The 55261-nt window shown below is 68.6% G+C and carries 53 protein-coding genes (1 of these 53 running past the window's edge); 31 read left to right on the top strand and 22 right to left on the bottom strand.

What is annotated here, in order from left to right; all coding sequences use genetic code 11:
• Window positions 1-606, top strand: the final stretch of a protein-coding gene (locus tag BM172_RS10790) for a sensor histidine kinase (protein WP_051548367.1). 729 nt of this gene lie to the left of the window's left edge; the window shows 606 of its 1335 coding nt (coding positions 730-1335); its start codon lies beyond the left edge, outside the window; it ends in the stop codon at window positions 604-606.
• Between the two features lie 249 nt (window positions 607-855).
• Window positions 856-2223: a glutamate--cysteine ligase gene (locus BM172_RS10785; RefSeq protein WP_026633958.1), complete on the top strand. Its 1368-nt coding sequence runs from the start codon at window positions 856-858 to the stop codon at window positions 2221-2223.
• Window positions 2224-2267: 44 nt separating this feature from the next.
• On the opposite strand, the gene BM172_RS10780 is transcribed toward BM172_RS10785, so the two are convergent.
• Window positions 2268-2729, bottom strand: coding sequence for a DoxX family protein (locus tag BM172_RS10780; RefSeq protein WP_051548403.1), 462 nt, complete (start codon window positions 2727-2729; stop codon window positions 2268-2270).
• A 271-nt stretch (window positions 2730-3000) separates the two neighbouring features.
• On the opposite strand from BM172_RS10780, the gene BM172_RS10775 reads away from it, so the two are divergent.
• The 4 genes from BM172_RS10775 (at window position 3001) to BM172_RS10760 (ending at window position 6012) form a co-directional block, all read left to right on the top strand.
• Complete coding sequence (locus BM172_RS10775) at window positions 3001-3285, top strand: BufA2 family periplasmic bufferin-type metallophore (RefSeq protein WP_026633959.1); 285 nt, start codon at window positions 3001-3003, stop codon at window positions 3283-3285.
• A 141-nt stretch (window positions 3286-3426) separates the two neighbouring features.
• Entirely contained in the window at window positions 3427-4275 is an 849-nt protein-coding gene (locus BM172_RS10770; RefSeq protein ID WP_026633960.1) for an MNIO family bufferin maturase, read from the top strand.
• On the top strand, window positions 4272-5057 hold the full coding sequence (locus tag BM172_RS10765) for an HvfC/BufC N-terminal domain-containing protein (protein ID WP_026633961.1): 786 nt from the start codon (window positions 4272-4274) through the stop codon (window positions 5055-5057). The genes BM172_RS10770 and BM172_RS10765 overlap by 4 nt, the downstream gene beginning before the upstream one ends.
• A gap of 55 nt (window positions 5058-5112) precedes the next feature.
• Window positions 5113-6012 carry an AraC family transcriptional regulator gene (locus tag BM172_RS10760; protein ID WP_051548368.1) on the top strand — a complete coding sequence of 300 codons (900 nt, stop codon included), beginning with the start codon at window positions 5113-5115 and terminating at the stop codon, window positions 6010-6012.
• A 593-nt stretch (window positions 6013-6605) separates the two neighbouring features.
• On the opposite strand, the gene dcp is transcribed toward BM172_RS10760, so the two are convergent.
• The 3 genes from dcp to bioD form a co-directional block, all read right to left on the bottom strand.
• The gene (gene dcp / locus BM172_RS10755; protein ID WP_026633962.1) at window positions 6606-8798 is read right to left on the bottom strand and encodes a peptidyl-dipeptidase Dcp; all 2193 of its coding nucleotides are present in this window, start codon (window positions 8796-8798) and stop codon (window positions 6606-6608) included.
• A 104-nt stretch (window positions 8799-8902) separates the two neighbouring features.
• Window positions 8903-9253 carry a hypothetical protein gene (locus BM172_RS10750; protein WP_026633963.1) on the bottom strand — a complete coding sequence of 117 codons (351 nt, stop codon included), beginning with the start codon at window positions 9251-9253 and terminating at the stop codon, window positions 8903-8905.
• A gap of 49 nt (window positions 9254-9302) precedes the next feature.
• On the bottom strand, window positions 9303-9983 hold the full coding sequence (bioD, locus tag BM172_RS10745) for a dethiobiotin synthase (protein WP_026633964.1): 681 nt from the start codon (window positions 9981-9983) through the stop codon (window positions 9303-9305).
• Window positions 9984-10082: 99 nt separating this feature from the next.
• On the opposite strand from bioD, the gene BM172_RS10740 reads away from it, so the two are divergent.
• Window positions 10083-10583: a GAF domain-containing protein gene (locus BM172_RS10740; protein WP_026633965.1), complete on the top strand. Its 501-nt coding sequence runs from the start codon at window positions 10083-10085 to the stop codon at window positions 10581-10583.
• On the opposite strand, the gene yihA is transcribed toward BM172_RS10740, so the two are convergent.
• Complete coding sequence (gene yihA, locus BM172_RS10735; protein WP_026633966.1) at window positions 10580-11221, bottom strand: ribosome biogenesis GTP-binding protein YihA/YsxC; 642 nt, start codon at window positions 11219-11221, stop codon at window positions 10580-10582. The genes BM172_RS10740 and yihA overlap by 4 nt on opposite strands.
• Window positions 11222-11348: 127 nt before the next feature.
• On the opposite strand from yihA, the gene BM172_RS10730 reads away from it, so the two are divergent.
• From BM172_RS10730 to BM172_RS10710, 5 genes are all read left to right on the top strand, one after another.
• Window positions 11349-12152 (top strand): c-type cytochrome, encoded by an 804-nt coding sequence (locus BM172_RS10730; protein WP_026633967.1) that lies wholly within the window; start codon window positions 11349-11351, stop codon window positions 12150-12152.
• Window positions 12153-12217: 65 nt separating this feature from the next.
• Window positions 12218-13108, top strand: coding sequence for a thiol:disulfide interchange protein DsbA/DsbL (locus BM172_RS10725; RefSeq protein ID WP_026633968.1), 891 nt, complete (start codon window positions 12218-12220; stop codon window positions 13106-13108).
• Window positions 13109-13201: 93 nt separating this feature from the next.
• Window positions 13202-13858: a thiol:disulfide interchange protein DsbA/DsbL gene (locus BM172_RS10720; RefSeq protein ID WP_026633969.1), complete on the top strand. Its 657-nt coding sequence runs from the start codon at window positions 13202-13204 to the stop codon at window positions 13856-13858.
• 130 nt (window positions 13859-13988) lie between these two features.
• Window positions 13989-14795: an endonuclease/exonuclease/phosphatase family protein gene (locus BM172_RS10715; RefSeq protein ID WP_026633970.1), complete on the top strand. Its 807-nt coding sequence runs from the start codon at window positions 13989-13991 to the stop codon at window positions 14793-14795.
• Window positions 14792-15208, top strand: coding sequence for a hypothetical protein (locus BM172_RS10710; RefSeq protein ID WP_026633971.1), 417 nt, complete (start codon window positions 14792-14794; stop codon window positions 15206-15208). The genes BM172_RS10715 and BM172_RS10710 overlap by 4 nt, the downstream gene beginning before the upstream one ends.
• Here the strand turns inward: BM172_RS10710 and BM172_RS10705 are convergent.
• A complete protein-coding gene (locus BM172_RS10705; RefSeq protein ID WP_026633972.1) occupies window positions 15119-16726 on the bottom strand; it encodes a glycoside hydrolase family 17 protein in 1608 nt (535 codons plus the stop codon). The genes BM172_RS10710 and BM172_RS10705 overlap by 90 nt on opposite strands.
• Before the next feature lie 219 nt (window positions 16727-16945).
• Between BM172_RS10705 and BM172_RS10700 the strand changes: the two genes are divergently transcribed.
• From BM172_RS10700 to BM172_RS10685, 4 genes are all read left to right on the top strand, one after another.
• A complete protein-coding gene (locus BM172_RS10700; protein ID WP_026633973.1) occupies window positions 16946-19054 on the top strand; it encodes a transglycosylase SLT domain-containing protein in 2109 nt (702 codons plus the stop codon).
• Between the two features lie 11 nt (window positions 19055-19065).
• Window positions 19066-20001: a complex I NDUFA9 subunit family protein gene (locus tag BM172_RS10695; protein ID WP_026633974.1), complete on the top strand. Its 936-nt coding sequence runs from the start codon at window positions 19066-19068 to the stop codon at window positions 19999-20001.
• A gap of 162 nt (window positions 20002-20163) precedes the next feature.
• Complete coding sequence (locus BM172_RS10690) at window positions 20164-21393, top strand: multifunctional CCA addition/repair protein (RefSeq protein WP_026633975.1); 1230 nt, start codon at window positions 20164-20166, stop codon at window positions 21391-21393.
• A gap of 83 nt (window positions 21394-21476) precedes the next feature.
• Window positions 21477-23477, top strand: a complete 2001-nt coding sequence (locus BM172_RS10685; protein WP_026633976.1) for an LTA synthase family protein — start codon at window positions 21477-21479, stop codon at window positions 23475-23477.
• A gap of 40 nt (window positions 23478-23517) precedes the next feature.
• Here the strand turns inward: BM172_RS10685 and BM172_RS10680 are convergent, their stop codons facing one another.
• Entirely contained in the window at window positions 23518-24720 is a 1203-nt protein-coding gene (locus BM172_RS10680) for a class I SAM-dependent methyltransferase (RefSeq protein WP_026633977.1), read from the bottom strand.
• Between the two features lie 81 nt (window positions 24721-24801).
• The gene (locus BM172_RS10675) at window positions 24802-26961 is read right to left on the bottom strand and encodes a TonB-dependent receptor (protein ID WP_026633978.1); all 2160 of its coding nucleotides are present in this window, start codon (window positions 26959-26961) and stop codon (window positions 24802-24804) included.
• A 221-nt stretch (window positions 26962-27182) separates the two neighbouring features.
• On the opposite strand from BM172_RS10675, the gene BM172_RS10670 reads away from it, so the two are divergent.
• Together BM172_RS10670 and BM172_RS10665 are read left to right on the top strand one after the other, a co-directional pair.
• Entirely contained in the window at window positions 27183-27938 is a 756-nt protein-coding gene (locus BM172_RS10670; RefSeq protein ID WP_035322442.1) for a hypothetical protein, read from the top strand.
• Between the two features lie 76 nt (window positions 27939-28014).
• A complete protein-coding gene (locus BM172_RS10665; protein ID WP_026633979.1) occupies window positions 28015-28761 on the top strand; it encodes a pteridine reductase in 747 nt (248 codons plus the stop codon).
• A 53-nt stretch (window positions 28762-28814) separates the two neighbouring features.
• Here BM172_RS10665 and BM172_RS10660 read toward each other — a convergent pair whose 3' ends face one another.
• The 4 genes from BM172_RS10660 to tsaD all read right to left on the bottom strand — a co-directional run bounded on the left by BM172_RS10660 (window position 28815) and on the right by tsaD (window position 31768).
• Window positions 28815-29663, bottom strand: coding sequence for a DUF6159 family protein (locus BM172_RS10660; protein ID WP_026633980.1), 849 nt, complete (start codon window positions 29661-29663; stop codon window positions 28815-28817).
• A 74-nt stretch (window positions 29664-29737) separates the two neighbouring features.
• The gene (folK, locus tag BM172_RS10655; RefSeq protein WP_026633981.1) at window positions 29738-30220 is read right to left on the bottom strand and encodes a 2-amino-4-hydroxy-6-hydroxymethyldihydropteridine diphosphokinase; all 483 of its coding nucleotides are present in this window, start codon (window positions 30218-30220) and stop codon (window positions 29738-29740) included.
• Between the two features lie 10 nt (window positions 30221-30230).
• A complete protein-coding gene (gene folB / locus BM172_RS10650) occupies window positions 30231-30590 on the bottom strand; it encodes a dihydroneopterin aldolase (protein WP_026633982.1) in 360 nt (119 codons plus the stop codon).
• Between the two features lie 128 nt (window positions 30591-30718).
• The gene (gene tsaD / locus BM172_RS10645) at window positions 30719-31768 is read right to left on the bottom strand and encodes a tRNA (adenosine(37)-N6)-threonylcarbamoyltransferase complex transferase subunit TsaD (protein ID WP_026633983.1); all 1050 of its coding nucleotides are present in this window, start codon (window positions 31766-31768) and stop codon (window positions 30719-30721) included.
• Between the two features lie 55 nt (window positions 31769-31823).
• On the opposite strand from tsaD, the gene rpsU reads away from it, so the two are divergent.
• Together rpsU and BM172_RS10635 are read left to right on the top strand one after the other, a co-directional pair.
• Entirely contained in the window at window positions 31824-32039 is a 216-nt protein-coding gene (gene rpsU / locus BM172_RS10640; RefSeq protein ID WP_014404075.1) for a 30S ribosomal protein S21, read from the top strand.
• A gap of 196 nt (window positions 32040-32235) precedes the next feature.
• Window positions 32236-32682: a GatB/YqeY domain-containing protein gene (locus BM172_RS10635; protein ID WP_026633984.1), complete on the top strand. Its 447-nt coding sequence runs from the start codon at window positions 32236-32238 to the stop codon at window positions 32680-32682.
• 13 nt (window positions 32683-32695) lie between these two features.
• Here BM172_RS10635 and BM172_RS10630 read toward each other — a convergent pair whose 3' ends face one another.
• Window positions 32696-33016, bottom strand: coding sequence for a hypothetical protein (locus BM172_RS10630; protein ID WP_051548369.1), 321 nt, complete (start codon window positions 33014-33016; stop codon window positions 32696-32698).
• 138 nt (window positions 33017-33154) lie between these two features.
• Here BM172_RS10630 and BM172_RS10625 point away from each other — a divergent pair, with 138 nt between their 5' ends.
• Window positions 33155-33325, top strand: a complete 171-nt coding sequence (locus BM172_RS10625; protein WP_026633985.1) for a DUF1328 domain-containing protein — start codon at window positions 33155-33157, stop codon at window positions 33323-33325.
• On the opposite strand, the gene BM172_RS10620 is transcribed toward BM172_RS10625, so the two are convergent.
• Window positions 33322-33900, bottom strand: coding sequence for a GNAT family N-acetyltransferase (locus tag BM172_RS10620; protein WP_231504125.1), 579 nt, complete (start codon window positions 33898-33900; stop codon window positions 33322-33324). The genes BM172_RS10625 and BM172_RS10620 overlap by 4 nt on opposite strands.
• Window positions 33901-34024: 124 nt before the next feature.
• On the opposite strand from BM172_RS10620, the gene dnaG reads away from it, so the two are divergent.
• The 9 genes from dnaG (at window position 34025) to uilS (ending at window position 43079) form a co-directional block, all read left to right on the top strand.
• A complete protein-coding gene (gene dnaG, locus BM172_RS10615) occupies window positions 34025-35761 on the top strand; it encodes a DNA primase (RefSeq protein ID WP_026633987.1) in 1737 nt (578 codons plus the stop codon).
• A 405-nt stretch (window positions 35762-36166) separates the two neighbouring features.
• On the top strand, window positions 36167-36796 hold the full coding sequence (locus tag BM172_RS10610; RefSeq protein ID WP_026635510.1) for a DedA family protein: 630 nt from the start codon (window positions 36167-36169) through the stop codon (window positions 36794-36796).
• Between the two features lie 4 nt (window positions 36797-36800).
• A complete protein-coding gene (locus BM172_RS10605) occupies window positions 36801-37400 on the top strand; it encodes a pentapeptide repeat-containing protein (protein WP_051548724.1) in 600 nt (199 codons plus the stop codon).
• A gap of 9 nt (window positions 37401-37409) precedes the next feature.
• Window positions 37410-37871 (top strand): GNAT family N-acetyltransferase, encoded by a 462-nt coding sequence (locus BM172_RS10600; protein ID WP_026635509.1) that lies wholly within the window; start codon window positions 37410-37412, stop codon window positions 37869-37871.
• Between the two features lie 169 nt (window positions 37872-38040).
• Entirely contained in the window at window positions 38041-39270 is a 1230-nt protein-coding gene (locus BM172_RS10595) for a serine hydrolase domain-containing protein (RefSeq protein WP_026635508.1), read from the top strand.
• A 79-nt stretch (window positions 39271-39349) separates the two neighbouring features.
• Window positions 39350-40126: an SGNH/GDSL hydrolase family protein gene (locus BM172_RS10590; protein ID WP_428844763.1), complete on the top strand. Its 777-nt coding sequence runs from the start codon at window positions 39350-39352 to the stop codon at window positions 40124-40126.
• Window positions 40127-40235: 109 nt separating this feature from the next.
• The gene (locus BM172_RS10585; protein ID WP_035323423.1) at window positions 40236-41066 is read left to right on the top strand and encodes an oxidoreductase; all 831 of its coding nucleotides are present in this window, start codon (window positions 40236-40238) and stop codon (window positions 41064-41066) included.
• Window positions 41067-41196: 130 nt separating this feature from the next.
• Window positions 41197-41871, top strand: a complete 675-nt coding sequence (locus BM172_RS10580; protein ID WP_026635505.1) for a class I SAM-dependent methyltransferase — start codon at window positions 41197-41199, stop codon at window positions 41869-41871.
• A gap of 347 nt (window positions 41872-42218) precedes the next feature.
• Complete coding sequence (gene uilS, locus BM172_RS10575; RefSeq protein ID WP_051548722.1) at window positions 42219-43079, top strand: UilS family quorum-quenching N-acyl-homoserine lactonase; 861 nt, start codon at window positions 42219-42221, stop codon at window positions 43077-43079.
• Window positions 43080-43230: 151 nt separating this feature from the next.
• On the opposite strand, the gene BM172_RS10570 is transcribed toward uilS, so the two are convergent.
• The 8 genes from BM172_RS10570 to BM172_RS10535 form a co-directional block, all read right to left on the bottom strand.
• On the bottom strand, window positions 43231-45978 hold the full coding sequence (locus tag BM172_RS10570) for an Ig-like domain-containing protein (protein WP_026635503.1): 2748 nt from the start codon (window positions 45976-45978) through the stop codon (window positions 43231-43233).
• 353 nt (window positions 45979-46331) lie between these two features.
• A complete protein-coding gene (locus BM172_RS10565) occupies window positions 46332-47990 on the bottom strand; it encodes a Na/Pi cotransporter family protein (protein ID WP_026635502.1) in 1659 nt (552 codons plus the stop codon).
• An 83-nt stretch (window positions 47991-48073) separates the two neighbouring features.
• The gene (gene mgtA / locus BM172_RS10560) at window positions 48074-50734 is read right to left on the bottom strand and encodes a magnesium-translocating P-type ATPase (protein ID WP_026635501.1); all 2661 of its coding nucleotides are present in this window, start codon (window positions 50732-50734) and stop codon (window positions 48074-48076) included.
• A gap of 165 nt (window positions 50735-50899) precedes the next feature.
• Window positions 50900-51142: a hypothetical protein gene (locus tag BM172_RS10555; RefSeq protein ID WP_026635500.1), complete on the bottom strand. Its 243-nt coding sequence runs from the start codon at window positions 51140-51142 to the stop codon at window positions 50900-50902.
• A 389-nt stretch (window positions 51143-51531) separates the two neighbouring features.
• Window positions 51532-52440, bottom strand: coding sequence for a heme o synthase (cyoE, locus tag BM172_RS10550; RefSeq protein WP_035323420.1), 909 nt, complete (start codon window positions 52438-52440; stop codon window positions 51532-51534).
• A gap of 2 nt (window positions 52441-52442) precedes the next feature.
• The gene (locus tag BM172_RS10545; RefSeq protein WP_026635498.1) at window positions 52443-53618 is read right to left on the bottom strand and encodes a COX15/CtaA family protein; all 1176 of its coding nucleotides are present in this window, start codon (window positions 53616-53618) and stop codon (window positions 52443-52445) included.
• Complete coding sequence (locus BM172_RS10540) at window positions 53618-54217, bottom strand: hypothetical protein (protein WP_026635497.1); 600 nt, start codon at window positions 54215-54217, stop codon at window positions 53618-53620. Before BM172_RS10540 ends, BM172_RS10545 begins: the two co-directional genes overlap by 1 nt.
• On the bottom strand, window positions 54214-54957 hold the full coding sequence (locus BM172_RS10535; RefSeq protein WP_026635496.1) for an SURF1 family protein: 744 nt from the start codon (window positions 54955-54957) through the stop codon (window positions 54214-54216). The genes BM172_RS10540 and BM172_RS10535 overlap by 4 nt, the downstream gene beginning before the upstream one ends.
• Before the next feature lie 59 nt (window positions 54958-55016).
• Here BM172_RS10535 and BM172_RS10530 point away from each other — a divergent pair, with 59 nt between their 5' ends.
• A complete protein-coding gene (locus BM172_RS10530; RefSeq protein ID WP_026635495.1) occupies window positions 55017-55232 on the top strand; it encodes a twin transmembrane helix small protein in 216 nt (71 codons plus the stop codon).
• Window positions 55233-55261 lie beyond the last annotated feature (29 nt).

Genomic DNA, 55261 nt, shown 5'->3' with positions numbered 1-55261 from the left:
ACCGCCGGCACGCCGCTACACGAGCGCATCGCGCTGCTGCACGGCGGCATCGACCGCCTGGCGCACACCGCCAACCAGCTGCTGGCGCTGGCCCGCGCCGAGCCGTCGGCGCACGGCTCCAGCCGCTTCCTGCCGGTGGACCTGCCCAAGCTGATCACCCAGGTGGTCAGCGCCTCGCTGGACCGGGCGCTGGCGCACGACATCGACCTGGGTGCCGACTGCCAGCCGGCGCGGGTCGCCGGCGTGTTCTGGGTGCTGCACGAGCTGCTGCTGAACCTGGTCGACAACGCCATCCGCCATACGCCCGCCGGCGGCCACATCACGCTGCGCTGCGGCGTGGAGGGCGGCCGGCCCTTCCTCGAAGTGGACGACACCGGCAGCGGCATCGCGCCGGCCGAGCGCGAGAAGGTGAAGGAACGCTTCTACCGCGGCGCCAACAGCGACGGCGACAGCTGCGGCCTGGGCCTGGCCATCGTGGAAGAATCCGCCCGCGCGCACGGCGCCAGCTTCAGCATCCTGGACGGCCGCTGCGGGCGCGGCGCGAGGATGCGCATCGACTTTCCGGCTCGCGCCGCGGATGCCGGCCGGCCGACCCCGGGCAGTTAAGCTCAGTCTTCAACGTGCAATCCTTCTCCCTTCGGGAGCACGCGGGGAGGGCACAGGGATGTGCCCGGCCTTGAGGAGCGAGGAAGGTGCCGGCAGGCGGATGAGGGTACGGACGAAGTGGGGCGCCTCGCTCCGCCCGTACCCTCACCCCAACCCCTCTCCCGGAGGGAGAGGGGCTTTCGTCACACGGCACTTTGAAAATACCCCTAGCGCCCCCACAGTCCTGCGATTCCCGCGAAGGAGCCGACCGTGTCCATACCCAGTGCCGTCAAGAGCACGCCCATAGGCGACCGCCAGCAGTTGGTCGACTACCTCGCCGCCGGCGAGAAGCCGCGCGAAGCCTGGCGCATCGGCACCGAGCACGAGAAATTCGGCTTCCTCACGGATGACCTGCGCCCGCCCACCTTCGAAGGCGAGCGCGGCATCCGCGTCCTGCTCGAGCGCCTGGCCGAACGCTACGGCTGGGACATCGCCCGCGAAGGCGACATCCCCGTGGCGCTGTCGCGCGACAAGGCCTCGGTCACCCTGGAACCGGCCGGCCAGCTGGAACTGTCCGGCGCGCCGCTGGAAAACATCCACGAGACCTGCCGCGAGGTGAACTCGCACCTGAAGGAAGTGCGCTCGATCGCCGACGACCTCGGCATCGGCTTCCTCGGCATGGGCTTCCAGCCGAAGTGGCGCCGCGACGAGATGCCATGGATGCCCAAGGGCCGCTACAAGATCATGCGCGAGTACATGCCCAAGGTCGGCTCGCTCGGCCTGGACATGATGACGCGCACCTGCACCGTGCAGGTCAACCTCGACTTCGAAACCGAGGCGGACATGGTGCGCAAGTTCCGCACCAGCCTCGCGCTGCAGCCGATCGCCACCGCGCTGTTCGCCGATTCGCCGTTCACCGACGGCCGTCCGAACGGCTACCAGTCGTTCCGCTCGCAGGTGTGGACGGATACCGACCCGCATCGCACCGGCATGCTGGACTTCGTGTTCCAGGACGGCTTCGGCTACGAGCGCTATGTCGATTACATCCTCGACGTGCCGATGTACTTCAGCTACCAGGACGGCCGCTACATCGACCTGGCCGGCCGGGACTTCAAGCGCTTCCTGCGCGGCGAGCTGCCCGACCTGCCCGGCGTGCGCGCCACCATGAAGGACTGGGCCGACCACCTCACCACCGCCTTCCCGGAAGTGCGCCTGAAGCAGTACCTGGAAATGCGCGGCGCCGACGGCGGCCCGTGGAACCGGTTGTGCGCGCTGCCGGCGCTGTGGGTCGGCCTGCTGTACGACGACGATGCGCTGGGCGCGGCCTGGGACCTGGTCAAGGATTTCAGCCGCGAGGAACGCCACGCGCTGCGCGACGGCGTGCCCAAGCATGCCCTGAAGCTGCCGTTCCGCGGCCATGCGGTGCGCGAGCTGGCGGCCGAGACGCTGAAGATCGCCGCGCATGGCCTCAAGCGCCGCGCCCGGCTCAACGGCAACGGCGCGGACGAGAGCATCTTCCTGGAACCGCTGCTGGAAATCGTCGAAGCCAACCAGACGCCCGCCGAGCGCAAGCTCGAACTGTTCAACGGCGCATGGAACGGCAGCGTGGATCCGGTGTTCCGCGAGTTCGCCTACTGATGGTTCAAATGACGAGGCGCGGCATCTGCCGCGCCTCGCTCGTTTCAGTCGTGCGTGCGGATGCCCAGCCAGCGCGCCAGCAGTGTGTCCAGGCTGAGCTTGCCGGGTCCGGCCAGCAGCAGCCAGAACAGGATCAGGATGTAAGTGAGCTCGGAGCTCTCGACGTATTCGTCCAGGCCCGAGATGTCGCGCGACACCACCAGCGCCAGCGCGACCACCATGTTGATCAGCATCGGCACGCTGATCAGCCGCGTGAACAGCCCGAGCATCAGCAGGGCGCCGCCGACCAGGTCGGTCCAGGCCGACACCGTCGCGCTCAACAGCGGGAACGGAATATTCCATGCGGCGAAGCGTTCGGCGAAACCCTCGACGTGCTGCACTTTGGCGATGCCCGTCTCCAGCCAGAAGTAACCGAAGCCCAGGCGCATGACCAGGGGACCGAGCCAGCGGCCGGCATGCAGCAGGTCGAGCAGGCGCGTGGCCTGGGTAGCGATGAAGGCGCGCATCGTGATGATCCCGTCGAGGAAAGTGGGCGGCATCTTCGATCGCGCCTGCGCTCCCCGCCATGCTCCGGCGTCCGCGCTTTCTTGCCCGCGGTCCGGCATCGGTCAGGGGCCGCGCGAGCGGACGATCGGGCATGAACCACGGACACCAAGTCACAGTCGCCCTCTCCCGCCCCGCGCAGAATGCCCGGCGTCGAGACCGAGCCGCGCCACCGGCGCACGGACTGGACGCCTCCGCCGCGGGTGCGGCATCCAAACTTTCGAGGGCATAGCCATGAAGAAGACTTTCCAGAGCGGCGCGATGGCGGCAATGGTCGCGGGCCTGTTCGCCATGACCGCGGCGTCGGCCGCGATGGCCGGCGACAACGCCAAGGGCGACAAGGCCCAGGGCGCGACCGCTTCGGTCAAGTGCGTGAACTCGTCGGCCTGCAAGGGCCATGGCGCCTGCAAGCAGGCGAGCAATGCCTGCAAGGGCCAGAACGCGTGCAAGGGCCAGGGCTTCACCATGCAGAAGAGCCAGGCGGATTGCGAGAAGGCGCAGGCTGAGAACAAGGCCTGATCTTTGACCCCATACCGGCGTAGGTTGGGGTGAGCCGCAGGCGAACCCCAACGTTGCGATACCTATGAAGGTGGCGAATGTTGGGGTTCGCCTGCGGCTCACCCCAACCTACGCCGGGCATGGGTTCTGAGGAAATGCGCGATGAGCCATATCGATAACGACCGCCCGCCCTACCTCGGCTACGGCCTCGGCCTGCGCGTGGAGCACTACCAGGAACTGCTCGACCACCCGCACGGCGTGGACTGGCTGGAAATCGTCTCTGAGAACTACATGGTCCCCGGCGGCCTGCCGCTGGTATGGCTGGAGCGCTTCCGCGCGCGCTTTCCGCTGGTCATGCACGGCGTGTCGCTGTCGATCGGCGGTACCGATCCGCTGGATGACGGCTATCTGGCGCGGCTGGATGCATTGGCCAGGCGCATCGAGCCGGCCTGGGTCTCCGACCACCTGTGCTGGACCGGCGTGCAGGGCGTGAACCTGCACGACCTGATGCCGCTGCCGTATACCGAAGAGGCGCTCGACCATGTGGTCGCGCGCGTGCGCCAGGTGCAGGACCGGCTGCGGCGGCGCATCCTGCTGGAGAACGTCTCCAGCTATCTGCGCTTCGCCGATGCGCAGCTGGAGGAGTGGGAATTCCTCGCCGCCGTCGCCGAGCGCGCGGATTGCCTGCTCCTGCTGGACATCAACAACGTCTACGTCAGCGCGCGCAATCACGGCTTCGATCCGCTGCGCTATCTCGATGGCGTGCCGGTGCAGCGTGTGCAGCAGTTCCACCTCGCCGGGCACGAGCAGGGCGAGGCGTTGCTGGTGGATACGCACGACGCGCCGGTGCCCTCGCCGGTGTGGGCGCTGTACGAAGCCGCAGTCCGGCGCTTCGGCGCCGTCTCCACCATGATCGAACGCGACGACCACATGCCGCCCTTGCGCGAACTGGTGGCCGAACTGGACGATGCGCGCCGGCTCGCCGAACCGCTGCTGAGGGCCGCGGCGTGAGCAGCCTGCAGTCGATGCAACTGCGCCTGCAGCAAGCGGTGATGGCTGCCGCCGCGAGCTCGCCGCCGGAACTGGTGGGCGACGGAATCGCGGATGCGAAGACCCGCCTCGCGATCTATCGCCACGGCTACCGCGCCCGCCTGCGCGAAGCGCTGGCCGGCGAATTCCCCGCTCTCGCCAGCCTGGCCGGACGACGCTTTCCGTCGCTGCTGGACCGTTACGCCGAGGCCTGTCCCTCGGAGCACTACAACCTGCGCTGGCACGGCGCGGGCATGGCCGCCTTCCTGCGCTACGCCTTGCCATGGCGCGAGCGGCCTGCCTTCGCCGAGGCGGCCGAATTGGACTGGGCGATCTCCACCTGCTTCGACGCCGCCGACGAGCCGGCCATCGACGCGGAAGCGCTGGCCGCGATCGCGCCGGACGCCTGGGCCGGTCTGCGCCTAGCGCCGCCGCAGCACCTGCAATGGCTGGCCTTGCACAGCAATGTGGACGCTTTCCGCAGCGCCGCCGACAGCGCTGCGTCGCGCCCGCACCTGCGCCGGCGCGCGCAGCCGCGGCAGCTGATCGTGTGGCGCCAGGGGCTGACCGTGCGCTACCGCGCGCTGGAACCCATGGAATCCGCCCTGCTGGCCGCGGCCGCACGGGGCGAACCGTTCGCCACCCTGTGCGAGATCGCCGCCGGCCACGCGCCGCCGGGCCAGGCGGTCGCCCGCCTGGCCGTCCTGCTGCGCGGCTGGGTCGATGCCGGCCTGATCGGCGCCCTGCAACCCGGCGAGACGTAACCGCCAGCCGGGCTGCGCCGAAGCTTTGGGCGAACCTTCGTGAAAGGAACGCCCCATGTCCGCCCTGCCCAGCTCCGTCCCGAGCCGTCCCTGCGCGGTCGCGCCCGCGCTGGAAGCCTTGCTGCTGCAGTCGAATCTGCGCGTCGATATCGTCGCCGAACTGCAGTACTGCGGCTCCTGGTTCCTCGAAGAGCCGCGCTATCACTGCGGCCTGTTCCACCTGGTCGGCAGCGGCGCCTGCCGGATGGAGAGCAAGGCCCTCGGCCTGTCGATGGAGCTGGCCGCGGGCGACCTGGTGGTGCTGCCGCACGGCGACCCGCACCGGCTGCGCGCGCTCGCGCCCGCCTGCGGCGAGGACCAGGCGACCAGCCTGATCTGCGGCGAACTGCACTTCCCCGCGCATGCGCGGCATCCCTTGAGCCACGCCCTGCCGCCCTGCTTCGCCGTGCGTTCCGGCGAAGCCGGCGAGATGTTCCGCCAGCTGGCTGCGATGATGGTGCAGGTGTCGCAGTCGCGGCAGGCCGGCCGTCAGGTGCTGCTCAACAAGCTGGCCGACACGCTGTTCGCGCTCGCCGTATGCGACTACGCCAGCCGCAACGCGGAACGCCAGGGCCTGTTCGCGGCCTTGACCGATGCGCGCATCTGCAAGGTGCTGCACGCCGTGCACGAAAAGCCCGGCGAGGCCTGGACCATGCCGGCGATGGCCGCGCTGGCGTGCATGTCGCGCTCCGCCTTCGCCGAGCGCTTCACCCAGCTGATGCACATGCCGCCGATGCAGTACGTCACGCAGTGGCGCGTCAGCGTGGCCGAACGCCTGCTGCGCGAGCGCCAACTGTCGGTGGCCGCGATCGGCGAACGCATGGGCTACAACAGCGAGGCCGCGTTCCGCCGGCTGTTCAAGCGGGTCAGCGGCATGAGTCCCGGCGCGGTGCGCGCGGACGCGCTGGCGGCGTGAGTTGATACCCCAACCTTCAAGGTGAAGTCCTTCTCCCTCCGGGAGAAGGTGACGGCAGCCGGATGAAGGGGCGGACGGAGCGGTGCGCATCACTCTTGCGCTCCGCCCGGGCCCTCACCCCAACCCCTCTCTCCCACGGGGACTACCTGCGGGTCGCCGGAGGGAAAGGGGTTCTACGTTGTGGCACGCACAAACGCTGAGACTCTTTCCTCAATCTTCAAAGTGGAACCCTTCTCCCTCCGGGAGAAGGTGGCGGCAGCCGGATGAGGGTGCGGGCGGAGCGGTGCGCATCACTTCCACGCTCCGCCCGTACCCTCACCCCAACCCCTCTCCCGAAGGGAGAGGGGCTCAGCGTCGCGGTACGCGCAAACGTTGCGGCCCCTCGACCTTCAAGATGGAAACCCTTCTCCCTCCGGGAGCACGCGGGGAGGGCACAGGGATGTGCCCGGCTTTGAGGAGCGAGGAAGGTGGCGGCAGCCGGATGAGGGTGCGGGCGAGCGGTGCGCATCACTCTTGCGCTCCGCCCCATCCTCACCCCAACCCCTCTCCCGAGGGGAGAGGGGCTCAAGGCATGGACTCAGTCTCGCGGCGGTTTACTTCTTCACCGCCGAATCCGCCTTCAACCCACGATCGATCAGCATCGGCTCCACGCTCGGATCCTTGCCGCGCCAGTCGCGATACAGCTTGCCCAGCTCCACCGTGTTGCCGCGCGACAGGATCATGGCGCGGAAGCGGTCGCCGTTCTCGCGGGTCAGGCCGCCGTGTTCCTTGAACCATTCGAAGCCGTCGTCGGCCAGCATCTGCGTCCACAGGTAGGCGTAGTAGCCGGCGGCGTAGCCACCGCCCCAGATGTGCGAGAAATAGCTGGAGCGATAGCGCGGCGGCACGTAGCTCAGGTCGAGCTTGTCCTTCTTCAGAGCATCGGCCTCGAACTTGTCGGCGTCCTGCTTCGGCGCATCGGCGCCCAGGCTGTGCCAGTTCATGTCGAGCAGCGCCGCGGCGACCAGCTCGGTCATGTCATAGCCCTTGTTGAAGGTGCCGGCCTTCTTGATCTTCTCGACCAGGGCCTGCGGCATCGCCTCGCCGGTCTGATAGTGCCTGGCGTAGTGGGCGAAGATCTTCGGATCGGTGGCCCAGTGCTCGTTGAACTGCGAAGGGAACTCCACGAAGTCGCGCGCGGTGTTGGCGCCGGACAATGTGGGGTACTGCGAGTCGGCGAACATGCCATGCAGCGCATGGCCGAACTCGTGGAACATGGTGGTGACGTCGTCGAACGACAGCAGGGCCGGCTGGCCCGGCGCCGGCTTGGTGAAGTTGGCGACGTTGTAGACCACCGGCTTGGTGCCCAGCAGCCTGGACTGGTCGACGAAGTTGCTCATCCAGGCGCCGCCGCCCTTGCTGTCGCGCTTGAAGTAGTCGCAATAGAACAGCGCCATCGACGTGCCGTCCTTGTCGAACACTTCGAACACGCGCACGTCCGGCTGGTATACCGGGATGTCCTTGCGCTCCTTGAAGCTCAGGCCATACAGCTGGTTGGCGGCGTAGAACACGCCATTCTGCAACACGTTGTCCAGCTCGAAGTACGGCTTGATCTGGCTCTCGTCGAGATCGTACTTCTGCTTGCGCACCTGTTCGGCGTAGCGGCTCCAGTCCCAGGCCTCGAGCTTGAAGCCGCCCTTCTGCTGGTCGATCACCGCCTGGATGTCCCTGGCCTCGGCCTGCGCGCGGGCGGTCGACGGCTGCACCAGGTTGTGCATGAAGCCGAGCGCCGCATCCGGCGTCTTGGCCATCTGGTCTTCCAGCTGCCACGCGGCATAGTTCGGGAAGCCCAGCAGCCTGGCCTGCTCGGCGCGCAGCTGCGCGAGGCGCTCGATCAGGCCGCGGGTGTCGTTGTCGTCGCCATGCTCGGCGCGGTCCCACGAGGCCTTGAACAGCGCCTCGCGCGTGGCGCGGTCGCTCAGGTTCTGCAGCTGCGGCTGCTGCGTGGTGTTCTGCAGCGGCAGCACCCACTTGCCGGCGAGCTTGCGCTCCTTCGCCGACTGCTCGGCCGCGGCGATGTCGCCATCGGCCAAGCCGGCCAGCCTGGCCTTGTCGTCCACCACCAGCGCGCCGGCCTTGGTGGCGGCGAGCAGCTTGTTGGCGAACTGCGTGCTGAGGGTGGAGTCCTCTTTGTTGAGCTCCTTGAGCTTCGCCTTGTCCGCCTCGGACAGCCTGGCGCCGTGGTGCACGAAGTTCTTGTAGACCACCTCGACCAGGCGCAGCGATTCGGGATCGAGCTTGAGCGATTCGCGCTGCTGGTACACCGCCTCGACCCGCTTGAACAGCTTGTCGTTGAGGTAGATCGCGTCCTGGTGCGCGGCGAGCTTGGGCGCTTCTTCTTCCTGCACCTTCTGCAGCGCATCGGTGGTGTTGGCGCCGGTGACGGCGTCGAAGGCGTGGTTGACGCGGGTGAGCAGCGCGCCGGCCTTTTCCATCGCCACGTAGGTGTTGTCGAAGCTCGGCGCCTCCGGGTTGTCGGCAATCTTCTCGATCTCGGCGAGGTGCTGCCTGATGCCTTCTTCGATCGCCGGCTGGTAGTCGCTCTCCTTGATCTTGTCGAACGGCGGCGCCTGGAACGGCAGCGTGCTGGCGGCGAAGAACGGATTGGCGGACGGCGCCTCGGCGCTCGCCGGCGCAGTGGCGGCGGCAGCCGGATGGTCGGCGCTCTTGGCCGCCTCGTCGGACGGCTGCGAGCAGGCGGCGAGGGCGAGCGAGGTGGCGATCGCCAGGGCGCGGAGAGGCGGCATGGAGTTTCCCTTGGTGCGTGAAAAAACCGACTGTAACCACAGCCGGCACATGCGTCCAAGGGCCACCAGTCCAGCGCGCCGCCGTGTTGCGGCGCGTCGAACGCTCAGGCCGCGCGCATGTCGCGCAGCTTCCAGCTCGGGCCGATCAGCAGGTTCAGCCGGTGCCGCACGATGCTCATCGGCAGGTCGGTGACCAGGTCCACTTCGGTATGAAGGTCGGCGACGCGCGCATTCACCTGCGCCGAGGGATCGGTCTTGCCCAGCGCCGGATCGACTTCGTCCGGCTCCGGCTGCATCGCGCGCCAGCGCTCGAACAGGCCGGGCTCGCGCAGCGCCTGCTGCAGCGCGGCAGCGAAATCGTTGGGTCCGGCGCCTTCGTAGCGCAGGCTGGGCTCCGGGCCGCGGGCATGGGCCAGGTCGTCGATGGAGAGATAGAAGTGGCTGCGGCTGGCCATGGGTGGAGCTCCTTGCGTGGACGTTGTGGCAAGCATGCCCTGGCGTTCGTCAAGCCATCATCGACTTCAGGTGCAGGTGGCGCGCGGCGAGCGCGGGCTCGACTTCGCCGTGCGGCAGCACGCCCAGGCACGGCGCCGGCAGCAGCGCGCGCAGCGTGGCGAGGTTTTCATCGGCGGCCTCCATGGCCGGATCGATGCGATTGGCGATCCAGCCCAGCAGCCGGCAGCCGTCGGCGGCGATCGCCCGTGCGGTCAGCAACGCATGGCTGAGACAGCCCAGGCGCAGGCCGACCACCAGGATCACCGGCAGCTCCCAGGCCTTGGCGATCTCGGAGGCGAGCAGCCCCGGCCCCAGCGGCACCATCCAGCCGCCGACGCCTTCCACCACCACGCGGTCATGGCTGGCCTGCAGCGCATCGAACGCTTCGCGCAGCGGCGGCAGGGCGATGCTGACGCCTTCGTGCGCGGCGGCCAGGTGCGGCGACAGCGCTTCGCGCAAGGCGATCGGATTCACCAGTTCGTATGGCAGCGGCACGCTGCCCGCGGCGAGCAGGGCCAGCGCATCTTCGTTGCGGCGGCCATCCGGCGTTTCCATGCAGCCGCTCGCCACCGGCTTCATGCCGCAGGCGGATTCACCGGCCTGGCGCAGCGCATGCAGCAGCGCGCAGGCGGCGTGGGTCTTGCCGATGCCGGTGTCGGTGCCGGCGACGAACACGGCGGGCACGCTCATGCGGCGCTCCGGCAAGGACAGCAAAGACTCGGTCGCATCGGCGGCGCTCCGCGCAGGCAGTGGGCGCATAATACGGACTTTGCACCCGGACCCGCCGCCATGTTCGAAGTCGCCTCCGCCACGTATGCCAGCAAGCGCGAACACTATGCCGACCTGTGCGAGCAGGCGCGCGGCATGCTGGCCGGCGAGCCGGACCTGATCGCCAATGCGGCGAACTTCGCGGCGCTGGTCTTCCACAGCCTGCCGGACTTCAACTGGGCCGGTTTCTATCTGTACGACGGCACCGAGCTGGTGGTCGGCCCGTTCCAGGGCAAGCCGGCCTGCATCCGCATCGCCATCGGCCGAGGCGTCTGCGGCACCGCCGCGCAGACGCGCCAGACCCAGCTGGTGCGCGACGTGCACGAATTCGCCGGCCACATCGCCTGCGATGCGGCATCGAACTCGGAGATCGTGGTCCCGCTGGTGCGCAAGGACGGCAGCCTGCTCGGCGTATGGGACGTGGACAGCCCCAAGGTCGCGCGCTTCGACGAGGACGACCGCGCCGGCATGGAGGCGCTGTGCGCGATCTTCATGGAAGCGGTGAACGGCGCCGCGCGCTAGACGCCGCGTTCGCGCCGCAGCAAGGCCACCACGGCCTCGCGCGCTTCGTCCACGCCGGTGCCTTCGGCGGAGGAGAACACCTGCGCCGTCGCCAGCAGGCCTTCCGCGGCGAACTGCTTGCGCATCGCCGCCAGCGCCTGCGCGGACTGGTTGCGCGAGAGCTTGTCCGCCTTGGTCAGCAGCACGTGGCAGGGCAGCGCGGTGTCCTGGCAGAACGCCAGCATCATGCGGTCGAATTCTTTCAGCGGATGGCGGATATCGACGATCAGCACCACGCCGCGCAGGCTGCGGCGCTGATGCAGATAGGCGTCGATCTCGCGCTTCCAGTGTTCGCGCAGCGGCTCGGGCACCTTGGCGTAGCCGTAGCCCGGCAGGTCGATCAGCCGCACATCCAGCGGCGGCATGCCCTCGCCCTGCGCCAGTGGCGGCAGCGCGAACGCCACCATCTGCTGGGTACGGCCCGGCGTCTTGGAAGTGCGCGCCAGGCCGTGATGGCCGGTGAGCTTGTTGAGGGCGCTGGACTTGCCGGCATTGGAACGGCCGGCGAAGGCGACCTCGCCCCCGCTGTCGGCAGGCAATTGGTCGATGCGATGAGCGGCCAGCACGAAGCTGGCGCCCTGGAGCGGATTGGGGGCCATGGGCTTTAAGGATTCTTCTGGTTTGACCGACCCCGGTGGGGCAGGGATAATTCCAAGGTTTCTGCCAGTTACGGGCGCGATCCCATGCGCGCCGTGCAGCCATAGCAGTTCTTCTGGAGACAAGTGTATGAGTTTTCGGCCCGCTGGTTCCCGGCCCGCTGTACTCGGATATGCCGTAGCCCTCGTCTTCGCGCTGTCCGCCAGCATCGCGGCGGCACAGGACGCCAAGCCCGCCGCCGCGACGTCGGCCAAGCCGGCGGCCGCTGCCTCCGCCGCCACGGCCGCGCAACCCGCCGCCGAAAAGCCCGCGACCGCCGGCGCCGAGACCGCCCATAGCGGCGTCAAGCTCGGCGACGCCACCGCCGGCCAGGGCAAGGCCGCCGCCTGCGGCGCCTGCCACGGCATGGACGGCAACTCCAGCGATCCGCAGTACCCCAAGCTGGCCGGCCAGAGCGAGCAGTACATCGTGCAGCAGCTCGGCAATTTCAAAAGCGGCAAGCGCCAGAACCCGATCATGATGGGCATGGCCGCCCCGCTGTCCGAGCAGGACATGCACGACATCGGCGCCTACTTCGCCGGCAAGACCGCGCTGCCGGGCGTGGCCGACCAGGCCCTGGTCGAGCGCGGCGAGCAGCTCTACCGCCAGGGCGACGCCGCCAAGGGCGTGCCGGCCTGCATGGCCTGCCACAGCATCGACGGCCGCGGCAATCCGGGCGCGCTGTATCCGCAGCTGACCAGCCAGCACGCGCAGTACATCCAGGCCACGCTGAAAGCCATGCACGACGGCACCAGCTGGGGCGACGACGCACACGCCAAGATCATGCCGAGCATCGCGCAGAAGCTCGACGAGAAGGACATCGCCGCACTGGCCAGCTACGTCGAAGGCCTGCATGCCGCCGACGGCGCGGCCGCGAAGCCCGCCACGCCCTGATCCGCTCGACGACGCCGGCCACTGGCCGGCGTTGTTTTCTCCCCTCCCCGTTATCGAGGTCTCACATGCTGAAGCGCCTGCCGTTCCTGTTCGTTTCCATGCTGGCGATCGCCGCCTGCAGCCAGGGCAGCGACAACGGCACCGCCGCCCAGCAACCCGCGCCGACGCCGGCCGCCAGCGCTCCCGCGCAGCAGCCCGCGCCCGCCGCGCCGGTCACGGCCGCCGCTCCTGCCGCCGCATCCACCGCCGCGGCCGCGAACGACAGCGCCAAGACCCAGACGCCCGCCCCGGCCGAGACCCCGGCGCCCGCCGGCAAGGCCGAGCCCTTCGTCGACGACGGCAAGTGGGTGGAAGGCAAGCACTACTTCCGCATCGAGCCGGCGCAGCCGAAGGTCACCAATACCGACAAGATCGAAGTGACCGAGGTGTTCTCCTACGGTTGCCCGGCCTGCAACCAGTTCCGCCCGACCATGCAGCAGCTGGTGCAGGAACTGCCGGCCGGCACGCAGGTGGCCTACCTGCCGGTGTCGTTCAACACGGCCGAGAACTTCCCGATGTTCCAGCGCGCCTACTACGCCGCCGAGGCGCTGGGCGTGGCGGCAAAGGCGCACGAAGCGATCTTCAACGCGGTGTGGGACACCCGCGAGCTGACCTCGTACAACGCCACCGGCAACGGCCTGCGTCCGAGCAGCGAGCTGCCGACCATCGACGATGCCGCCAAGGTCTACGCCAAGTACGGCGTCGACCCGAAGGAATTCGTCGCGGTGGCCAACTCCTTCAGCATCAACACCAAGATCAAGCGCGCCGATGAACTCGTGCGCACCTACGGCGTCGAATCCACGCCGACCCTCGTGGTGGACGGCAAGTACCGCTTCACCGCCCAGAGCGCCGGGGGTTACGCGCAGAGCGTCGAGCTGGCCAAGTGGCTGGTCTCGAAGGAAGCCGCCGGCAAGTAAGGGTCGGTCACACAGCGCGTCATCAAGGCCCGCTATAAAGCTTCGAATGCATCGTCACGGCGGCAGCGGCCGCCGTATTCGCGGAGAGAACCCATGTTCAAGCGTTTCGCCCGTCTGCGCGTCGCCGCCCTGCTGGCCGGCCTGGTCCTGACCAGCGCCTGCACCGCGTCCAATTCCAATCCGAGCGCCGTGTCGTACACCGAGGGCAAGGAATACGTCACGCTGCCCGGTCCCGCCCAGCGCTACAGCGCGGACGGCAAGGTGGAAGTGGTCGAGGTGTTCTCCTACGGCTGCATCCACTGCGCGCATTTCGCGCCGAAGGCCGAGGAACTGCGCAAGCAGCTGCCGCCGGGCGTGAAGTTCAAGCTGCTGCCGGCCGCCTTCAGCGACGCCTGGCTGCCGTATGCCCGCGCCTACTACGCGGCCGAGAAGCTGGGCGTGGTCGAGAAGACCCACCTGGATCTGTTCGCCAAGAAGTTCGACCAGCACTACCCGATCTCCACCCTGGACGAGCTGGCCGACTACTACGCCACCCAGGGCGTGGACCGCGCCAAGTTCCTGGCCATCGCCACCTCGCCCGAGGTGACCCAGCAGATCAAGAAGGACCTGGAGCTGGTCCAGAAGTGGGGCGTCGACGGCACACCGACCATCGTGGTCGACGGCAAGTACCGCAGCAACGAGATCAAGACGCTCGACCAGCTCGGGGCCATGGCCCAGTGGCTGGCCCAGCGCGAGCTGAGCGGCAAGTGATGCGCCGCGCGGTGCCGCCTTGCGGCACCGCTTTACCATCGGGACGGGCGCCGGCCGACCGCCCGGCGTTCACGTCCGGGCGCTCATGCTTGCCGGATTCTTCCGATCCGCCGTTTCCGCTTTGCCCACGATGACCTCCGTCGCGCCCGCCCCAGCCGTCACCGAACGCCGCCTCCGCCTGCTGAGCTGCAACATCCTCGCCGGCGCCAGCGTGCAGCGCTACAGCGAGTACTTCACGCGCAGCCTCAACGCGGTGCTGCCGGGCCGCAGCAAGCTGGACAACCTCGACCGCCTGGCCGAGGTGCTGCCGCAGTTCGACGTGATCGGCCTGCAGGAAGCCGATGCGGGCAGCCTGCGCTCGGGCTTCCTCAACCAGACGCGCTACCTGGCCGAGACCGCCGGCATGCCGTTCTGGAGCCACCAGCCGAACCGGCCGATGGCGCGCCTGGCGCATACCGCCAATGGCCTGATCAGCCGGCTGGAACCGCACAGCGTGCTGGATTACCAGCTGCCCAGCCGCATTCCCGGCCGCGGCGCGCTGCTGGCGCGTTTCGGCGAAGGCCAGGACGCGCTGGCGGTGATGATCGCGCACCTGTCGCTGAGCGCCACGGCGCGCGCGCGCCAGCTCGGCTTCATCGCCGAGGTGCTGCAGGACTTTCCGCACGCCGTGCTGATGGGCGACCTCAACACCGACGCCAACAGCGCGGAGATGCGCCACCTGTTCGCCAAGTGCGGCCTGGTACCGCCGGCGCAGGCCACGCCGACCTTCCCCAGCTGGCGGCCACGCAAGGCGCTGGATCACATCCTCACCTCCGAAGCACTGCGCGTCGAAAAGCTGTGGGCCCTGCCGCAGGCCTTTTCGGATCATTTGCCGGTTGCGGCCGAAATCCGGCTCCCGCAGCATGTCGCGCCGCGCCCCCACCGACTTCGCCGATGACTGCTTTCCTGCGCCTGTCCCTGCCCTGGCTCCTGCTGGCCCTGGTCGCCGCGCTTGCGGCCTGGATCCGCTATGGCCTGATCGAACCTGCCGCCATCGGGCACCTGTGCGAAACGGCCACCGCGCCGGCGTGGTGCCAGTGGCGGCAACGGCTGGTGCTGGCGTTCCTCAACTACGGCTACGGCTGGGCCGCGCTGGCCTGCGCCGCGCTCGCCCTGGCGTGGAAGCATCCGGCCAGTGCGTGGCTGGCCGCAGCCGTCGGCTTGTTCGCGCTGCAGCTGTATTGCTTCGAGGCCGGCGCGTTCGCGCTGCTGGTGGGTTGTCTACGCCTGGTTCGCTGGCAGGCCGACCGGCTTGCGGCGCCACGCGACCAGCACGGGCAGCGCGATCGCCAGGTTCAAACCCAGCCATAGCCAGGTCACCGGATTGAGGCCGAGATCCTGCGCGACCACCACGGCCGCCAGCACCGGCACCAGCACTGCTAGACAGCGTTCTTCCAGCCGCAGTCCCCCGGCCTGCGCCCAGCCGCTCAGCCAGCCGGCCAGGCCATAGCCGATGCAGGGCAGCACGGCGAGGCCCAGCGGGAAATCGCGATAGCGGCCGTCGAACACCAGCAGCAGGCCTTCCAGCGCGAGCAGGAACAGCCAGGCGAAGCGCAGCCATGCGCCGGGCAGGATCGCGGACACCGCGCCGCCGATGCGCGCGGCCAGCCAGCGCGCCAGCACGATCGCGGTCGCCAGTCCGCCCGCGCAGGCCGCCCACGACCATCCCCATTCGAGCAGGTCGCGGCAGGCGTAGAGCATCTGCCGGTATTGCCAGGCCAGCGCGGTGCCGGTGGCAAAGCCCGCCAGCGCGAGCACGCCCCAGCCGGACAACCCCCGCCAGCCGCGGCGCGGCACACCGGCGAGCACGAACAGCGCCACGCCCGCGGCGCCGGCCAGCCAGCCCAGCCACCAGCGCGGTTCTTCGGTCACCGGGCCCTGCATCGAGAATTTCGGCCGCGCGTGAACGTCGTAGATGCCCCAGTAGCCGCCGGTGGTGCCCTCCTGCGCGCGCTTCCACGGCTGGTCGAAGGCTTCGATCACGTTGTAGGGCATCGCAACGCTGCCGGCGTAGTCGAGGAATTCGCGCAGGTAGCGCGCCTCGTTCACCACGCTCGCGCGTGCCGCGCGGCGCGGCTTGCCGGCGCTGGGCCAGCCGGTCTCGCCGATCATCACCTCGCGCCCGGGGAAGGCGTGCTTCATGCGCTGGTAGACCTCGGCCACGTGGCGCACCGCGTGTTCCGGCGGCACCGGCTCGTCTTCCCAGTACGGCAGGATGTGGATGGTGAGGTAGTCCACCGACTTGGCCATCTCCGGATAGCGCAGCCAGAACTCCCACACGTCCGCATACGTGACCGGCACCGACGCGGGAATCGCCGCGCGCACCTGCCGCGCGTACCCGGCCAGGGCGGCAGGCGACTGCTCCCCGCGCAGCAGTACCTCGTTGCCGACCACCACGCCGCGCAGCACCTCGGGATGCGCCTTCGCCTCGGCGATGCCCAGCTCCACCTGCCTGGCATTGGCGACCGGATCGCGGCCCAGCCAGATGCCCATGATCACCTTCATGCCGTAGCGACCGGCGATCTCCGGCACGGCGCTCAGGCCCTGGCCCTGCGAATAGGTACGCACGCAGTCGAAGCGCTGCGACAGCGCGCGCAGGTCGGCGTCGATGCGCTCGGGGCTGATGAAGGCCTTGAGGTCGTACGGCGTTTCGCCCGGTTGGCGGAACGGCGCGTAGGACACGCAGGCGATGCGCGCGGACGGCGCGTCGGGCAGCGCCACCGGGCGGCCGAGCAGCCACCACCACAACGCGCCGGCGAAGGCACAGACGGCCAGCACCAGCCAGAGCAAGAAACGCGCGCGGGACGAAAGCGACGGCGTGGACGACATGCGCTACCTGTGGGATCGCGCCGGCCGCGGCGCCTTGGAAGCGGGCAAGTCTAGCAGGGGCATGCGCGCGGCCGGCGGCGTGAAGACGCGCTTTAACCTAGGACTCAGCCGAGTTTTGACATGCTGCGGGGCTCGTCCGATGCCGCGACCTGGAATCGTCCGGCCTACACTGCGCTATCGATCGGCCGCGTTCGCGTGGCCATCGCACAAGGAGTTTCCATGCCTCTTCACGCAGCGCCGCGGCGTCTCGCCCACTCGCTTCTCGCCCTCGCCGCCGGCCTGCTGCTGGCCGGCATCGCGCAGGCCGCGGAACCCACGGACGCGCAGCGCGCCGCTTTCAAGCAGGCCTACGCCACCGCGCAGCAAGGCGGCGACGGCTGGCGCGCGCTGGCGCAGAACCTGTCGGACTATCCGCTGTATCCATACCTGGAAGCCGCCGCGCTCACCCACGACCTGCGCCAGCTCGACCGCGCGCCCGTCGACGCCTATCTCAAGCGCTACGCGCAGCTGATTCCCGCCAATGACCTGCGCCGCGACTACCTGCTGGAACTGGCGCGGCGCAAGGACTGGGCGACCTTCCAGTCGCTGTACCAGCCAGGCCTGGGCGATGCGCTGACGTGCGATGCCCTGCAGGCGCGGCTGGCGCAGACGCAACCCTCGCCGGCGCAGTCAGGGCCGTCGGCGCAAGGCGCCACGCTGGATTTCCAGCGCGACCTCGCCGCGCTGTGGAACAAGCCGAACCTGCCCAATGCCTGCGATCCGGTGATCGCCGCCGCGCACGACCAGGGCCTGCTCACCGCGCCGCGGCTGTGGGAGCGCATCGACCGCGCCGCCGACGCCAACCAGCCCGGCACCGTCGCCGCGCTCGCCGCCTGGCTGCCTGCCGACGATGCACAGGCCGCGCAGCGCATCGCGCTGGCGCTGCGCGATCCCGGCGGCGCCGCGGCCAAGGCCGCTACCTGGCCGGATACGCCACGCAGCCGGCAGGCCGCGATGCTCGCGCTGGAGCGCCTGGCGCGGCGGCAGTCCGGCGCCGCCGACAGCAGCTGGGAACAGCTGCGCGGACATTTCAAGTTCACGCCCGAACAGCAGCGGCGCGTTCTCTCGGCGCTCGCTCTTTTCCACGCCACCGACTTCAACGACGACGCGCTGCAGCGCCTCGCCGCGCTGCCGCCGCAGGCGCAGACCGACGCCACGCGCGAGTGGCGCGTGCGCGTGGCGCTGGCGCAGCAGAACTGGCCGGCGGTGCTGGAGGCGATCGATGCCATGCCGGCGGCGCAGAAGCAGGACGGCGAATGGCGCTGGTTCCGCGCGCGCGCGCTCGGCGCACTGAATCGCGACGGCGACGCGCGCCGCCTGCTGGTCTCGCTGGCCGACGAACCGACCTTCTTCGGCTTCCTCGCCGCGGACAAGCTCGACGTGCCGTATGCGATTTGCCCGCTGACCCTGCCGCCGGATCCGCCGCGCGAACAGGCGCTGCTCGCCAACGCCGGCCTGCAGCGCGCGTTCGAGCTGTACGCCGTCGGCCTGCCGCGGCAGGCGCGCCGCGAATGGGTGCAGGCGCTGGACGGCGCCGATGCGGCCACGCAGAAGCTGGCCGCCGACCTGGCCTATCGCCGCGGCTGGTACGACCGCTCCGTCTACGCCTTCAACAAGGGCGAGGCGCTGCGCTACTACGAGCAGCGCTTCCCGCTGGCCAGCCAGGACGGCCTGGTGCCGCAGGCGGCGGAAGCCGGCATCGATCCGTCCTGGGCCTACGCGATCCTGCGCGCGGAGAGCGCATGGATGAGCGATGCGCGCTCCGGCGCCAATGCGCGCGGCCTGATGCAGCTGCTGCCGGATACCGCGGCGCTGGTCGCGCGGCGCAACGGGCTCAACTGGGGCGGCGCCGAATCGCTGTACGACCCGATCACCAATATCGTGCTCGGCACGCGCTATCTGGCGCAAATGGCGGCGCGCTTCAACGGCGCGCCGTGGCTGGCGAGCGCCGCCTACAACGCCGGACCGGGGCGCGTGGATCAATGGCTGGCTGCACGCGGCTCGCTGCCGCCGGACCTGTTCGTCGCCAGCATGCCGTTCAAGGAAACGCGCGAATACGTGGCTCGCGTGATGTCCTTCGCGGTGATCTACGACTGGCGCCTCAACGGCACCGCCACGCCGCTGGCCACGCGCCTGACCGCGATCGGCGACACGTATCAATTGCCCGACCGCAACACCCCGCGCCGCCCGGTGACCTGCCCGGCCGCGGCCGCCGCGGCGGCGCCCGCCGATGCGGCCACGGTCGCCGCGCCGCCGGCGAACGACGCGCCGAACAGTTCACCCCGCTGAGGTATGCCCGCATGAACGCCAAACGTCTCGTCATCCTGGGCGGCACCGGCTTCGTCGGCAGCTATCTGGTGCCGCGGCTGGCCATGGACGGGCATCGCATCGTGCTATTGTCGCGCAACCGCGAGCGCCGCCGCGCGCTCGCCGTGGTGCCCGGCGTGGAAATCCGCAGCACCGACGTCTACGACGCCAATGCGCTGCGCCGGCAGTTCGAAGGCGCCGATGCGGTGATCCACATGATCGGCTCGCTGCACGCGGCCGGCGGGCATTCGCTGCAGGAAATCCACGTGGAGCTGGCCCGCCGCGTGGCTGCCGCCTGCCACGCGGCCGGCATCGGCCGGCTGCACCTGATGAGCGCGCTGAAGGCCGGCCAGGGCCTGTCGCAGTATCTGAAGACGCGCGGCGAGGCGGAAACCGCGGTGCGCCAGTCCGGCCTGGACTGGACGATCTATCAGTCGAGCGTGATGTTCGGCGCCAACGACGGCCTGGTCTCGCGCTTCGCCGCGCTGCTGAAGATGATGCCGGTGCTGCCGCTGGCGCGCGCCGGGTCGCGCCTGGCGCCGACCTATGCGGGCGACGTCGCCGAGGCGATCGTGCGCTGCGTGGCCAACGACCCGCTCGGCATCGACCGCAGCTTCGAGCTCTACGGACCGGAAGTGCTCACCCTGGGCGAGATCGTGCACGGCATCCGCGACACGCTCGGCCTGCGCACGCGCATCGTGCCGCTGCCCGACGCGCTGGGCCGCGTGCAGGCGCGCTTCGCCGAACTGCTGCCGGGCAAACCGTTCTCGTACGACAGCTTCCTCACCCTGTGCACCGACTCGGTGGGCGAGCAGGACGGCTACGCCGCGCTGGACATCCGGCCGCAGCCGCTGACGCCGTGGCTGCCGGTGCTGCTGCAGGGTTCGCGCCGGCAGCAGCGACTGGACCGCTACCGCGCCATGCGCTGATTCGGGCAACACTGATCAAATATCGCCACCGTCACCAGCCCTGTCTGTCCGCAGGCCGCAGGACCGTCGGCGAAGGCCCCGCTTACCGAAATCCAGGGAGTGGGATGATGACGGCGGCGATATTTGATCGGTGTTGCCTTAAGCGCATGGCAGAATCGCGCCATGCGTACCTATCTCGTCGGCGGCGCCGTCCGCGACCAGCTGCTGCAGCGTCCCGTCAGCGACCGCGACCACGTGGTGGTCGGCGCCACGCCGGATGACCTGCTCGCCCTCGGCTACAAGCCGGTGGGCAAGGACTTCCCCGTGTTCCTGCATCCGGACACCGGCGAGGAATACGCGCTGGCGCGCACCGAGCGCAAGACCGGGCGCGGCTACCACGGCTTCGCGGTGCATGCCGATCCCGCGGTGACGCTGGAGCAGGACCTGGAACGCCGCGACCTCACCATCAACGCGATCGCGATGGACGAGGCGGGCAGCCTGGTCGATCCGTTCGGCGGTGTCCGCGATGTCGAGCAGCGCGTGCTGCGGCACGTGTCGCCGGCCTTCGTCGAGGATCCGGTGCGCCTGCTGCGCGTGGCGCGCTTCGCCGCGCGCTTCGCGCCGCTGGGCTTCACCATCGCCGGGGAAACCATGGCGCTGATGCAGCGCATGGTGCGCGACGGCGAGGTCGATCATCTGGTGCCCGAGCGCGTATGGCAGGAAACGCGCCGCGCGCTGGGCGAGCCGCGCCCCTCGGCGTTCCTGCGCGTGCTGCGCGAAAGCGGCGCGCTGGCGGTGCTGTTTCCGGAAGTCGACGCGCTGTACGGCGTGCCGCAGCGGGCCGAGTTCCATCCCGAGGTCGACACCGGCGTGCACATCGAAATGGTGCTCGACATGGCTGCGCGCCTGGCGCCCGGCAACGACCTGGTCGGCTTCTGCGCGCTGACCCACGACCTGGGCAAGGCGCTGACGCCGGACGACGTGCTGCCGCGCCATGTCGGCCACGAGCACGCCGGCGTCGAGCCGCTGCGCGCGCTGGCCCAGCGCCTGCGCGTGCCCACCGAATACGCCGCGCTGGCCGAGCAGGTCTGCCGCGAGCATCTGAACGCCCATCGCGCCTTCGAGCTGAAGCCCGCCACCGTGCTGCGCCTGCTCGGCGCACTGGACGCGCTGCGCCGCCCCGAGCGCCTGGAGGTCTTCCTCGCCGCCTGCGAGGCGGACAAGCGCGGCCGCCTGGGCCACCAGGACGACGACTATCCGCAGGCCACCTACCTGCGCAAGGCGCGCACCGCCGCCGCGGCGATCGGTGCGGGCGCTTTCGTGGCGCGGGGCCTGCAGGGTCCGGCGGTGGGCGCGGCGATGGAAAAGGCCCGCATCGAGGCCATCGCGGCGGTGCGCGGAAGCTCCGGCTAAGCCGTTCCGTTGTATAAGGTGCGGATGCCCGTCGTCGTTCTGCCATAACGGGCGTTTCACACGTTTTGTCTGGAGCCGCCCCCTTGTCAGCCGCCGATTCCTCCGCCTCGCCCCTGCGCCAGCGTTTCCGTCCCCTGTGGTGGCTGGCCTTCGCCTATGTGGCGATCGGCGCGATCACCCGCGTGGCCCTGCTCGTCATGTCGGGCAAGGGCGTGCCGCACAACCCGCTGTACTGGGCCTACGCTTTCGGCGTGGGGCTGCTGTACGACCTGGTCACCTACATCTACATCGCCTGGCCGCTGGTGCTGTTCCTGTGGCTGATGCCGCGCCGCGCCTATGTGTCGCGCGCGGGCCAGTGGGCGCTGTATCTGCTGGCGGCGGTGCTGCTGTACTGGCTGATGTTCGTGGGTGCGTCGGAACTGGTGTTCTGGAACGAGTTCGGCACGCGCTTCAACTTCATCGCGGTGGATTACCTGGTCTACACCACCGAGGTGATCGGCAATATCCGCGAGTCGTATCCGCTGGGCCGCTGGCTGAGCCTGCTGGCGCTGGCCGTGCTGATCGCCCTGCTGGTCAGCCGGCGCGGCCTGCGCACGCGCGACGGCGGCACGCGCTTCTGGCAGCGCGCCAAGGTGGCGCTGGTGTGGCTGGTGCTGACCGTGGTGACCGTGGCCGCGTTCAAGGGCACGCTGAAGGACCGCACCGACAACAACTTCGTCAACGAGCTGTCCGGCAACGGCATCTACGAATTTTTCGCCGCCTTCCGCAGCAGCCACCTGGAATACTCGCGCTTCTACACCACGCTGCCGGGCGACCAGGCCTACCGCGACGTGCGCACCATGCTGAAGACGCCCGAGGCGACTTTCGTCAGCAACGACCCGCGCGATCTCACCCGCGAGATCCGCCACGAAGGACCGGAGAAGCGCCTCAACGTGGTGCTGATCAGCATCGAGAGCTTCTCCGCCGACTTCATGCAGACCTTCGGCGACGACCGCGGCATCACGCCCAACCTCGACGCGCTGATCGACAAGAGCCTGTTCTTCGACAACCTCTACGCCAACGGCACGCGCACGGTGCGCGGCCTGGAGGCGCTGTCGCTGGCCATTCCGCCGACGCCGGGCGATTCGCTGATCAAGGCGCACAACAACGAAGACCTGTTCTCGGTGGCCAACGTGTTCAATGCGCGCGGCTACCAGTCGGACTTCGTCTATGGCGGCTACGGCTACTTCGACAACATGAATTACTTCTTCAACCACAACGGCTATCGCGCGGTCGATCGCAACGACATCAACAAGGACGATCCGATCCACCACGAGAACGTGTGGGGCGTGGCCGACGAGGACCTGTACACGCTGGCGATGCGCCAGATGGACAGCATCCATGCGCAGGGCAAGCCATTCTTCCTGCACATCATGACCACCTCGAACCACCGTCCCTTCACCGTGCCCGCCGGCCGCGTGAAGGAGAAGAACGGTACGCGCGAGGCGGCGGTGGCCTATACCGACTGGTCGATCGCCGATTTCCTCAAGCGCGCGGCCAGCAAGCCCTACTTCGACGACACCATCTTCGTGATCACCGCGGACCACTGCGCCTCCAGCGCCGGCCGCACCAGCGTGCCGATCAACCGCTACCACATCCCGCTGTGGATCTATGCGCCCAAGCACATCCAGCCGCAGCGCGTGCATCGCCTGATGGCGCAGATCGACATCATGCCCACCGTGCTGGGCATGCTGAACTTCAGCTACCGCAGCCGCTTCTTCGGCTACGACCTGTTCCAGCTCGAGCCGGGCCGCGAGCGCGCCTTCCCGGCGACGTACGAGAAGCTGGGCTATCTGCGCGACGACGTGCTGACCGTGCTGGAGCCGCAGCGCAAGCTGGAGCAGATGCGTCCGGACTACGAGACCGGCGATGGCACGCCGGTGCAGCCGGTGGATCGCGCCAAGGTGGACGAGGCGACGGCGTATTACCAGGTGGCCGCGGATCTGTACAAGCTGCGCCAGCTGGGCAAGCGGCCGGAAGACAACACGCCGGTGCAGCCGCTGCAGGCCGGGCAGGGTTCGGGCGCGACGCCCGTCCTGCATTGATCGATGTGGCGCCGTCGCCGCCAACGGCGACGGCGCAGCGTCAGAGCCGGTCGCCCTGGTCGGCTTCGAGCATGTCCGCCGGCAGCGGCACCATGTCCATGCCGCGCGCCAGCACCATCGCCTGGAAGCGCTCGCCCATCTGGTCCGGCAGGGTGAGCTTCTTCACCTGCTGCGCGAGGCGGTAGCGCGCCGCTTCGTCCGGCGCATCCGCATAGGCCTCTTCGAACACCTGCTGCAGGCCCGCGGCGATCAGGAACTGCGCCTGCGGCAGATAGGCGGCGACGCCGAAGCCGGCCTGGTTGCCGGCCTCGGCCAGCGCGGTGAAATCCACCGAGGCGGTGAGGTCGTTGAGGCCGGGCAGGAACAGCGGATCGGCGTGCGCATGGTGGCGGTAATGCGCCATCAGCGTGCCGTCGCGGCGGCCGGGCTGGTAGAACTCGCGGCGCACGTAGCCGTAGTCGATGAACAGCATCACGCCGGCAACCAGCGAGCCGGCGATCGCCTGCATCCAGTACGGCAGCTGCGGCAGTACCTCAGAGCGGTAGCCGTCGTCGAAGGAGGCTTCCAGATCGCGTTCGAGATGGCGGACCGCGCCGGACACCAGCGCATCCGCCGGCCGGTCGGTGCGCATCAGCCGGCCTTCGCCGTCGAGCGCGACGTATTCCTCGTAGACCTCGCCGGCACGCAGGGTGAAGCGCGTGGTGGGCAAGGCATCGATCACTTCGTTGGCGAACAGCACGCCGCGCCATGCTTCTTCCGGCGGACGGTCCAGCCATTGCACGCGGGCGAACAGGTCCGGCGGCAAGGCGGCGGCAAGGCGCTCGCGCTGGCGTTCGCGCAGATCCGCGCTCGGTTCCAGGATCAGGTAATGGCGAGGCACTTGCCGGTTGGCATGCAAGGCCAGCAGCGCGGCTTCGGCAAAAACGCCGCTGCCGCCGCCGAGTTCGAGCACGTCGGCTTCGTCGCCGAGCATCTCCAGCACCGGCCCGAGCACCTTCACCACGCAGCGCGCGAACAGGTCGCCCAGTTCCGGTGCGGTGACGAAATCGCCGGCTGCGCCGAACTTGGTCGTACCGGCGCTGTAATAGCCCAGGCCCGGCTCGTAAAGACAACGGCCCATGTATTCGGAGAACGGCAGCGGACCGTGCGCGGCGATGTGCTCACGCAGGCGCGCGAGCAGATGGTCGGAATGGGCGCGCTCGTCGGCGCCGGGCTCGGGAAGGCGGGAGAAGCTGGGATTCATCGCGCAAGGATAGCCCAAGCGCTCGCAGCCGCCGCGCGGACGCCGCGCCCCAGCGGGCGCGGACGTTCGCCTTGCGGGCGATCAGAAGTCCTTCTGCACCGTGGCGTACAGCCCGCGGCGCGGACCGAACTGCGGCGCACCCACGCCGATGCCGGTGCCGTCGCGCAACTGGTAGGTGCGGTCCAGCGCGTTGATCACCGCCAGCTGGGTGTGCAGCTTGCCCGTGCTCTGGAATTCGAAGTCGTGCGACAGGCTGAGGTTGAGCTGGAAATAAGCCGGCATCGCGGCACCGTTCGGCACCGCGCCGTCGCGGCGCAGGCCGCTGCCGAACAGGTAGTTGGCGCCGACGCGGGTGGCCGGGTCGATGGCATAGCTGAGGCCGCCGGACGAGGCGAGCTTCTGGTCGTGGTCCAGGTGGATGTAGTGGTCGGCGACGTAGGCCAGGTCGTCCGGCGCGAAGTTGTACTGGCTGGTGATCACCCGCTCGCCCATCGCCTGCGACAGCGCGACGTTGAAGTAGGCCGACCACGGGCCGTTGTCGTAGTCCGCGGTGAACTCCACGCCGCGGATGCGGCCCTTCGCGTAGTTGAAGGTGGAGTAGACCAGCGCCGCGCCGAACTGGCCTTCGTCCTGCAGGCGGCGCACCTTGCGGTAGTAGGCATCCAGGCCCAGCGTCAGCGAGGAGCCGACGCGCTGCTGGATACCGGCGTCGAAGTAGTCGCTGCGCTCGGCCAGCGGCGTGTTGCTGCCGTTGTCCGGCAGCGCATTGGTGGTGCCGTCGAACTTCTGGATGTTGGTGGTGGTGATCGCCTCCGTCGCCGGCGGCGTGAAATAGCGCGAATAGCCGGCGTGCAGCGTGGTGTCGTCGCTGGCCTGGTAGACGGCACCCAGGCGCGGGCTGAGCTGGCTCTCGGTGCGGAAGGCCTTGTACACATCGCCGCGCAGGCCGTAGTTCACGGTGAGCTTATCGCCGATGCTCCATTCGTCCTGCACGTAGCCGGACCAGGTCTTGGCGGTGAGGCGGTTGCCGTCGAGGATGTTGAGCGGCGTGGTGCTGGACTGGTTGCCGTCGGCATCGACCGGGAACACCCAGGCATTGGTGCTGCTCGGCGCGCGCTCGAAGCTGCCGTAGACGCCGTAGCGCAGCGTGTGCGTATCGCCCAGCGGCGTGGCGAAGTCGGCCTGCAGCGTGCTGGCGCGATTGCTGCGATTGATGGACGAAGCCACGCCGTTGAACATCAGGTCGCCGATCATGTCCGGCGTGAAGGTAAGGCTGGAATAGCGCTGCCCGATCGACACCTGGTAATCGGTGGCGCCGAGCTTGCCCTGCAGGGCGAGCACGCCGAAGCGGGTGTTTTCGCGCTGGTTTTCGTTGAGTTTCGCGGAGTCGAAATCGGTCACGTCCAGATAGCCGAAGGTCGGCGTCTGGCCCGGGTTGTTCGGGATCTGGAAGCGACTGTTGGCCATGCCGAACAAAAAGCTCAGGCGGGTCTGGTTGTCGATCAGGTAGGAGATGTCGCCGAACGCCTTCACCTGGTTGGTGTGGTCGTGGACCGGCGTGCGGCTCGGCGTGGGGTTCTCGATGCCGACGTCGCTTTCCAGGTAATTGGCGGTGAGGAAGTAGCTCCAGCGATCGCTGCTGCCCCACAGCGACGCGTTCGGATTGAGCGTGCCGAACGAGCCGCCGGTGATGCCCACGCTGCCGCCGTTGCCGAGGTCGTGGCCGCTCTTGGTGCTGATGTCGACCACCGCCGCGGTGCGCAGGCCGTACTGCGCCGGCAGCGCGCCATCGAGCAGCTTCACGCTCTTGATGGTGCGCGTGTCGAGCGTCTGGCCGAAGCCGGAGATCGATTCGGGAATGATCACGCCATCGATGCGGTACTGCAGGTTGGCATGGTCGCCGCGCACGTGCAGGCCGCCGTACGAATCCTGCACCACGCCCGGCGCCTGCAGCAGCACCTGGTTCACCGGTGTGCTGTCGCCCAGCGGCAGCTGCGCGATGGCCTTCTGGTCGATCACGTACTGGCTGCTGCCGGTATCCGGCGAGAGGGCATTGCGCGACTGGTCGAGCGCGGCGCTGACGTCGATGGCGCCAAGCTGCTGCACCTTGGGCGGCTGCTTGTTGCGCGAGGCGCCATCCGTGTTGGGGCCATTGGTGGTGGTGTCGGGAGCATCGGCGGCCTGGGCGGAGACAGTGAACAGCGCAGCGGCAAGGCTGATGGCGAGCAGGGTGTGCTTCATCGGATCACTCGGGAAAGGGTTGGGGCGGCGTGCGTTTCGATACGTTATAACGTTGCCATCCCTACCTTTCGTTTACCTGCCCCGAAAGTCATGCCCGGCGCCGCAATATTTTGCGGAAACAAGCGTTTGCGGTCGGCAGGACGCCCCGCCCATGCACATTCGCAACAGCTTCATCGACGACACCTAGACTCCACCGGCGACCAGGCACTCCCGAGGCCCGCATGACCGACGAGCGCAAACAGCTACCCTCCGTGATCACCACGGAAGACCACAGCCGCGTGACCAAGGCGATCCTGGATTTCGTCAGCGACATCCCCGGCAGCAAGGTCGGCCCCAGCGGCGAACCGGAAACCGAGGCGCGCCGCATCGCCAACCGCGCCGCGCAGCGCGCCGCGCTAACCGCCGGCTCGCTGGCCTTGCCGCCGGGGCCGCTGGGCTGGCTCACCGTGCTGCCGGAGCTGATCGCGATCTGGAAGATCCAGGCGCAGATGGTCAGCGACATCGCCGCCGCCTTCGGCCGCCACGCGGAACTGGGCCGCGAGCAGATGCTGTGGTGCCTGTTCCGCCACACCGCCGCGCAAGCCTTCCGCGACCTGGTGATACGCATGGGCGACCGCCTGCTGTTCCGCCGCATGTCCTACGCGGTGGCCGAACGCGTGGCCAAGCGCGTCGGCGTCAAGATCACCCAGCGCACGGTCGGCAAGGGCCTGTCACGCTGGCTGCCGGTGGTGGGCGCGCTCGGCGTGGGCGCCTACGCCTACTACGACACCGGACAAGTGGCGAGCACCGCCATCGCGATGTTCGGCGGCGAATTCCACATGGAAGGCGGCAACGACACCGGCCCAACCGCCGAACGCCAACCCGGCGCCGTGCGCCGCGCACGCGACGCCGTGGTGGAGAAAGCCTCCGGCGGCGCCGCACGCGTGATGGCGCGCGTGTCGCGTGCGCGCGGCGAAAAACAGCCGCCGCCGAAGTAGCAACCGCCGCGCCGCGGGATGACCTCCCGCGCGCTTTCCGGCAAGCTGCCGGCTGTTTCGCCCGCAGGAGCCGCGCATGCCGCCTCGCCAGGAAAGCCCGGTCGCTCTGATCACCGGCGGCGCCAAGCGCGTCGGCGCGCAGATCGCGCGCTCGCTGCATGCCGCCGGCTACGACCTCGCCCTGCACTGCCGCCGCTCGGTGGCCGAAGCCGCCGAACTGGCCGCCGAACTTGAAGCGCTGCGCCCAGGCAGCACCCTGATCCTGCAGGCGGAACTGGCCGAACTCGACGCCCTGCACGCACTCGTCGACACCACGCTCGCGCGCTACGGCCGCCTCGACGCGCTGGTCAACAACGCCTCCGCGTTCTATCCGACGCCGGTCGGCAGCGCCACCGCCGCGCAGTGGAACGAACTGTTCGCCTCCAACGCGCAGGCGCCGTTCTTCCTCGCCCAGGCCGCGGTGCCGGCGCTGCGCGAAAGCCGCGGCGCGATCGTCAACCTGGTCGACGTCTACGCCGAACGCCCGCTTGCCAAGCACCCGATCTATTGCATGGCCAAGGCCGCGCTGGCGGCGATGACCCGCTCGCTCGCGCTGGATCTCGGCCCCGATATCCGCGTCAACGGCGTCGCTCCCGGCGCAGTGATGTGGCCCAGCGACGGCAAGCCCTACGACGACCAGCAGACCATGCTCGCGCGCACCCCGCTGCGCCGCGCCGGCTCGCCGCAGGACGTCGCCGCCGCGGTGCTGTGGTTGCTGCGCGACGCGCCGTTCGTCACCGGGCAGATCCTGCGCATCGACGGCGGCCGCTCGCTGTCCATCTGAAACGAAAAGGGCGGCATCGCTGCCGCCCTTTCGTACCTGCATCGCAACCGGCATCAATCCTTGCTGCGGAACGCCTTTTCCAGCAGCGCCTGGTCGAAACCGCCGCCGACCGTGCCCTCTTCGGCGTACTGGTACAGCGCCGCCGAATAGATGCCCTGCAGCGACGCCTGCACCAGCGCGAGCAGGGTCAGGCCGATCACCGCCACCGCGATGGCCGCGATGATCAGCGGCATCGACTCCGTGGTCAGCGCACCGACCACCAGCGCGCCTGCGATCACGATCGCCACGAAGGTCAGCAGCCCGAACACCACGCCGATGCCGGCGTTGCCGATCAGGTTCTCGCCCCAGGTGCGCTTGAGCAGCTCAACGCTGCGCTGCACCGCCTCCATCGGACCGATCTTTTCGTTAGCCAGCACCGGCACCACCAGGAAGGTGGCCACCGTCCAGGCCAGGCCCAGCAGACCGGCCACCAGGCGGCCGACGAAACCCAGCCGCTCCTGCAGCGCACGCAGGAGCAGGCCCACCGTCGCGGCGATCAGCGCATAGCCGAAGATCGCGCCGATGCGCGACTTGGCGATGTCGAAACCGGCCGACAGGCTGGTCGGCTTGCCACGCAGGCGCTGCAGCGCCGCGCCCGCCAGCGCCGTGTTGAAGAAGATGATCACGAAGTACTGCACCAGGTAGAACGCGAACGTCGCTACGTACCAGCCGATCGGCAGCGTGTCGCGGCTTACGTGCTCCATCCCCGCCGCCGCAACGGCAATGGGGATGATGAAGCTCGCCGCCACCAGCAGGCAGCACAGTCCCGACAGCAGCGGGAACATCATCAACGCCTTGTCCGAGCGCAGCACCGCCGCGCTCGCCTTCATCAGATTCCAACTGCGTGCGAATTTGCCCGCCATATCCCCTACCTCTTCCTTGGTGAAAGTTGCTCCGCGATTTCTAGCATCTGCGCCGGAAACGCGACAGTGCGTCCTTACAGCGGCTCGACCGTCAGCGGCTCGCTCGCCACGGGAAACGCCGCCCACAACTCGGCCATGCTTCGCCCGTCGACAGGATGGCGCAAGCCAGGCGCGATGTCGGCGATCGGCCGCAGCACGAAGGCGTGCTGCAACTCCTTGCGCGGAATATCCAGATGCCCTGCGCCCTGCCGCACCAGGTCGTCGTACAGCACGATGTCCACGTCCAGGGTGCGGTCGGCGTAGCGCGGCACGTCGCGGCGGCGGCCGTGGCGGTCCTCCAGCGCGTGCAGCCACTCGTTGAGCGCCTCGGGCGCCAGTTCGGTATCCAGGCCCACCGCCAGGTTGACGAAGTCCGGCCCGTCGAAGCCCACCGCCTTGCTGCGATAAGCCGGCGACACCTCGATGGCGCCGAAGCGCGCGCGCAGTTCGTCCAAAGCGGCGCGCAGATACCGTTGCGGTTGCAGATTGGAGCCCAGGCTGAGGTAAACGCGTGCCATGGCGCCCCGCTCAGTCCGGCCGCACGCCGCGCTCGATGCGCACGCCGACCGACCGGGCGCCGCGCACCGCACCGGGCTTGGACAGCTTCAGTCGCACCCAGGCGACGCCGAATTCCTCGCGCACGATCGCCGCGCAGCGCTCGGCCAGCGTCTCGACCAGGCCGAAGCTGGACGCTTCCACGTACTCGATCAGGCGCTTGGACACATCCTTGTAGTTGAGCGTGGCGGCGATGTCGTCGCTGGCCGCGGGCCGGGTGTTGTCGAACGCCATTTCGAGATCGAACGACAGCGTCTGCCGCACGCGGCGCTCCCAGTCGTAGATGCCGATGACGGTGTCGATGCGCAGGTCTTCGATGAAAACGATGTCCATGGCTCTTTGGGCGGGAATAGGGAATAGAGAGTAGGGAATAGGAAAAGCGTAGCGCTTCGTCTCGTCGCGCGCCGCTTTTCCTATTCCCTATTGACGATTCCCTATTCCCTGGCGCGCGTCACGCGCGCCTAAACCGCCGGCAGGGTTTCCAGATCCCAGCGCGGGAAGACCTGCACGCTTTCGTCCTGGTGCTGCCCTGCGGCCAGGCGGATCGCGCCGGCCAGGGCGATCATCGCGCCGTTGTCGGTGCAGAAGGCCAGGCGCGGGAAATACACGCGGAAGCCTTCTTTCTCGCCGGCCTCGGCCAGCTCCGCGCGCAGGCGCTTGTTGGCGCCCACGCCGCCGGCGATCACCAGGCGCTTGGCGCCGGCGGCCTGCAGCGCGCGGCGGCACTTGATCGCCAGGGTGTCGACGATGGCCTCCTCGAAGGCACGGGCGATGTCGGCGCGGGTCTGCTCGGCCTGGTCGGACTGCTGCCAGGCCAGCAGCACCTGAGTCTTGAGGCCCGAGAAGCTGAAATCCAGGCCGGGCCGGTCGGTCATCGGCCGGGAAAAGCGGAACGCCCCGGGCCGCCCCTGCTGCGCCAGCGCCGCCAGCGCCGGTCCGCCCGGATAGGGCAGGCCCATCAGCTTGGCGGTCTTGTCGAAAGCCTCGCCGGCGGCGTCGTCCAGGGTGTCGCCCAGGATCCGGTAGCGGCCGATGCCCTGCACTTCCACCAGCATGGAATGCCCGCCCGAGACCAGCAGGGCTACGAACGGCGGCTCCGGCGGGTCTTCTTCCAGCAGCGGGGCCAGCAGGTGGCCTTCCATGTGGTGCACGCCGATCGCCGGGACGCCCAGCGCCCAGGCCATGGCCCGGGCAGCGGAGGCGCCCACCAGCAGGGCGCCGACCAGGCCGGGGCCGGCGGTATAGGCCACCCCGCCCAGGTCCGCCGGAGTCAGCCCGGCCTCGGCCAGGGCCTCGCGCACCAGCGGCAGCAGCTTGCGCACATGGTCGCGACTGGCCAGTTCCGGCACCACGCCGCCGTAGTCGGCATGCAGCTTGATTTGGCTGTACAGGGCATGGGACAGCAGGCCGCGGCCCGGCGCGGCGGGCTCCCAGCGCAACAGGGCCACCCCGGTCTCGTCGCAGGACGTCTCGATGCCCAGCACGGGCTTTGAAAATTGCTTCGTGTCCACGCTATACTTCGCGGCTCGCCCGATCAGACGGGCAAGTTTACCACTCGGAGTTTCCATGCCCAGCGTAAAAGTCCGCGAGAACGAGCCGTTCGAGCTTGCCCTGCGTCGCTTCAAGCGTACTTGTGAAAAGGCCGGCGTCCTGGCCGAGACCCGCAAGCGCGAGTTCTACGAAAAGCCGACCCAGGAGCGTAAGCGCAAGCGCGCCGCCGCGGTGAAGCGCCATCTGCGCCGCCTCTCGCGCGACACCTCGCGTCGTACGCGTCTGTACTGAGGCCGCCGTCCGCCGTCGGCGGACGCTCAAGGTCAAGGCCAGGCGCCCACGGCGCCGCCTTAGCCTGTAAGGCCATGGCAGCCGGCGCGATCATCCGCAGCCGCTGCCTTATCGCTCAAGCATCGGCCGGCGTTGCCCCAGGCAACGCCGGCTTTATGCGTTTCCTTCACGCCAACCATCCCTCCCGGAGAGTGACATGTCCCTCAAGCAGCAGCTCAGCGAAGACATGAAGACCGCCATGCGCGGCGGCGACAAGCCCCGCCTCGCGGTGATCCGCCTGGTGCTGGCCGCGATCAAGCAGCGCGAAGTGGACGAGCGCATCGAGCTGGACGACGTGCAGACCCTGGCCGTGCTGGAAAAGATGCTCAAGCAGCGCCGCGACTCGATCACCCAGTACGACGCCGCCAACCGCCAGGACCTGGCTGACGCCGAGCGCGCCGAAGTCAGCGTGATCGAGGCCTACCTGCCGGCCAAGCTCAGCGAGGCGGAGATCGACGACCTGGTCGCCGCCGCCATCGCCAGCACCGGCGCCAGCTCTGCCCGCGACATGGGCAAGGTGGTGGCCGCCGTCAAGGAACAGGCCGCCGGCCGCGCCGACATGGCCGTGGTCTCGGCCCGCGTGAAGGCGCGCCTCGCCGGCTAAGAGCCCTCGCCGGTCAAGGGCCGAGCTGGTGGCCCAGGCCGCCCGCGGTGCGCAGCCAGAACAGCAGCAACAGCAGCGCCACCACCGCCACCACCATGACCCATGCGTGGTGGCGACGCCGGCTGCTCACCAGCTCCCAGCGTTCCCGGTCCAGGAAATAGCGCCCTTCGCCCGGGCAGCGCAGCACGCCGCGCTCCACCAGCTGGTACCAGGCGATGCCCGGCGTCAGCTTCAGCTCCTCGGCGCCGCGCGCCGATTCCGTACTCGTCGCGCCCGCTTCCTCGAAGCGGTGCACGATCGCGCGCTGCGCGCGCAACATCATCGCCGTCAACATGGCGTGTCTCCGAACTAAACGATCCGCAAGCGTGCGGCGCAGCATGACGCCGCCGACGCATTATCCAGCCAACGCCTTCACGCCGGCACGCCCACCCTCATCGATGCCGCCGACGCGGCCTACGATAAGGAGAAACGCATGCTCAAGTGGGCCATCATCTTTGCCATCGTTTCGCTGGTCACCGGTTGGCTGGGTTTCTACTCGGTCTCCGGCGTCACCGGCACCATCGCGAAGGTTCTGTTCGCCATCTTCCTGATCCTGTTCCTGATCGCGGTGCTGGCGGCGATCGGCTTGTTCCACATCGTCTAGGACCACCGCTCCATGCGCCGATGCGCGGGCACATGGCCCCGCGCATCGGCCAGGCGGGAAGGCCGCTCCCCGGTGACCGCAAAGCCGCAGCGCTCGTACAGCGCCTGCGCCCGGGGATTGGTCGCCGCCACGTCCAGCGCCAGCGGCACCCGCCCCAGCGCGGCGGCCTGCGCGGCGAGATGATCGATCAAGGCCTGGCCGATGCCCCGCCCGCGCAGCGCCGGATCGACACCCAGATGGGCCAGGTAATGCATGCCGCCGGACGGCGGCGCGATCACGCCCTCCACCCGCAGCCCGCGCGCGATCACGCCGGGCGCATGCCGCCAGCCGAAGAAACCCAGGATCTGCCGCGCCGCCGCCAGGGTGAATGCCCAATGCGTCGCGGCCCCGTAGCCGGCACCGACCGCCACCACCCGCCCGTCCAATTCGCCCACGACGTGGTTGCGCCAGCCGAACTCGCCCGCGCCGTCGGCGTAGGCATGGCGGAGGAAGGCCTGCGCGTCGTTGCGCCCGGGCACCGCGAACACATATTCGAAGGCCGCCGGCCCGGAGCTGTGGATCAGCGGCACCGCCATTCCCACATCCCCCGCCGCCGCGGGCCGGAACCGCACCTGTGCACTTGCCGCCATGCCCGCCTCCCCCGACGATGGACCACCAGCATAAGCCGGCCCTTGACCGCCCCCGTACACTAGAGAGCTTATGCGCGGCCGTATCCCCGATACCTTCATCGACGAACTGCTCTCCCGCGTCGACATCGTCGACGTGATCGAGCGGCGCGTGCCGCTGAAGAAGGCCGGCCGCGAGTGGACCGCCTGCTGCCCGTTCCACAACGAGCGCTCGCCCTCGTTCTACGTCAGCCCCGCCAAGCAGTTCTTCCATTGCTTCGGCTGCGGCGCGCACGGCAGCGCGATCAAGTTCCTGATGGACTACGACCGCCTGGAATTCCCCGACGCGGTGGAGGAACTGGCGCAGTCGGTCGGCCTGAAGGTGCCCTACGAGGGCGGTCGCGACAACGCCCCGCGCGAGGACAAGACCGACCTCTACGCCCTGCTCGACGGCTCCGCCCGCTGGTACGAAAACCAGCTGCCGCACAGCCCGGAAGCGCAGGCCTACTGCAAGAAGCGCGGCCTCGACGCCGACACCATCGCGCGCTTCCGCATCGGCTGGGCGCCGGCCGGCTTCGACGGCGTGCTGAAGGCGCTGGGCACCGACGCCAAGCGCATGCAGCTGCTCAACGACGCCGGCATGGTCGCCAGCAACGAGCGCGGCAACAAATACGACCGTTTCCGCGAACGCCTGATGTTCCCGATCCTCGACCGCCGCGGCCGCGTGATCGCCTTCGGCGGCCGGGTGCTGCAGTCGGAGCAGGGCCCGAAATACCTCAACTCGCCCGAAACCGCCCTGTTCCACAAGGGCCGCGAGCTGTTCGCGCTGTGGCAGGTCAAGCAGGCCAACAGCAGCCTTGCCCGCATCGTGGTGGTCGAGGGCTACATGGACGTGATCGCCATGCACCAGGCCGGCCTGCCGATCGCGGTGGCCACGCTGGGCACCGCGACCACGCCGGACCACACCGAGGTGCTGTTCCGCGCCGCGCCCGACGTGGTGTTCTGCTTCGACGGCGACCGCGCCGGCCGCGCCGCCGCATGGAAGGCGCTGGAGGCCGCGCTGCCGCGCCTGCGCGACGGCCGCCAGGCGTATTTCCTGTTCCTGCCGGACGGCGAGGACCCGGACACGCTGATCCGCAAGGAAGGCAAGCAAGGCTTCGAGCAGCGCCTGAAGAACGCCACGCCGCTGTCGGAATACTTCTTCGGCGAACTGGCGCACGACGTCGACGTCGGCAGCATCGACGGGCGCGCACGCCTCGCCGAGCGCGCGCGGCCGCTGATCGCCCGGCTGCCCGACGGCGCCTTCCGCGACCTGATGGCGCAGGAACTGGAACGCCGCACCGGCGCCCGCGCCGTGCTGCAGCCGGACGCCGCCGCGCGCCGTCCCGCGCAGCAGCCGGTGGCGGTGCAGCGCAGCCTGGTGCGCAGCGCGATCGCGCTGCTGCTGGCCCAGCCCGGCATGGCCGACCAGGTCGAGCGCCCTTACGGCTTCCTGCGCCTGGACAAGCCCGGCATCGAGCTGCTCGCCGAACTGATCGACCTGGCCCGCTCGCGACCCGGGATCAATCCGGTGGTGCTGGTGGAGCACTTCGCCGAGCGCCCGGAGTATTCCGCACTGCAAAAATTGATGGCCGCCACCGTGGTCGGCGAGCCCGAGCTGCAACGCGTGGAGTTCTTCGATGCGCTGCAGCGCATGCAACAACAGGCCACCGAGCAGCGCCGCGCCTTCCTGATCGCGCGCAGCCGCGAAGGCACCCTCGACGGCGCGGAGAAAGCCGAGCTGCGCGAATTGCTGGCGCTGCGCGTCCAACCGCCCGCCACATCCAACTAGGGCGCTCTGATCTGTTCCACGCACCCGGCATGACGTCCAGGAGGCCCGCAGGCGGCGCCGCGCGGCGCCGAGCAGACTGGCCGTCTGGTCAAGCCGCGCGGCGCCGCCTGCGGGCCTCCTGGACGCCACCCCATCATTTAAATTCAAATTGTTGGGGCCGTTCTGTAAGCGCGCAGCGCACTGCCGCAGCATCTCGACAGACAGCCAGTCTGCCTTCAACGCTGCGGCAGTGCGCTGCGCGCTTACAGAACGGTGACGGGTACGTGGAACAGATCAGAGCGCCCCTGAGCGCCATGCGGTTATCCTCCCCCGCTTCGCCCCCGCCGGCCGGCGCCCATGGAATGGCCCGCCTGTGGGATCATCGCCCTTCGCTTTCCGCCGGGGCACGACCAGGCAAGGATGTCGATGGATCTGCTTGAACGACTCGTCACGCTGTTCGCCGAGAACGGCTACGCCGCCGTCTTCATCGCACTGCTGCTGTGCGGTGCCGGCGCGCCGCTGCCGGAAGACATCACCCTGGTCGCCGGCGGCGTCATCACCGGGCTGGGCTACGGCAACGTGCACATCATGTTCGCCGTGTCGATGGTCGGCGTGCTGCTGGGCGACGCGGGCATGTTCCTGCTGGGCCACCACTACGGGGCGCGCATCCTGCAATGGCGCGTGGTCGCGCGCGTGCTCACGCCGGAGCGCTACGCCAAGGTGCAGGAGAAGTTCGAGCGCTACGGCAACCGCCTGATGTTCATCGCGCGCTTCCTGCCCGGCATGCGCACCGCGGTGTACATCACCGCCGGCACCACCCATCGCGTGTCGTTCCTGCGCTTCTTCCTGCTGGACGGCTTCGCCGCGCTGATCAGCGTGCCGATCTGGGTCTACCTGGGTTATTTCGGCGCCAACAACCACGAGTGGCTGGTGATGTGGATCCGCCGCGGCCAGAGCAGCCTGTGGGCGCTGGGCGGCATCATTCTCGTCGTGGTGCTGGTGCTGTGGTGGCGGCACCGCCGGCGCGTCGCGCGCGAGGCCGGCCGCGAGTCCTGATGCGATGAGCGGCGACCCGTTCGAGCAGCGCGACTACAGCGGACACCGCTTCCGCGACCTGCAGCTCGGCGGCGCCGACCTGCACGGCCTGCGCTTCGAGGACTGCCGCTTCGAGCACTGCGACTTCAGCGGCGCCACCCTGCGCGACTGCCGCTTTCGCGACTGCGAATTCGCCGACTGCAACCTCAGCCTGGCCCGCTTCGCCGGCAGCCAGGTCGATGCGCGCTTCGTCGACAGCAAACTGGTCGGCATCGACTGGACCCAGGCCTGGTGGCCCACGGTGCGCCTGCACGGCACTCTCGCCTTCGAGCGCTGCGCGCTCAACGACAGCAGCTTCTTCGGCCTCTCGCTGCGCGAGCTGCAGGTGCTCGAATGCCGCGCGCACGAGGTGGACTTCACCGAAGCCGACCTGGAAGACGCCGACTTCCGCCACAGCGACCTGCACGGCGCGATTTTCCGCCGCAGCCGGCTGGCGCGTGCGGATTTCCGCGAGGCGGTGAACTACCGCATCGACCTGTTCCTCAACGACATCAAACACGCGAAGTTCGCGCTGCCGGAGGCCGTCGCGCTGCTGCATGGCCTCGACATCGAGCTGAGCGAATAAGGACCCGCCGTGTCCGCTCCCGTCACCGTCCGCCCCGTCAACGCCATCGACTATCCCGCCTGGCGTCCGCTGTGGGACGGCTACAACGCCTTCTACGGCCGCTCCGGCCCCACTGCGCTGGCGGAAGAGATCACGCGCACCACCTGGTCGCGCTTCCTCGACGCCGGCGAGCCCGTGCACGCGCTGATCGCGGAAAGCGAGGGCCGGCTGCTCGGCCTCGCGCACTACCTGTTCCACCGCAGCACCACGGCGATCGGGCTGAACTGCTATCTGCAGGACCTGTTCACGGTCGAGGCCGCCCGCGGCCGCGGCGTGGGCCGGGCGCTGATCGAGGCCGTCTACGCGCAGGCGCGCCAGGCCGGCTCCCCACGGGTGTACTGGCAGACGCACCAGACCAATACCGCCGCGATGCGGCTATACGACCAGGTCGCCGAGCACTCCGGCTTCGTGGTGTACCGCAAGCTGTTCTGAGGCCCGGCTTTCGCAACGCCCTGCACCCGGCGAGGGCCCGAAAGGGGCCTGCATGCGCTCTGTCGCACTTTTTTTGTTGCATTGCGTCGAAAATTGCCCCGGCCAAATGCCAGCCGTTGCTAAACTAGGCGGCCCAGGAGCCCTTCGCTTCAGGAAGAACAGGGAACCCATGCACGTCCACACCATGTCGCCGGCCCGTCGGGGCCGCCGCGCGGGCCAGGCGCTGGCCCGCACCGCCAGCTTCGCGCTGGCCGCCGTCCTCAGCCTGGCCGCGGGGCTGCCGGCGCAGGCCTTGCCGCGCAAGGCCGCCGCGTCGACGCCGTCCACGCTGCAGCAGGCACTGGAAGAACTGCAGTCGCGCTCGGTCCTGCCCGGCTATTGCGTCGCGGTGGTCGACGGCGCGGGCGTGCGCTATGCCAAGGGCTTCGGCTATGCCGACCTGGCCGGCAAACGGCCGTATACGCCGGACACGGTGCAACCGGTGGCCTCGCTGGCCAAGCCGGTGCTGGCGGTGGCGCTGATGCAGCAGGTGCAGATCGGCGCGCTGGCGCTGGATACCGACATCAGCCGCCAACTGCCGTTCGACGTGCACAACCCGCACTACGCCCAGGCGCCGATCACCCTGCGCCAGCTGGCCACGCACAGCTCCGGCATCGTCGATCGCGAGCCGTTCTACACGCAGAGCTACGGCAAGGGCGCGCCGGCCTCGTTCGATACCAGGGATTTCCTCAAGGCCTACCTCGTGGCGCCGGGCGCCAGCTACAACGAGGCCAACTTCAGCAAGACCAGTCCCGGCAGCACCTATCGCTACAGCAACCTCGGCTCGGCCCTGGTCGCGCTGGCGGTGGAATACAAGGCGGGCAGCCCGTACCGCATGCTCACGCGCGAGCGCATCTTCCAGAAGCTCGGCATGAGCGGCAGCGGCTGGACGCCGTCCGACACGCAGGGCCCGCAGGCCACGCTGTACGACAAGAACAAGAAGCCGCTGGCGCCCTACAGCTTCCCTGCCTACGCGGCCAGCGGGATGTACTCGTCCTGCAACGACATGGGCAAGTTCCTGGCCGAGATGATCAGCGGCTACACCGGCCGCGCCGGCCTGCTGTCGAGCGCCTCGTACAAGACCATGTTCGGCCCGGCCTGGCCCAAGGGCGAGCAGCCCAAGGGCGTGCGCGCGGGCGACGGCCTGGACCAGGGCCTGTTCTGGCAGCGCACCGCCAGCGGCGAGCTGGGCCACAACGGCGGCGACGCCGGCGTCACCGCGCAGATGTCGTTCAACCCCGCCACCGGCACCGGCCGCGTGCTGATCACCAACATCAGCGACGGCGACCGCCCGGACGTGGCGCGCGAACTGGCCAACCTGTGGCAGGTGCTCGGCAAGTTCGAGCAGAACCCGGACTGAGGCTCGCATCGGCGGCACGGCCGGGTTAAAAGAGACGTCCGTCGTTCGGACGTCCAAACGGAACCCGCCCGTGCCAGCCCTGCGTACCGCCCTGCTCGCCCTCGCCTTCGCCCTGGCCGCCCCGGCCATCTCCGCCCAGGACCGCACCGCGCCCGAGCCGATCGACCCGCTCTACACCGCGCCGCCCTCCTCGCTGTCGACCGACGACATCGCCTCGCTGCAGCAACGCCTCGCCGACTGGCCGCAACTGGCGCGCTACCGCGAGGACAACGCACACCTGGCTGCGCCCAAGGCCGGCGAACGCCGCGTGGTGTTCTTCGGCGACTCCATCACCGACAACTGGGGCCGCATGCAGGGGACGAGCTTCTTTCCCGGCAAGCCCTACGTGAATCGCGGCATCGGCGGCCAGACTACCGCGCAGATGCTGCTGCGCTTCCGCCAGGACGTGCTCGACCTCAAGCCCGCGGCGGTGCTGATCCTCGCCGGCACCAACGACATCGCCGGCAACGGCGGCGTGGCCACGCCGGGCATGATCGAGGACAACCTGCGCTCGATGGCGGAGCTCGCGCACGCCCACCACATCCGCGTGATCCTCGCCTCGGTGCTGCCGGTCAGCGACTATCCCTGGCGCCGCGGCCTGCAGCCGGCCGGCAAGGTGCGCGCGCTCAACGCGTGGATCAAGCAGTACGCCGCATCGAGCGACGCGATCTATCTCGACTACTACGGCGCCATGGCCAACCAGGACGGCGGCCTCGATGCCGAACTGGCCGAGGACGGCGTGCATCCCACTCCCGCCGGCTACGCGCGCATGGCGCCGCTGGCGGAGCGGGCGATCGAGCGCGCGCTGTCGCACTGACGCGCGCTTCACGTGCCACAAGGCATCCCGACAAGCGGCGGAACGATCCGCTAGCATCGCCGCTCCGGAGCGCGGAGGGCGCTTCTTTACCGTGATCACGGGGGCTTCCATGGCAGGCAAGGTCTGGTTCATCACCGGCGCATCGAGCGGGTTCGGCGATGCCTTCGCGCGCTATGCGCTCGGCATCGGCGACAGCGTCGTGGCCACCGCGCGCGACACCGCCCGCCTCGCCCCGCTGGTCAAGCTGGCGCCGGACCGCGTGCTGGCGCAGCGCCTGGACGTGGCCCAGCCCGGCGAAGCCGAGCCGGCCGTGATGGCCGGCGTGGAGCGCTTCGGGCGCATCGACATCGTGGTCAACAACGCCGGCTACAGCGTGGTCGGTGCGGTGGAGGAAACCTCCGACGCCGAACTGCGTGCGCTGCTGGACACCAATTTCTTCGGCGCCGCCAGCGTGATCCGCGCCGCGCTGCCGGTGCTGCGCGCGCAGCGCAGCGGCGCCATCGTCAATATCACCAGCCTGGGCGGGCAGCTGTCGTTCGCCGGCTTCAGCGCCTACTCGGCCAGCAAGTTCGCGCTCGAAGGCCTGTCCGAGGCGCTGGCCGGCGAAGTCGCGCCGTTCGGCATCAAGGTGCTGATCGTCGAACCCGGGCAATTCCGCACCAACCTCGCCGGTGCCGGCATGCGCTACATGCCGGAGCTGCCGGCGTATGCGGATACGGTCGGCGCCACGCGCCAGTTCGCGCACGGCATGCACCAGACCCAGGACGGCGATCCGCTCAAGGCCGCCGCCGCGATCGCCAGGGCGCTGGAAGCCGAGGAGACGCCATTGCGCCTGGCGCTGGGACGCGATGCGGTCGATGCGATCCGCGGACATGCGCAGAAGATGCTGGTGGATATCGAGAGCTGGGAAGCGGTGTCGGTCGATACACGCATCGATTGAGCGCAGGGCCATATCGTAGGTTGGGGTGAGCGCAGCGAACCCCAACGAGACTCACCGCACGATCGTCATGTTGGGGTTCGCTATGCTCACCCCAACCTACGTCCGATCGCCAATGCAAGAGCCTCCCCGCATGTCCGCCACCGATCCGCTCGACACCCGCGCCGGCGCCGCCGTCTATTCGCCGTTCGTGCTCAAGCTCTACGGCGCCTATGTGCTCGGCTTCTCCAACCGCTGCGCCTGGCGCTGCCCCACCGGCAGCGTGCTGCTGCCGTTCTATCGCGAGCACCTGGGCAAGCGGCATCTGGATGTCGGCGTGGGTACCGGCTATTACCTCGCGCATGCGGGCTTCGCCGCCGACCAGCAGGTGTCGCTGCTCGACCTCAACGAGACCAGCCTGCGCACGGCGGCACAGCGCATGGGTCGCCCGCATCAGGGCCTGTACGCGACCGACGTGATGCAGCCGCTCGCATTGCCAGGTGCACCGGTGTTCGATTCGATCGCGCTGTATTACCTGTTGCATTGCCTGCCCGGCGACATGGCCGAGAAGGCCCGCGTATTCGCACATCTCAAGCCGTATCTCGCTGCCGACGGCGTGCTGTACGGCGCCACCATCCTCGGCGACGGCGCCCGCCACAATCCGCTCGGCCGCAAGCTGATGGAGGTCTACAACCGCCGCGGCATCTTCGGCAATGCCGGCGATACGCTGGAGCAGCTGCAGGCTGCGCTGCACCGGCACTTCGCGCAGGTGAGTGTGCGCCAGCACGGCGTGGTGGCGCTGTTCCACGCCAGCCAGCCGCTCGACTGAAATATGAGCCCCTCTCCCTCCGGGAGAGGGGTTGGGGTGAGGGTACGGGCGGAGCGCAAGAATGATGTGCACGACTCCGGCCGTACCCTCATCCGGCTGCCGCCACCTTCTCCCGGAGGGAGAAGGATTCCAACTTGAAGATTGAGGAATAACCGCAGCGCCTGTGCGTAGCGCGATGCAGAGCCCCTCTCCCATCGGGAGAGGGGTTGGGGTGAGGGTACGGGCGGAGCGCGAGAGTGATGTACACCGCTCCGCCCGTACCCTCATCCGGCTGCCGCCATCTTCTCCCGGAGGGAGAAGGATTCCAGCCTGAAACGTATCCTGACTTCCCCACCCCGGAATCTCGTATGCACAAGCAAACCGTCCACATCGGCGACGCCCCGCTCGCCGCCACCCTGCATCTGCCCGACAGCCCCGGCCCGCACGCCACCGTGCTGCTCTGCCACGGCTTCTGCGGCACGCAGCCGCTGCTGCTGCCCGCCTTCGCCGCGGCGTTCGCGCAGGCCGGCTATGTCGCCGTCACCTTCGACTACCGCGGCTTCGGCGAAAGCGGCGGCGAGCGTGGGCGCCTGGTGCCGTCGATGCAGATCGACGACATCCTGGCGGTGCTCGGCTGGCTGAAAACCCATGACCAGGTGGACGCGCAGCGCATCGGCCTGTGGGGCACCTCGCTGGGCGGCGGACACGTGATGGGCGCGGCCGCGCGCGACGCCGGCGTGCGTTGCGTGGTCAGCCAGCTGGCCTTCGCCGATGGCGAGGAAGTCATCGCCGGCCACATGTCGGCGGAAGAGAAGGCAAGCTTCCTCGCCACCCTGGCGAAGATGGAAGAGCGCAAGCAGGCCGGCAAGGAGATGTTCGTGCCGCTGACGCGCGTGCTCGGCGACCCTGAATCCAAGGCCTTCTTCGAGAAGCACAAGGACAGCTATCCGGAGCTGAGCATCAAGATCCCGATGCTCACGGTGAAGGAGATGTTCCACTACAAGCCGGCCACCGACGCGGCGCACGTGACCTGCCCCACCCTGGTGGTGGTAGCCGGCGACGACGGCGTCAACCCGCCCGCGCAGGGCACGGCCCTGTTCGACGCGGTCGGTGCAGCCACCAAGCAGCTGTACGTGCAGGAAGGCGCCAGGCATTACGACGCCTACGAAGGCACGCATTTCGACCAGGTCGCGCAGCGCCAGCTGGCCTGGTACGGCCAGCACCTCTGAAAGAAACCGTCATCCCGGCGCAGGCCGGGATCCAGTAGCGATATCGCCCGGTTGTCGCGCAATGCCAAAAGCTACGAGCCTTCGACACTAGCGCAACCATGAACGCGGTCGTCACTGGATCCCGGCCTACGCCGGGATGACGCGATAACGCTTACTGCGCCTTCACACTCACATCGTCGATCACGAACGAGGTCTGCTGGGTGCTGTCCTCGACGCCGTAGAAGTTGATCTGCACGGTCTGGCCGATATACGCCGACAGATCCACCGTGTGCTCCTGGTAGCCCGCGGCGGCATTCATGTTGGACCAGCTGGCCAGCGTCACGTACTTGCCGGCGGAGGTGATCACCTGGACGCTCAGCGTGTCGTACGCGGTAGTGGTGGGCTCGGCCGTGTCGATGTGCATGAAGAAATCGAGCGTGGCCTTGGTCGCGGTCGCCGGAATGGCGATGGACTGGCGCACATAGTCGGTGTGCGCGGAGCCATAGCCATCCAGCCAGGCCTTGTAGCTGCCGGCGTGCGCCGCCTCACCGCTGTCGTTGTTGATCACGCCAGTAGTCTGCGTCCACGAGGTGGCGCCGCTCTCGAAGCCGCCGTTCTTCACCAGCTCGGTCGCGGTGGTGCTGTTGGAGACGCTGAAACTCACCGTGGAGCTGGTGCCGACATTATTGGCCGCGTCGTAGGCCTTGGCCACCAGGCTGTGCGAACCGTTGGCCAGCGTGGTCGAGTCGAGCGAGGCCGTGTACGGCGAGGCGGTGTCGGTCGCCTTCAACGCGCCATCGACATAGAACTCCACCTTGCTGACGCCGACGTTGTCGCTGGCCGTCGCCGACAGCGTGATGGCGCCGGACGTACCGCTTTCCGACGCGCTCACCGTCGGCGGCGTGGTATCGCCACCCGTGCTGTTGGATACGCTGAAGCTCACGGTCGAGCTGGTGCCCACATTGCCGGCTGCGTCATACGCCTTCGCCACCAGGCTGTGCGAACCGTTGGCCAGCGTGGTCGAGTCGAGCGAAGCGGTATACGGCGACGCCGTGTCGGTGGCCTTCAAGGCGCCGTCGACATAGAACTCCACCTTGCTGACGCCGACGTTGTCGCTGGCCGTGGCCGACAGCGTGATGCTGCCGGAGCTGCCGCTCTCCGACGCGCTCACCGTCGGCGGCGTGGTATCCCCGCTGCTCGCCCCCTGGGTTACCCACACCGGCGCCGACCACAGCTGCTTGCCGTCGTCCTGGGTGATCTTGGCGTAGTAGAAATGATCGCCGTTGGCGGGCGTGATGGTGGTGGTGGCGGTGCTGGACGTGGTCGCCACCGTGCCATTGCTGCCCGGCACGCCTTCGAACACCTGCACGCGCTGCACGGTATGGCCGGCGCTGCTGGCGTAGTTGACGGTCAGGGTCAGCGCGCCGCTGTTGCTGAAGCGATCGCCCATCAGGTGGCCGTTGGCGGTCAGCACGATCTGGCCGGTCTTGTCCTCGGTGGCGAACACGTGGCGCGCGCGGATCGCGTCGAGGAAGGCGTTGAGGCTGAGCGCCGTGCCATTGGGAATCAGCACGCCGGTGCGGTTGGTGTAGCTGGCGCCCCAGTTGGCGCAGTGGTTGTCCTGGTCGGAGCTGGGCGCCACGTGGTAGCCACGCTCGAGGAAGATATTGAACGCGCCCTCGTAGCTGGTGCGGCTGGTCTCGGTCTCGGTGGTGTTGTGCGAGAACGCCGAGCTGTTGAGCACCTCGGCCAGCACCATCACCTGGTCGCCGTCGGCGGTATAGCCCAGGTCCTGGCCGCCGGCGTTGAACTGCCCGCTGGTCGACGGATGGTTGAACTGGCCGACCCAGCCGTTGGTCTTCATCAGCGTGTACAGCGAAGCGTAGTCGCTCTTGGCGGTGAACACGTCGCCGATCAGCTGGTTGGAGCTGTTGTATTCCCATTCCAGCAGGCTGGGCGAATTGAAGATGTTCAAATGCCCGCCGTTGCTGATCACGCCCCACTCCAGGCCGTAGATGGCCAGGAAGTTCGCGTGCGTCGCATTGAACGTGCTGGCTGCCTGCAGGCCGGACTGGTACAGGTTGTGCGCCGTGGTCGGGTTCGCCGACGCGTTGGTGCCGGTCGAGCCGTCGTACATGTGGTTGTGCTCGGACGTCATCAGGATGTCCAGGCCGTCATTGAGCGCGTACTGGTAGGCATCGGCCGGGCCATACGGGGCGCTCTGCGGATTCTGCGCATCCACGCAGGTGGAGAGGTCGCCGCCGCCATCGCTGTGGTTGGTCTGGCTGTGCAGGTTGCCGTAGTAGATCGTGTACGGCAGGCTGCCGGTGGCGCCGACCGACTGCGGCTGCACGGTGGCGGCGGACATCGTCGCCGCCGTGCCGGTGCGGCTGGTGTGGCGCAGCGCCGTGAAGGCCGGCATCTGCGGTTTCGCCACGCTGCCGACCAGCACGTCATAGCGCTGCTCATCGACCAGCTGCGGCGCCTTGGCGCTCGCCGCGGCCAGCGCGCTGGCCGGCAGGCCGGTGCCGATGCGCTGCACGGTGTCGTTGTCCAGCGCGATCGCGCGCAGGCGTACCGTGTAGAAGCCCGGGCTCAGCGTCGCGCCGGAAGCGCCCAGGCCATCCCAGGTCAGCTTCGCCTGCGTACCGCCTGCGCGCAGCGCGCTCTGGCCCTGCCAGTTGCGCAGCACGCGGCCCTGCGCGTCGAGCAGGTCCACCGACCATGCCACCGGCGTGCCTTGCACGGCGCCGGGATAAGAGAAATGCAGCAAGGCGGTACGCGCGCCCGTCCCCTGGAAGGGCACGTACAGGCCGGTTTCGAATTCCTCGTGATCAGGCAAGGTGCCGGCCAGTACAGGCAACGCGAACACCATGCCGGCAGTCATCAGACTGCCAGTGAGCAACTTCTTCCACTCCATGTCTACCCACCCTCTTTGGTTGTGAGATTCCCCTGCCGGGACATCATCCAGTCCCAGACGACAAGGGTATGACTGATGGCATGGTCGCGAGTGACACAGCGCACATAAAAGCCCCCGCGTAGTCGAAAGTTATTGCGTAAGCTACGCGAAAGCATGAATCATATGGACGTCTAAACGTCCATACGATCAAGTCACCAGCGTAAGCCGACCGCCTCGCCGGCATCGTGCGGCGTTCTCCGATATTCAAACTTCAAAAACGATCGGCGTAGGTTGGGGTGAGCCACAGGCGAACCCCAACATCGCAACATTCGGACGCATCGCACTGTTGGGGTTCGCCTGTGGCTCACCCCAACCTACGCCTGCGCTTTCGACAAGGGCTCGCGCACCAGCCTGCCCTGCAGCAGCCCGGCACGCTCCAGCGGCAGATACGCCAGCGCCGCCAGATGCGAATGAATGCGCTTGAGATCGCGCAGGATGCGCAGGTACACATCGCCGCCGCCACCGCCGTCGCGGCGTTCGCGCAGCGCGCGGATATGCCGCTCGGAGGCTTCGTTCTCCAGGCGCCAGATCGCTTCCTTGCGCGACACCAGCTGCTGCGCCGCGCGCAGGTCGCCGCGCATGAACACCGCCAGACCCAGGCGCAGGCTTTCCATCACCTGGCCGTGCATGGCGGCCAGGTCCTGGATGTCGTCGGCGCTGAAGTCCTGTCCGCGCTGGGCTTTCTTGGCGGCGAACTCCATCAGGTTGTTGGCGGTGATGTCGCCGATGTGCTCGATATTGATCACGAAGGCGAGGATCTCCTGGCTGCGCTCGCCGTCTTCTTCGTTCAGCGCTTCGCCGCCCAGGTCCGCCAGGTACTCGCGGATCGCCACGCCCAGCCGGTCCAGCCACGGGTCCATGCGGCTGATCGCGGCGGCGCGCACGCTGTCGTCCTTGCCGAACACTTCGACCAAGCCCTTCAACATGCCCTCGACCATGTCGGCCATGCGCATCGATTCGCGCGCGGCATTGGCCAGCGCCACGTTGGCCGAATCCAGCGCGCCCTCGTCGAGGTATTGCGGCACGCCCGGATCGTCCGGCCGCGGCGGCTCCGGCAGCAGCCGCACCAGCAGCTGCGCCATGCGCTCCACCGGCAGGATGAAGACCAGCGCCAGCCCGAGATTGAAAGCGGTGTGGAAATTCACCGCGATGCGCGCCGGCGCCGCGCCCAGCGGCGCCAGCCACGCCGCCAGCGGATGCAGCAGCGGCAGGCAGACCAGGCAACCGAACGCGCGCACCAGCAGGTTGCCCAGCGGCAGGCGGCGCGCCACCGGCGTATGCGCTTCCAGCAGCGCCGGCAGCGTGCCGCCCAGGTTCGCACCCAGCACCAGGGCCAGCGCGCCCGGCGCGTCGACCACGCCGGCGTTTGCCAGCGACGCGACCAGCAGCACCATTGCCACGCTGGAATGGAACAGCCAGGTCATCAGCGCCGCCACCAGCATGGCCAGCACCGGCTCGCCGGCCAGACTCTGCAGCACCGCGCGCAACGCCTGCGCGTTCTCCACCGGCGCCAGCGACAGCACCAGCAGGTGCAGCGACAGCAGCATGAGACCCAGGCCGATGCCTACGCGGCCCAGGTTTTCGTAGCGCGCATCGTCGCTGCGGCGATGAATGGTGAAGCCGGCCAGCACCAGCACCGGCGCGATCAGCGAGATGTCGAACGACATCACCTGCACGATCAGCGTGGTGCCCACGTTGGCGCCGAGCATCACCGCCAGCCCCGGCGCCAGGCCGAGGAAGCCGCTGGCGGCGAACGAGGTGGCCATCAGGCCGGCAGCGGTACTGCTCTGCAGCAGCGCGGTGATGCAGATGCCGAACGCGAACGCGGTGGGCCGGTGGCCGAGATAACGGCCCAGCCAGCGCCGCAGCGCACTGCCATAGCCGCGCAGCACGCCGCTGGTGACCATGTGCGTGCCCCACAGCAGCAGGGCGACGTAGCCGGCGATGTCGAGCAGGGCGAAGGTGCCTTTCATGGCGGGATCCTCCTTCGTCAGGAAACGGCGAATGGCAGCGGGGAACGGGAAGAGCCCGTTCCGCGCCCCCGTTCCCCTTCAGGTCAGAGCCAGCGCCCGTAGCGCCGGATGTACAGCAGCTTCACCAGCTGCGTCAGCACGCAGTAGGTCAGCACGGTCAGCGCGATCCAGGCGAAGTACACCGGCGGCAGCGGCATCATGCCGATCTTCGCGCCCAGACCGGTGTACGGCAGCAGCAGGCCGATCGCGATGATCGCCGTGGTCAGGCCCAGCACCGGCGCCGCCGCCACGCTCTGCAGGAACGGAATCCGCTTGGTGCGGATCATGTGCACGATCAGCGTCTGCGTGAGCAGGCTTTCGACGAACCAGCCGGACTGGAAGAACGACTGGTGCGCCGGGCCATTGGCGCCGAACACGTACCACAGCAGCAGGAAGGTGGTGATGTCGAAGATCGAGCTGACCGGCCCGATCCACACCATGAAGCGGCCGATGTCGCTGGCGTCCCACTTGCGCGGCTTGCGCAGGTACTCGTCGTCCATGCGGTCGAACGGGATCGACAGCTGCGAGATGTCGTACAGCAGGTTCAGCACCAGGATCTGCAGCGGCAGCATCGGCAGGAACGGCAGGAACGCGCTCGCCACCAGCACCGAGAACATGTTGCCGAAGTTGGAGCTGGCGGTCATCTTGATGTACTTGATGATGTTGCCGAAGGTGATGCGTCCTTCGATGACGCCCTCCTCCAGGACCATCAGGTTCTTTTCCAGCAGGATGATGTCGGCCGACTCCTTGGCGATGTCGGTGGCGGTATCCACCGAGATGCCCACGTCCGCCTCGCGCAGCGCCGGCGCGTCGTTGATGCCGTCGCCGAGGAAGCCCACGGTATGGCCCTGGCGCTGCAGCGACTTGACCACGCGCGCCTTCTGCAGCGGCGACATCTTGGCGAACACGGTGGTGCGCTTGACCAGCGCGTCCAGCTCCTCGTCATTGAGCGGCTCGATGTGCTTGCCCTGCGCCGAGTGCTGCACGTCCAGGCCCACCTCGCGGCAGATCTTGCGCGTCACCGCCTCGTTGTCGCCGGTGATGACCTTCACTTCCACGCCGTGGTGATGCAGCGCGGCGATGGCGGTGGCGGCCGAATCCTTCGGCGGATCGAGGAAGGCCAGGCAGCCCACCGCGGTCAGGCCCGACTCGTCGGCCACGCCATAGGCACGGCCGGCCGGCGGCTGGTGCTTCACCGCCACCACCAGCACGCGCAGGCCGTCCTCGTTGAGGTCGCGCGTCATCGCCTTGATGTCCGCGCGCATCTCGTCGGTCACCGGCAGGATCTCCTCGCCCACCTTGGCGTAGGCGCAGATCGACAGCATCTCCTCCACCGCGCCCTTGCACACCAGCAGCTCGTCGCCCTCGCCGTGGCGCACCACCACCGACATGCGGCGGCGCTGGAAGTCGAACGGGATCTCGTCGACGATGCGGTACTGCTGTGCCACCGTCTCCAGGTCGCGGTGCTCGAGCACCGCCTTGTCCATCAGGTTCTTCAGGCCGGTCTGGAAGCGGCTGTTGAGATAGCCGTACTCCAGCGCCTCGTCCGACTCTTCGCCGTACAGGTCCAGGTGGCGTTCCAGCACGATCTTGTCCAGCGTCAGCGTGCCGGTCTTGTCGGTGCACAGCACGTCCATCGCGCCGAAGTTCTGGATCGCGTTGAGGCGCTTGACCACTACCTTGCGCTTGGACATGGCGATGGCGCCCTTGCCCAGGTTGGCGGTGACGATCAGCGGCAGCATTTCCGGCGTCAGGCCCACCGCGACGGAGAGCGCGAATAGGAAGGCCTGCAGGAAATCGCCCTTGTCGTACCAGTTGATGGCGAACACGATCGGCACCATCACCAGCATGAAGCGGATCAGCAGCCAGCTGACGCTGTTCACGCCGCGGTCGAAACTGGTGCGCACGCGCTGGCCGACGATGGTGTGCGCGAGCGAACCCAGGTAGGTACGCGAACCGGTCGCCACCACCACCGCGCTGGCGCTGCCGCTGACCACGTTGGTGCCCATGTAGCAGACGGTGGGCAGGTCCAGCGGGTTGTCGCCCTGTGCGGCCTCTTCGGAAACCTGTGCCGGCGTCGGCGCGGACTTCTCCACCGGCAGCGATTCGCCGGTGAGGATGGCCTGGCTGATGAAAAGATCCTTCGCACTGAACAGGCGCAGGTCCGCGGGCACCATGTCGCCCGCGGCCAGGTGCACGATGTCGCCCGCGACCAGCTCGCCCACCGGCACTTCGATGCGCTCGCTGTGGCCGTCCTCGGAGCGGCGCGTCACCGTGGCGGTGTTGCGCACCATCGCCTTGAGCTTCTCGGCCGCCTTGGACGAACGGAATTCCTGGGTAAAGCTCAGCAACACGCTGATGCCCACCATCACCGCGATGATGATCGGACCGGCCAGGTCGTCGCCGTCGGTGGCCAGCTGCACCACGGCCAGCACCAGCAGCACGATGATGAAGGGGTTCTTGAACGCGCGCAGCAGCTGCCGCGACCAGTGCGGCGGCTTCTCGTGCGAGACCTCGTTGGCGCCATCGCGGTCGAGCCGCTCGGCGATCTGCTCGGCGTCGAGGCCGGCGGCGCTGGTGTCCAGCGCGGCAAACAGCGCCTCGTTGTGGCGGAACGCCTCCAGCGCGACGGCCACGCGCACGGGCGCGCCTGCGCCCTTGCCGGCCGCCTTGCCGGCGACGCTATGGGTGGAATGCTTGATCATGACTCGCTTCCGGAAAATGCGTGGAATCGGGGCGGAGCAGCGAGTCGGCGAGCAGCTGCCCGCGCAACACTGACGCCCGCGCTAGGGCCGCGGATGCGGCCAGCGCCCGCGGCCTGGCGGGGGCCAGCCTTTGCGGAGCACGGTGCGCTTCATGGCCTCAACCCCTCAGCGCTGAGATACCAGCTGAAGATGACCGAGTCCTTTCGGTGCGGCGTGCGCATGGCGGCGCGCGGCCGGGCGGGCACGGGCGGACTCGCTCTGGCGATGCATGGCGACGGTGACCGGCTCGCGCACGGCGACGGCCTGCGGCGCGGGCACGGTGACGGTCCAGGTACGGCGGGCGGCGCGGCGGCCCAGCAGGGAACGGCCCGCGGCGCGCAGACGGAAAAATTCGCGAAGGAGCTTCATAGCCCATCTCCTCGTTACGGCCTGGGGCGGCCGTCAGGAGTGGGCCGGTCTTCCCTAGTCGAGGAAAGCGCCGGCCGACCGCAGGCGGTCGCCGCAGACAATCAGCTTGTTATGCGACGCCGGCACCCGATGCTCGCGGATGTCGACGTTGCGACTAGGGTAAACGTCCATATGCCTTGGTTGGTCGGACAGGGATGCCGTCGGGCGCGACGCGCCGGAGGGCGCGCGAATTGTCTTGCTGCGGTGCGGGAGTGTCAACCACAAATGGCTGAATCAGGAGCGAAAGTTTTTGCGCGCCATCCGTCGGGCGCAGGTTGGGGTGAGCGCAGCGAACCCCAACGTTGCGGTACGCCTGAAGGCCGGTTGGGGTTCGCTGCGCTCACCCCAACCTACGTCGCGCGCTGGAGGACGAAACCCTGGCCCTGCTGCAGCAGCGGATCGACCAGCCAATGGTCGGCCAGCAGGAAGGCGAACAGCGCCATCAGGTACACGATGGAGTAGTTGAACACCTTCATCGCGAACAGCTCATCCGGCGGATTGAGCAGGCGCACGGCGTAATAGAGGAAGCCCGCACCCAGCACCACCGCGCCGCCCAGGTAGACGAGGCCGCTGTAGCCGGTCAGCGACGGCAGCAGGGTCACCAGGAACAGCAGCACCGTGTAGAGCAGCACATGCCAGCGCGTGTACACCACGCCGTGGGTCACCGGCAGCATCGGCACCTGCGCGCGCGAATAGTCGTCGCGGCGGAAGATCGCCAACGCCCAGAAATGCGGCGGCGTCCACACGAAGATGATCAGGCACAACTGCACCGCGAATGCGTGCAGCTCACCGGTGACCGCGGTCCAGCCCAGCACCGGCGGGATCGCGCCGGCCAGGCCGCCGATCACGATGTTCTGCGGCGTGGCGCGCTTCAGGTACGCCGTATAGACCACCGCATAACCGATCAGCCCGCCGAAGGTAAGCAGCGCGGTGAGCGGATTGACCAGCAGCACCAGGATCAGCATCGACAGCACGCCCAGCGCCAGCGCGAACACCATCACCTGCCTGGGCGTGAGATGGCCGGTGGCCAGCGGACGATGCGCGGTGCGCGCCATCAGCTTGTCGATGCGCTGGTCGATCAGGTGGTTGAACGCCGCCGCCGACGCCGATGCCAGCCAGATGCCCAGCGTGCCGAACACCAGCGCACGCCACGGCGGCACCCCTGGCACAGCCAGGAACATGCCGATCACAGCGCAGAACACCAGCAGCGCGACGACGCGCGGCTTGGTCAGTTCCATGTATTCGTTGACGCGGCTCATGCTCAACCCAGCCCCTGGAAAATCGATCGCGAGAAGATCGCATCGTCAGGCCGCCGCTGCGTGCGCGCCAGTGTCGCCAGCAGCACGAACAGCAGCAGCGCCGCCACGCCGTTGTGCAGCGTGGCCACCGGCAGCGGCAGGCCGAAGTGCACATTGCTGATGCCCAACAGCACCTGCGCCACCAGCACCGCCGCGATGGCCAGGCCGTGGCCGCGCAGGCCGCGGCGGGTGGCGCGCAGCGCCAGCCAGGCCAGGTAGCAGAACACCACCAGCGCGCCCAGGCGATGGGCGAGCTGGATCGCGCTGCGCGCGGCCATGTCCAGCACGCCGCCTTCGTAGTTCACGCCGACGCCGCGCCACAGCACGAAGCCCTGTTCGAAATCGGTCGGCGGCGTCCACTGGCCCAGGCACTTGGGGAAGTCCGTGCCGCAGGCCAGCGCCGCGTAGTTGGCGGAGGTCCAGCCGCCCAGCGCGATCTGCGCCAGCAGCAGCACGATGCCGATCACCACCAGCCGGCGCAGCGCCGCGTAGCTGTCGTCGCGCGCGCCGACGCCGGCGTAGCGCAAGGCGGCGTACGCCAGCAGCGCGAAGGTGGCGATGCCGCCGAGCAGGTGGCCCATCACCACGATGGGCTTCAGCAGCAGCGTCACCGTCCACATGCCCAGCATGGCCTGGAAGATGATCACGCCGAAGGCGAGCACGCTGATGCGCCAGGCGCCGGGTCGATCCAGCCTCGCCGCGGCCAGCAGCGGCAGGCCGATAGCGAAGGCCGAGACCACCGACGAGATGCTGTGCTCGCCGCGCATGTACATGGTCACGCCGACCGCCGCGAGGATCGCCGACACGATCACCGCGTAGCGCGCCCACGGCCGCCGCCAGCTGGCGATCAGCGCCAGCGCGAACACCAGCATGCCCAGCGTGCCGGCCAGGAAGCGGTGCACCTGCTCGCGCCAGGCCTTGTGCGTTTCGTAGGGGCGATCGGGGAAGGCCTCATTGGCCTTCGCGATCTCGTGCTGGTGCTCCGGCCAGGTGGCCTTGCCGTAGCAGGTCGGCCAGTCCGGACAGGACAGGCCGGCATTGGACAGGCGCACGAAGGCACCGAACATCACCACGCCGAACGCGAACACCGCAGCCAGCAGGGCCAGGCCGCGCAGGATCTTCACGGAACGCGTGGACATCAGCGGATCACCTTCTGCAGGTCCTTGCGCAGGCCGCTCGGGTCGAAGCCTTCCGGATATTGCGCCAGCGCGGTGCCATTGGATTCGACCAGCAGGACGGCGACGGCGCCCGGCGTCCTGGCGCGCCACGGGGCCAGCTTGCCGTCGACATCGGTGCCCAGCTGCCAACGGAAATCGGTATTGGCACCCGGCTCCCAGACACCGTTGTCGACCTTGCCCACGGCAGGCGCCGCCGACAGCAGCAGCAGGCGCAGGCGCGGCGCATTGCGGTTCAAGGTGACGCGCGCGGCGGCGATCTTATTGAGCGTCTCGACGCAGGTGTCGGCGCAGTCCGCGGCGGGCAAGGCAATCAGCGTGAGCTTCGGCTCGTCGGCGCGCCATGCCCACGGCTTGCCGTCCGGCAGTTGCACGCGCAGCGCCTCTTCGGCGAAGTTGCGCTGCGGCGCGATCGGCAGGCCGTTGCCCTTGCCGCTGGGCTGGTAGCCGCCGACGGTGAGCAGGCCCGCGGCGATGATCGGCGCGGCGAAGATGCCCATGATCAGCAGCAGCTTCAGGCGGCCGGCGCGCTGTGCCGGCTGGTTGGAGGTCGTCTGGGTCATCGCAAGTCCCCTCGTTGTGCTTTGCGCTTGCGGTGCAGGAACAGGAACATCACCACCGCCACCACGGCGAAGGTGAACCACTGGAAGGCATAGGCGCGATGGCGCGCCGGCGGCATCGCGCTGAAGTCGGGCGTGTGCTCGCGGGTGTAGATCGACGCCGGCTCCGCTTCCAGCGCGAGCACGCGCGGATAGAGGCTGGCGCCGAGATCCTTCGCCACATCGCCCAGCTCGAGATAGATGCTGGTCTTCGGCCAGTTCTGCTGCCGCGCCAGCGCATCGCCGCCCATCTCGAAGCCCACGCCGGGCGGAGGCTGATAGAAGCCGGTGAGCTCGACCGTGCCGCCCGGCAGCGGGGGCAGCTGCGGTGTCTGGTCGGTGCCGTTGCCGGCCAGGAAACCCAGGTCCACCAGCAGCAGCCGCTCGGTGCCCTGCGGGCGGAACGGCGCATAGACCTCCACGCCGCCGCGCTGGTCATGCCTGGGATTGTCCAGCAGATACTCGCGGCCCGGCAGGTACTCGCCGCGCACGCGCACATGCGGCAGCACGTCGACGGCAGGCGGCGCCGCATCCGCCGCGGCAAATTCGCGCACGGGCTGCTCCGCCGCTGCGGCATAGCGACGCAGAAGTGCTTCCTTCTCGTCGGCGCGATGCAGCTGCCACACGCCCAGGCGCAGGAAAAGCAGCACTCCGGCCAGCGTCAGCAGGACCGCCCACCCACGCGGACGCCGCAGCAGGCTCATACGGAGCCACCACGGGGCAAGGCTATACTGCGGATGTCATCGTCCTTCGGGCCAATCACGTGGAAACCGTCTACAAATATGCGCTGGTGATCCTGCTGCTGGTGGTGCTGTTCAACCTCGGCCAGGCGCTGTATTTCATGATGACCGACAAGGACGGCAGCAAGCGCACGGTGTGGGCGTTGACCCGCCGCATCGGGCTGTCGGTGCTGCTCATCCTGATGGTCGTGCTGGGCATCTGGATGGGTTGGCTGCATCCGCACGGCGTGGGTCGCTGATTTTAAAGAACGAATTGTAGCGGTCCGCC

This window comes from Dyella marensis (assembly GCF_900112865.1).
GTDB classification, from domain to species: domain Bacteria; phylum Pseudomonadota; class Gammaproteobacteria; order Xanthomonadales; family Rhodanobacteraceae; genus Dyella_D; species Dyella_D marensis_A.
The sequence above is the reverse complement of the archived record's forward strand: the minus strand, read 5'-3'. Positions and strand labels throughout refer to the sequence as shown.

What these genes read in the sequence shown, in the direction of transcription:
- BM172_RS10780 (WP_051548403.1), bottom strand. Translation starts at nt 2,729, where the DNA reads ATGCGCGCCTTCATCGCTACCCAGGCCACGCGCCTGCTCGACCTGCTG.
- BM172_RS10775 (WP_026633959.1), top strand. Translation starts at nt 3,001, where the DNA reads ATGAAGAAGACTTTCCAGAGCGGCGCGATGGCGGCAATGGTCGCGGGC.
- BM172_RS10770 (WP_026633960.1), top strand. Translation starts at nt 3,427, where the DNA reads ATGAGCCATATCGATAACGACCGCCCGCCCTACCTCGGCTACGGCCTC.
- BM172_RS10760 (WP_051548368.1), top strand. Translation starts at nt 5,113, where the DNA reads ATGTCCGCCCTGCCCAGCTCCGTCCCGAGCCGTCCCTGCGCGGTCGCG.
- dcp (WP_026633962.1), bottom strand. Translation starts at nt 8,798, where the DNA reads ATGCCGCCTCTCCGCGCCCTGGCGATCGCCACCTCGCTCGCCCTCGCC.
- BM172_RS10750 (WP_026633963.1), bottom strand. Translation starts at nt 9,253, where the DNA reads ATGGCCAGCCGCAGCCACTTCTATCTCTCCATCGACGACCTGGCCCAT.
- bioD (WP_026633964.1), bottom strand. Translation starts at nt 9,983, where the DNA reads ATGAGCGTGCCCGCCGTGTTCGTCGCCGGCACCGACACCGGCATCGGC.
- BM172_RS10740 (WP_026633965.1), top strand. Translation starts at nt 10,083, where the DNA reads ATGTTCGAAGTCGCCTCCGCCACGTATGCCAGCAAGCGCGAACACTAT.
- yihA (WP_026633966.1), bottom strand. Translation starts at nt 11,221, where the DNA reads ATGGCCCCCAATCCGCTCCAGGGCGCCAGCTTCGTGCTGGCCGCTCAT.
- BM172_RS10730 (WP_026633967.1), top strand. Translation starts at nt 11,349, where the DNA reads ATGAGTTTTCGGCCCGCTGGTTCCCGGCCCGCTGTACTCGGATATGCC.
- BM172_RS10725 (WP_026633968.1), top strand. Translation starts at nt 12,218, where the DNA reads ATGCTGAAGCGCCTGCCGTTCCTGTTCGTTTCCATGCTGGCGATCGCC.
- BM172_RS10720 (WP_026633969.1), top strand. Translation starts at nt 13,202, where the DNA reads ATGTTCAAGCGTTTCGCCCGTCTGCGCGTCGCCGCCCTGCTGGCCGGC.
- BM172_RS10715 (WP_026633970.1), top strand. Translation starts at nt 13,989, where the DNA reads ATGACCTCCGTCGCGCCCGCCCCAGCCGTCACCGAACGCCGCCTCCGC.
- BM172_RS10710 (WP_026633971.1), top strand. Translation starts at nt 14,792, where the DNA reads ATGACTGCTTTCCTGCGCCTGTCCCTGCCCTGGCTCCTGCTGGCCCTG.
- BM172_RS10705 (WP_026633972.1), bottom strand. Translation starts at nt 16,726, where the DNA reads ATGTCGTCCACGCCGTCGCTTTCGTCCCGCGCGCGTTTCTTGCTCTGG.
- BM172_RS10700 (WP_026633973.1), top strand. Translation starts at nt 16,946, where the DNA reads ATGCCTCTTCACGCAGCGCCGCGGCGTCTCGCCCACTCGCTTCTCGCC.
- BM172_RS10695 (WP_026633974.1), top strand. Translation starts at nt 19,066, where the DNA reads ATGAACGCCAAACGTCTCGTCATCCTGGGCGGCACCGGCTTCGTCGGC.
- BM172_RS10690 (WP_026633975.1), top strand. Translation starts at nt 20,164, where the DNA reads ATGCGTACCTATCTCGTCGGCGGCGCCGTCCGCGACCAGCTGCTGCAG.
- BM172_RS10680 (WP_026633977.1), bottom strand. Translation starts at nt 24,720, where the DNA reads ATGAATCCCAGCTTCTCCCGCCTTCCCGAGCCCGGCGCCGACGAGCGC.
- BM172_RS10675 (WP_026633978.1), bottom strand. Translation starts at nt 26,961, where the DNA reads ATGAAGCACACCCTGCTCGCCATCAGCCTTGCCGCTGCGCTGTTCACT.
- BM172_RS10670 (WP_035322442.1), top strand. Translation starts at nt 27,183, where the DNA reads ATGACCGACGAGCGCAAACAGCTACCCTCCGTGATCACCACGGAAGAC.
- BM172_RS10665 (WP_026633979.1), top strand. Translation starts at nt 28,015, where the DNA reads ATGCCGCCTCGCCAGGAAAGCCCGGTCGCTCTGATCACCGGCGGCGCC.
- BM172_RS10660 (WP_026633980.1), bottom strand. Translation starts at nt 29,663, where the DNA reads ATGGCGGGCAAATTCGCACGCAGTTGGAATCTGATGAAGGCGAGCGCG.
- folK (WP_026633981.1), bottom strand. Translation starts at nt 30,220, where the DNA reads ATGGCACGCGTTTACCTCAGCCTGGGCTCCAATCTGCAACCGCAACGG.
- folB (WP_026633982.1), bottom strand. Translation starts at nt 30,590, where the DNA reads ATGGACATCGTTTTCATCGAAGACCTGCGCATCGACACCGTCATCGGC.
- rpsU (WP_014404075.1), top strand. Translation starts at nt 31,824, where the DNA reads ATGCCCAGCGTAAAAGTCCGCGAGAACGAGCCGTTCGAGCTTGCCCTG.
- BM172_RS10635 (WP_026633984.1), top strand. Translation starts at nt 32,236, where the DNA reads ATGTCCCTCAAGCAGCAGCTCAGCGAAGACATGAAGACCGCCATGCGC.
- BM172_RS10630 (WP_051548369.1), bottom strand. Translation starts at nt 33,016, where the DNA reads ATGTTGACGGCGATGATGTTGCGCGCGCAGCGCGCGATCGTGCACCGC.
- BM172_RS10625 (WP_026633985.1), top strand. Translation starts at nt 33,155, where the DNA reads ATGCTCAAGTGGGCCATCATCTTTGCCATCGTTTCGCTGGTCACCGGT.
- BM172_RS10620 (WP_231504125.1), bottom strand. Translation starts at nt 33,900, where the DNA reads ATGGCGGTGCCGCTGATCCACAGCTCCGGGCCGGCGGCCTTCGAATAT.
- dnaG (WP_026633987.1), top strand. Translation starts at nt 34,025, where the DNA reads ATGCGCGGCCGTATCCCCGATACCTTCATCGACGAACTGCTCTCCCGC.
- BM172_RS10610 (WP_026635510.1), top strand. Translation starts at nt 36,167, where the DNA reads ATGGATCTGCTTGAACGACTCGTCACGCTGTTCGCCGAGAACGGCTAC.
- BM172_RS10605 (WP_051548724.1), top strand. Translation starts at nt 36,801, where the DNA reads ATGAGCGGCGACCCGTTCGAGCAGCGCGACTACAGCGGACACCGCTTC.
- BM172_RS10595 (WP_026635508.1), top strand. Translation starts at nt 38,041, where the DNA reads ATGCACGTCCACACCATGTCGCCGGCCCGTCGGGGCCGCCGCGCGGGC.
- BM172_RS10585 (WP_035323423.1), top strand. Translation starts at nt 40,236, where the DNA reads ATGGCAGGCAAGGTCTGGTTCATCACCGGCGCATCGAGCGGGTTCGGC.
- BM172_RS10580 (WP_026635505.1), top strand. Translation starts at nt 41,197, where the DNA reads ATGTCCGCCACCGATCCGCTCGACACCCGCGCCGGCGCCGCCGTCTAT.
- uilS (WP_051548722.1), top strand. Translation starts at nt 42,219, where the DNA reads ATGCACAAGCAAACCGTCCACATCGGCGACGCCCCGCTCGCCGCCACC.
- BM172_RS10570 (WP_026635503.1), bottom strand. Translation starts at nt 45,978, where the DNA reads ATGGAGTGGAAGAAGTTGCTCACTGGCAGTCTGATGACTGCCGGCATG.
- BM172_RS10565 (WP_026635502.1), bottom strand. Translation starts at nt 47,990, where the DNA reads ATGAAAGGCACCTTCGCCCTGCTCGACATCGCCGGCTACGTCGCCCTG.
- mgtA (WP_026635501.1), bottom strand. Translation starts at nt 50,734, where the DNA reads ATGATCAAGCATTCCACCCATAGCGTCGCCGGCAAGGCGGCCGGCAAG.
- BM172_RS10555 (WP_026635500.1), bottom strand. Translation starts at nt 51,142, where the DNA reads ATGAAGCTCCTTCGCGAATTTTTCCGTCTGCGCGCCGCGGGCCGTTCC.
- cyoE (WP_035323420.1), bottom strand. Translation starts at nt 52,440, where the DNA reads ATGAGCCGCGTCAACGAATACATGGAACTGACCAAGCCGCGCGTCGTC.
- BM172_RS10545 (WP_026635498.1), bottom strand. Translation starts at nt 53,618, where the DNA reads ATGTCCACGCGTTCCGTGAAGATCCTGCGCGGCCTGGCCCTGCTGGCT.
- BM172_RS10540 (WP_026635497.1), bottom strand. Translation starts at nt 54,217, where the DNA reads ATGACCCAGACGACCTCCAACCAGCCGGCACAGCGCGCCGGCCGCCTG.
- BM172_RS10535 (WP_026635496.1), bottom strand. Translation starts at nt 54,957, where the DNA reads ATGAGCCTGCTGCGGCGTCCGCGTGGGTGGGCGGTCCTGCTGACGCTG.